Consider the following 54,970-nt stretch of genomic DNA (forward strand, 5'->3'; position numbering starts at 1 on the left):
GCGCCGCCTACCCGGAGCTCGTCCTGAACCGGAAATCGTCCAGTTCCAGATGGAATCGCTTCCGGATTCGCCGTACCCACGAGCGGTTCTATCGCCGGCACATCGAATGCCGCGACGGACTGGTGCGCCTGAGTCCCTACCTGACGCAGGTCGCACCCAACGCCGATCTCGCCCACAGCCCGGCCGATCAACTCGCTCGGTACATTACCGAGGCGCTGGCGCTGAAGCCGGCCACTGAGGACCCCCATACCACGTTGTCCGCCGTACGAATCGCGTTCCCCTCCGGCGACGACTTGGCCGCCGATGCCCGTGAACTCATCGCGATATCCCATTCCTACGCGAAAGGCAATCGTGAACAAGATACTGATTACCGCTGACCACGTCATTACCGGGCCCGCAGGTCAGGTGATCGACGATGGTGCGGTGCTCGTGGACGCCGGCGTGATCACCGCTGTTGGTACCGCGGCCGAGTTGGACACCTTGGTGGATGCGAGCGTGTCTCGGCTGCGGTGCCCTGGGGCGACGGTGATGCCCGGGCTGATCGATTGCCATGTCCACCTCGCTTTCGACGCGGGTCCCGACCCGATCCACGCTGTGACCCACGCCGACCCGGGCGAGCTCGCAGCCGCCATGGCCGGCCGCGCCGAGCTGATGCTGGCCGCCGGGGTGACGACCGTACGGGATCTCGGTGACCGCGACGCGCTCACCGTGACCTTGCGTACATCCATCGAGTCCGGGACGGCGGTCGGGCCGCGTATCCTCGCCGCGACCGCGCCGTTGACCTCGCACGGTGGCCATTGCGGATTCCTCGGCGGTGAAGTCACCGACGACGACGACATTCGCTCACAGATCGCCCGCAACGCAGCGGCCGGAGCCGATCTGATCAAGGTGATGGCCTCCGGTGGCGCCCTCACACCGAGTGGCCCGCGCATGTATGAGTCGCAGTTCACTCCCGGCCAACTGCGCCTGATCGTCGAAGAAGCCGCCCGCCATGGCCTGGGGGTGGCCGCCCACGCACACGGTACCGACGCCATTACCCACAGCGTGGCAGCCGGTGTCCGGACTCTCGAGCACTGTTCCTGGCGCACTGCCACGGGCATCACCTACGACCCGAAGATCACCCGCCGAATCGTCGAGAACGACATAGCTGTCTGCCGCTGCATATCCGGGGACTGGCGGCTGTTCCTCGAGCAGATGGGCCCCGAACGGGCGGACGCGATGGCCGAGACCATTCTGGACATGCGGCAGGCCGGTGTCCGGTTTATCGCCGGCACGGACGCCGGCGTGCCGGGAGCCCGGTTCGGCGACTACGTCGGTATGCTCGAATTTTTCGCCTCCCTTGGTTTCAGCCATACCGAAATCCTTGACATGGCTACTACCAACTCCGCCCATGCCCTTGGGCTGAACGACACCGGCACCCTGGCCTCCGGCATGCGCGCCGACCTCATCGTCATCGACGGCAACCCCCTGACCGAGTTGGACGCCCTCCGCCGAATCCAACACGTCTTCACGGCAGGCCGCCTCCTCAACAAGTGAACGCAAACACGGAATCGCAGCCACGGGCGTTAGCCTCGGGCTTTCACGAGGTGGGTTGTCCGATGCGTGATCGGAAACGCGAAGAGTGCTCCTGACCTGCAACGATGGGACTTGTCTAGGGTCCGTGTCGTCGCGTGGAAAGAAGCACTCCTCAGGTGAAGAAGCGTATCGGGTCCTATCCGCGTGTCCGCATCGAGGGCGGCGGTCATGGGGTGGTTTCACAGGCCGGCGGGGTGCTGCTGGTCGAGACCGTCCGCAAGACCGGCCTGGACACGGCGATATCGGCGGCGTTGGCTCCGTGGCGGCGGCCGAGGGCGGTGCATGATCCGGGCAAGATCCTGCTGGATGTGGCCATGGCGGTCGCTCTTGGCGGGGACTGCCTGGCCGATGTCGGCGTACTGCGGGCCGAGCCGGCCGTGTTTGGTCCGGTGGCCTCCGACCCGACCGTCTCGCGTCTCGTCGATACTCTCGCCGCTTCCGGACCAAGGGCTCTGGACGCGATCCGCTCCGCGCGGGCCGGAGTACGTGAACACGTATGGAAGTTGGCCCGCACCTCAGCACCGGACGCCTCGGGGCAGGTGATCGTGGACCTGGACGGAGTGCTGGTGCTGGCGCACTCTGAGAAGCAGGATGCGGCCGCGACCTGGAAGAAGACCTTCGGCCACCACCCACTGATGGGCTTCGTCGACCACGGCAGCGGCGGCACCGGAGAGCCGGTGGCCGCTCTGCTGAGGCCGGGGAACGCAGGCTCCAACACCGCCGCCGACCACGTCACCGCCACACAACTCGCCCTGGCCCAGCTCCCCAAGAAGTATCGGCGGGGACGCAGCACACTGATCCGTACCGACTCCGCGGGCGGTACCCATGAGTTCCTCGCCTGGCTCTCGAAACGAGGACGGTGGCTGTCGTATTCGGTCGGGATGACCATCACCGAGCAGATCCATCGGGCCGTGCTGAAGGTCCCTGCCTCCGCTTGGACGCCCGCGATCGAGCCCGGCGGGGAGATCCGTGAAGGGGCCTGGACCGCCGAACTCGACGGCGGTCCAGGCCCCTTCACGATGCCGCGCAGAACCGGATCTGGCTGGATATCGTTTCCCTCGCGCTCGACCTGCTGGCCTGGCTGCCGATGCTCGCGCTGACCGGCAAACCCCGGCTCTGGGAGCCCCGCCGCCTGCGGCTACGCCTGTTCTCCGCCGCCGCCCAGCTCGTCACCACCGCCCGCAGACAGCACCTGCGCTTCGCCCGGCACTGGCCCTGGACCGACGTGATCACCGGCGCGACCCACCGGCTCGACGCCCTCCCGAACCCCACTTGACCAGCACCAACCCGCCCCTTCGAGCACCAGCACCACCGACCGGAACCGTGGAAACCGGCGCCCACCCGACGCGACACTCGGGCCACCAGGCTGTCCACACCACGGCCTTGAACGGGAACTGGCCGCCAACCAAAGCTGACGGCCAATCACGAAATTTCGAGGTTAGCCCGCTGAGCTGCGGAGACGCCTGCCGCGTTCCCGAAAACGAGGAGGGGCGTTTCGGGGATCCGTTTTACACATAGCCTGACCTGCGGTTTTGCAGTTATACGCAAGGCCCACGGAGGCACGGAGGCGGGGCTTGTACGAAACCTTGAACGGAACTCGTGAACAGGTCGTGCCCTGGTCTCCCGGTCAAGCCCTGAGCAATCTGGATCATGTCGCTGCGGTGACGAGGCGCAAGTAGACCGCGCGACACGCCGCAGCGCCCGCCAGGAGCGCTCGATCCATAGGGTACCGGATCGGGGCTCAGGCGGGCGCTGGTGTCTGGAGGCTCGGCAGGCACAGCTGGTCAGTGGCCGGCCGAGGCGGCAACAACGGAGTGATCAGCTCCCGCAAGCCGGCGTTCACCATCCGCGGCCGAGTGCTCACACACCACGAACGACCGAATCATGACATCAGTCCCTCCTGGCCGGCCCCAACGTCCAAGAGCCTGATACGAGTTTTCCGTAGGAAAATATCTATTGGCTGTACGAGGGTTCACCGCCGTGTCACGAACCGAACTCGGCGGACAGATCCTCCGGTCCTGATCGGTCCGACCACTTTCTGGGAACGCAACAGGTGACTGCTGCCAGACCCTGATCGGTTCATGTCCCTTTCTGAGAAGGCGTCCGACGCCGTTACGTCCAACGGTGTAGTGCGAATGGGCGCGAGTGACTGTGTATGAGGTAGTACCTGAAACGGGCGGAGAATTCGGCGGCCGCAGGGTTTTCAATGGAACACCGGTGGGCGCCGTCCTGTCAGGGGCGAGGGAAAGGGCGTTTGGGGGAGCGGCCTCCGGAGAGTCTTGTCGTGCGGATTCGCTGTCGTTCTTTATGCGTGACGGGGGGATTGCTATGACGGTGGTCGGTGTCCATGTGCGGACCAATATCAATGTTGTTGCCCGCGCGAACGTCTATTCCGCGAATGAAATCGTACGCATTTTCTACGAGGTGGTGTCCGATGCAGGGCTGAACGTCACCGAACTCGCGGAGATCCAGCCCACCATCGAGAAGGGTCTGAGGGCCTGGCTCGCCATGCGCAAGCTCGAAGCGGCGTATCTGGAGGTCTTCGATCCGGTGACCCATGTGGTCCGGTGCCGTACGGATCTGAACATCGTGTACACCTCCGAGACCAACGAGCGGCACCGTACCGACATCGACCGGGTGAAGACGGCGACCAGTTCACTGGGGAGATACCCGGGGTGCAAGTACCGGGTGGTCGTCTCGCTCGCGGACGGAGCGCCGGACGTCGGGGGTTGGGACACCACCGAGCTTGGCAGCGTGGACCATCTGACGCAGCGCGATGTGGGCGATGTGATCGACACGGCCGCCGTGCAGTCCCGCATGTTCACGTGGTCCTGACACGTACTCAGGCGAAAAACCGGGGGAGGACGACATGCGGGTGAACTACCTGCTGCACGGAGAGCGGCACGAGTTGAGTGTCGAGGAGACCGACGACCTGGCGGAGCTGTGCGGCCGCGTGGAGAAGGACCTGCGCGCCGCACACACGGAACTCGCAAGCACGCCGTACCTCGCGGAGAAAGTGGCCGACGGGCTGTTGAACGGTCTGAGTACGGATGCCGACGACGCGGATCTGGGAGAGGTCGCATGACGGAGGCAGACACCGAACTGCTTGTCGTGTCCTGGCTGCCCGAGGCGCGCGAACGTCTGCAGAGCTCCTGGGACGCGGTGTGCCTGCCGGCCGGCATCAAGGCTCTCCTCCTGTCGTACACGCGCACCCTCAGCCGGCTGTCGAAGGTTCCGAGCCAGGCGTTGGGGCTGCGGCGCAGCGTGCTGCTGTACGGGCCGCCGGGGTGCGGTAAGACCAGCCTGGCGCGTGGCCTGCCCGCGGCGTTCGCGGCGACCTCCCCGACGGCGCCGATGGCTTTTCTGCACGTCAACACCCACGCGTTGTTCAGCGGCGTGCGCGGGGGCGGCCAACAGCGTGTGATCCAGGCGTTCTCCCGCATCAGGGAGACCGCGCAGTCGGACGTTCCGTTGTTCGTGCTTCTGGACGAGGTGGAGACGCTGGGCACCGATCGCTCGGCGATCAGTCTCGAATCCAACCCTGTGGACGCCCTGTTCCAGGTGAACGCGTTCATGGAGTCCCTCGACCGGTGCGTGGAGGAGTGCCCTCGGGTGATGTTCGTGCTGACGACGAACACACCGCGTTCGCTGGACCGGGCGGTGCGGGAGCGCGTCGACTTCGCCGTCAAGATCCCGTTGCCCGACGCCGAGGCCCGCTCCAGCATCCTGCGGGACTCGCTCGGTGCCCTCGCCGTCGCCTACGACGTCGGTGCGGCGCTCGCGTCCGCCCAAGACGGGGACGGAGCGTGGCGCGAACTGGTCGGGCGAACCGAGGGGTTGTCGGGCCGGGCGCTGCGGCACGTCATGGTCCTCGCCGGAGCTCTCGCCGATGAGTCCCCAGTGATCGACATGGCGCAGTTGGGCGCGGCACTGGACCAGATCCAGGACGTCGAGGGCGACCTCCTACGCAGCGGCGGTAGCTATGTAGAGGCATATCAGAATGGCGGGAAGCAGCTGTGAGATTCGAACGTGTCGTAGTACAGGGTCCCTTGCGCTCCACCAGCCAGGTGTGCGAGGAGCTGACGGGGTTCCTGGAGCGATGCCTGACGGGGCTCGGGCATCCGGGCGCCACACAGGTGCGGTCTGTCCTCGGTCCCGCTCAGCCGTTGCTGCGGACCCTCACGACGAGAAGGGGATTCCCCGACCCGGCGGCGGTCTCGCTCCACGTGGCCGAGGTCGAGGTCCTGGTGCGCATCGCCTACGACCCCGAGGTGGCCGACCACCTCGCGATCCCGATTGTCGAACCGCTCTCCGGGGAAGACGGCAGCCAAGGAGCCGTCGTCGTCGTCCACACTGCTTCCGACGTGGAACCGAAAGTGCGCGATGCGGCGGAGTCCGCAGGGCACGACGCCCTCCGATTGGAGGTACGGCTCGCTGTGCCCGAGCCGGCACCGGAGCCCTGCGTCGTACCGAGTGCGACGCAGGATGCCGCACCTGCCGAGGCCGTGCCCGACGAAGCCGTAACCGCCCTGGACCCGGTGCCGGCGGACGATCCGTCCGGCAACGACATCCTGCCTGGCGGTGAGGGTACGCAGCAGGGCACTCCGGAGCCGGTCGTGCCGCCGCAGTCCGGGGGGCCAGTGGCTACGCATCCGCCCGCAGTGTTCGGTGAGGAGACGGAGGCGGAGACGGAGGAGGCGGAGGATGTCCCGGCGCCCGTGGGGCAGGGCAGCGGCCCGGCCGACGGAGTACCGGGCGGTACGAGGCCCGACTCCCCGGGCGGGGGGCCATACAAACGATGACCGCGCCGGGCCCGGGGCGGGCCCGGTGGTAACGGCTGGACCGGGTCGGTGCGGTTCAGCCGCCCTACTCCGGTTCCCGTTCCCGGCCCGTGTGAGTCAGCGGTCGGTCCGTTCCGCGAGCGGCCGCGGCCAAGGCTTCCACGTTCGGGGGGAGCGGTGAGCGCGTCCGACCCGCTGTACGCCGCGACAGGCCGCTGTCGGCTCGTAGAGCAACTCGCCCTTGTCGCCCTCTCCTGCCGCGTCCGTAAGGCGGCACAGCATTCCGGGCGTGCCGGGCGCAGCGCGGATGACTTGCCAGATGCCGCAACTCGTGCGCGAGGCGTTCTGGTTGATGGCGTGTCGGGTCTATTTCGGAGTGGCCGGTCGCTCCGACGGTGCCGTCGTCGCGAACGCGCACCGAGAATCATCGGGGCATGCGGAAAACCAGTCGTAGTGCGGAATCGGTCCGGACAGCCTGTGGTACCCATGGCAGAGCGAAATTCTGTGATGGTCGGAAAGCCGTGGGCGTGAAGCTTTTATTTCACACGGTTGATGTGATGTCTGCCGCTGATCAACCCGTTTTGCTCCCCTGTCGACTTGCTAAGAATTGTTCGTAATCGACCGGATGGCGGATCGGTAATTGCCTGTTCTTGATTCCGGTAAAACAGGCATGGCGCATTCCTGTTATTTGCCGTTACCGTCGGCGTCCGGGGGCGCATTGGCGGGGAATTGGGGGAGGGGGGAACCATGGCCAAGATCATGAGGGGCGGGGCCGCAGGAGGCACGGGGGACGGATTACGCATCGATCGGCTGGCCGCACTGCTGCTCACCGAGCAGCGAGGTGTCGATCCCGCCGCAACGTGGACCGAGCACGGGGGCAGCGACCGCGTGGCCGGCGCGCTGGGCGCATCCGACGGCGACGACCGCGAGCACTTCGACACCTGGCTCGCGGCGGCGGCCGCGCTCGCCGCCGGGGAACCCAAGAGAGCCCTGGCCGTCCTGGACGGGCTGCCGCCCGCTGCCGTCGGCGCCCGCTCCTCGACCTCCCACGGCCACGCACCATCGCAGGCACTTACCCGCGCGATGCGGGTCGCCGCGCTCGCCATGGACTCCAACTGGCACCCCGGCGGGTGCCTCGCACCGTTGCAGGCCGAGGCCGAGGCCGAGGCCGGAACCGTGGGATCCGGGCCCGTCGTCGCCGACGAGCGGCTGCGGCTGTGCGCGCACCTCGCCGGACAGTTCATTCCCGTCCTCCTCTCCGCGCGGATGACACTGGGACACGCGATGACCGCCGAGGCCGCGCGTGAGCGCGCGTCCCGCTACGGAGCGCGGACCGAGGGTGCGGAGTGGGACGTCTCGGAGGGCATCGACGAGCCGCTGAATTGGTACGACGGCCTGTACGAGCCGATTGCCGAGGCCGGCCACGAGGAGGCCGCGGCCTGCCATCTCCTGCTCGCCGCGGATCTGCGCGTCCGGGCAGGCGATCGGCGGGCGGCCGTCCCGCTGCTGCACGCTGGACTCCGGCACGCCTCCCGGCGTCCCGCCTCGACCGGTCTGGCCGAACTCCTCAGGGGCGACTGGGAACTTGGCCCTCCGGGCACGGCGGAACAATGCGCCGTCCCACCGACCCCGCCGGAGCTGACCCGGGCCGCCGAACGGTACGAACTGGCGGAAGCCGCCTACCGCGCGGCGGGCTCGCAGCGCGGACGAGCCGCGGCGCTGCTGCGTATCGCGCACGTCCACCGACTCCACGGCGAGGCGGAGGCATGCCGCGCAACCGTGGCGGCGGCACTCACAGCGGCAGTGGCGGCCGGCGACGGAGCCTGCGCCGCGCTGCTCCGGGTCCATCAGGTTCTGGACCTGATCGCCGCCGATACCGAGTCCGACACCGAGTCCGACACCGAGTCCGACACCGAGTCCGGGGCGGAGACCGAAGTCGCAGCGACCGTGGTGGGCTGGGCCAGAACGGTCGGCAGCACGTCGTGGGCGCGGGGACTGGCCCGGCTCGTCCAGGACCGGGCGGAGTCCTGGAGCGCGCAGGGGCATGTCGTGCGCAGCGGCCGTGCCACGTCGCTGGCCCGGTTACTGACCCCGGACCGGGACGGTGGCCCCGGAGACCCGGAGGCCCTGCCGATGGCCAGCGTCTATGCGGAGGCGCGGCACCGGCTGGCCGTCGTCGTTGTCACCGACCTGGAGCAGCGAGACCACCTCGAACGGATCCGGCGCCGCCCCGACCTGGGTGAGCCGCCCGACCTCACACACTGTCTCGGTGTCATCCAGGGCGCCCAGATCTTCCACAACCAGGCCTCCGCCCTGCGGGATCCCGATCTGATGGCCGCCGCGCGCTCACGCATCGAACGCGCACTCGGCATCGGCGGACTCCTGGTGGCGGGCACCGGTTCCCTCGCGGACGGGCCGTTGACGGAGGTCCTCGACGGCCTCCGTTCCGATCTGGCTGCCTGCCCGGCCCAGGAGGCCCTGTTCCGTTCCCGACGGGCCCGTTCGGCGGGGCTGGAGGAGGAGGCGGACCTCCTTGCCGACGAGGCGATCGTCAGGGCCGGGCAGATCCCGCACGAGGTCTTCCGCAGCGTCGTGCGCTGCGCCGCCCTCGCCGATCTGGGCCAGTGGAAAGCGGCCCGCGCCGAGGCCGGAGCGGTCGAGCCACGGCTCTCCGCCGTTCAGGCGGCCAACCTCTGGGTACGGCTGGGCCGGCCCGAGCGGGCGCGCAGGCATGTGCCGCTCATCGGGGCCGACGGCGCCGTCGGCCCCGACGAGGACCACTCGTGGGAACTCGCCGCCCTCCACGCCGACCTGGCTCTGGCCGAGGGCGCCTACGGCGACGCCGCCGATCAGGCGCTGCGTGGGCTCGCCGCGTACGAGGAACACCGTCTCAGGCTGGCCAGGGACACGCTGCGCGCCTCCTTCGCCGACGACCCGGTGCCGGCCGGGCTCCACCATGCAGCCACCCTCTCCTTGTTGCTGTCCGGCGGCGGGGACGCGGCAGCCGCCGCCTTCACACAGGCCGAGCGCGGCCGGGCGGGGTTCCTCAGCGCCGTCTGCGCCCTCGACGCCGCGGGAACGGACCGGGAGGACCGTACGGCCGTCAGGAGCTGGTTGGCAGCCGAGGTCCGCTGGGCCGCGGAGTTCGAGGAGCATGTAGGCGCCATCCGCCGTGAGGCGGTCGGTCCGCGCGGTGACCCTGTCGTCGGTCCGCGCGGTGACCGGGCGGTCGGTCCGCGCGGTGACCGGGCGGCGGAGACCGGAGAACGGCTGTCCGAGGGTGCGGAGCCGAAGGTGACCGAGCGGCGTATGCGCATCGAGGCGGCGGATCAGGCGCTGGGCGCCGCCGAGACGGTGGTACGGCGGCGGGTTCCGGCCGCGCTCACCGCCGTCGGCGGCGACGTGCTGCCGGACGCGGCAGCCGTTGCCGAGGCGCTGCCCCCGGGCACCGTGCTGCTCGCCTACCACCTCTTCGACGACTCGCTGGTCGGCTGGGCCATGACCCGCGAGAGGCTGCTGGTCGAACACGTGACGAGCCCGCCCGACCACAGGAAGCTCGCCCACCACGTGGTGGCGACCGCCCGCCGCTTCCGCGACTGGTGCGCCGCGGCAATGGGCAGCGGTCTCGCGGAAGCCGACGGGCGCCAACTCGCCGAGTGGCTGCTGCGGCCCTTCGCGGCGCCGCTCCGGGAGTGCCGGCGGGTGATCGTGGTGCCGCCCGCGACGCTCGCCCTGCTGCCGTTCCACGCGCTGCCCTGGAGCGGCGACGTCCTCGGCGCCACCCACGAAGTGTCGTACCTGCCCGCCGCCGCCGGGCTCACGCGGCGCCGCTCGCAGCAACCGGACCGGCCGTGGACCGAACTCGGGGCCCTCTTGGTGGGTGCCCCCGCGAGCGATCCGCGCTGCAGGCTGCCGGAGCTTCCGGGCACCGCCGTCGAGACCGCCGAGATCGCCCGGCTGCTGCCCCGCAGCCGGCTGCTGACCGGTGCCGGGGCGACTCGCGCCGAGGTGTTGGAGGCAGCGCCCGGCCACGACGTGCTGCACCTGGCCGCTCATGGCCTGGTCGACGAACTCGCCCCGAACCGCAGCCGGTTGCCGCTGGCCGGCGACGACTCCCTCGGCCTCGCCGACCTGCTGACCGCCGCCCACGCTCCACAACTGCTCGTGCTCTCCGCCTGCGACACCGGGCGCGGCAGGGCCACCGCGGGCGGCGATGTCCTGGGGCTGACCCGGGCTGCCCTGATCACCGGTGCCCGGCACGCGGTGGTTTCGCTCTGGCCGGTGCACGACAGCGTCGGTTGCCTGGTGATCACCAGGATGTACCGGCACCTCGTCCACGACCCGGCCGCTCACGTCGGCGCCGCGCTGGCCGTGGCACAGCGCGAGGTGCGCGCCTTGTCCGGCGCCGAACGGGACGAGGAGTTCCGCCTCCTCGCCCACCGGACCGGAGTCGACCCGGGTCCGCGTACCCGGGCCCGCTCATGGGCCCCCGGCGAGTACCCCGGCCAGTCCCGGGACATCGAACCGGTGTGGCGCCCGGCCGCGACCGACCGGCACCCGTATTACTGGGCGCCCTTCATCCATGTGGGGGTATGAGATGACCTTGAGAGCTGTACTGATCGGCGCCCAGACCTACGGTCTGACCGGCGTGCACGCCGATGTCGAGCTGATGCGCCGCGTCCTTACGGATCGCGGCTTCACCGACCTGGATGTCCGTACGGAGGAGCGGGCCCGCTACGAGGGCATCAGAGAGGCCCTGGCCCGGCTGCGGGGTGCCGTCCGCCCGGGTGACGGAGTGGTCGTCTACTACTCGGGGCACGGCGGGCTGTCGGACGGACTGCAGTACCTGGTGCCCGTCGACATGGGCGAGAGCACCTCCACCGACTTCCGTGGCTACCTCGCGGAGGAGCTCACCGCCGCCGTGCGCGCGCTCACCGCGGTCACGCCCAACGTCACTTGTGTCCTCGACTCCTGTCACTCGGGCGGAGCGGTACGGGAGGCGGCGTACGAATCGGGCCTGTGGGCGCTGAAGTCCGTACGGCTGCCACGCGTCCCCCCGGACGCGGCCCTCGCCCGCGCCGCACTCCTGGCCGCCCCCGACGACTCGCTGGTGCCGAACGTTGTACGGCTGACGGCGTGCGAGCAGCACGGCTCGGCGTACGAGACTGAACTCCGCCCCGGGGCCGGCCGGCAGGGGGTGTTCACCGCGGCCCTCGCCGACCTGCTCGACGCCACCGCGGGCCGTCGTGTCCCCTGGTCGGTGCTGATGGCCCGGGCTCGTGACCGGATCAAGCAGCAGCAGGTACTTCAGCGGCCCGACGCGGGCGGGCCCTCGGGGCGGCTGCCGTTCTCCCTGGAGGAGCCCGCCGAGCCGGAACGGCTTCCCCTGCTGCGGCGGGAGGGCCGGTTCCGGGTCCCGGGCGGTGCCCTGTTCGGGCTCGGCCCCGAGGACGAAGTCAGGATGGTGTTCCCCGACGACACTGCGCGGAACGAGGGCCGGGAGAGGTCCGTGCCGGCGACCGTGGACGAGATGCATGTGGGCGACGCGGTGCTGCGCGTGACGCTCGCCGCGGTTCCGCCGCCGCAGGCGGACGAGTTGTCGAGCGCGGTGGTGCCGCCCGGCTCGTACGCGCTCGCCATACGGGTGCACGACCGCCGGCAGGTGCTGATCGACGCCGCCGGCTCGTTCGCCGACGCACTGCGCAAGGAACTCGCCCGCTCTCCACGCCTGGCGGAGACAAGCGAGGCGGACAAAGCCTTCGCCGTCGTACGGGTCCGCGACGGCAGGCCCGAGGTGCTGAACCGTCAGGGGCAGCCCGCGCGCAGGCCGACCGATCCGGCGTACGCCGACGCCTCCAGGCTGACGGCGCTCCTGGACGAGCTGGCCAGGGGCGAACGCGTACGGTGGCTGCGCGACCCCAGGGACTCCAGCCGCCTCGACGCCGGACTGGACGTCCTGTTCGAGGCCCGGCGACCCACCGGGAACGGTGACTGGCGCGCGCTCAAGCCCATGGGCGAGAGCCTGTACGACGGTGACCTCTACCGGGCCACGGTGAACAACCGCTCCGGCACACCGCTGTACTTCTGGGTGATCGGCGTCGGACTGAGCGGCCGCACGGCGCTGGTGACCAACGACCAGCCCAGCGGCTACCGGACGGAGCCTCACACCGACCGCGTGACCGCCCCCGTGCGGGTGTACTGGCCTCCGGACGTACCCGAGCAGGGTCCCCGCCCCGAGACGGTCCATCTGATCGTGGGCGACCGCCCGATGGACCTCAGCGGCCTTGCCTCGCGCGAGGCCCGCGACCGGTCCGCGCATACGGCCGACCCCGCCCTGGGCGCACTGCTCCAGGAGGTCTGGGACGGAGTGCGGGACCAGCAGATGGACGGGGGCGAGGAATTCCACTACCGCGTGTGGACCGTGCACGCCGACGCGCTGCCCCGGACCCGGGAGGCCAGCACATGATCCCGTGGCCTGCGACGGTGCCCCCGGTGCGGGCGGACCGCCTCGCCGAGCAGGAGCGCCGGGCCGAGGCGTACGCCGTGGTGCGAGCTACGGGGACCCGGCTGCGAGCGGCGGGCCGGGTCCCCGTGCTGTCCCCCGCACAGCCAGAGTGCAGCAACCGCGGCGACACCCTCCCCGCAGCAGTGCGGAATGCGCACGGAGAGTCCGGCGGCTCCGTCCGCGGCCGGTGGAACAGCCGTCACCATGTCCCAACTTGCGTGAAAGGAAAGGGGTGTTCGCTGCTCGGCGGATACGATGCCGTACGCCGCCAATGCCGGAGAAGGCCTGGTTGTGTGGGGAGGTGCCGTGATGTCGGAGAGGTGCACGCAAGGCCCGGGAGCTGTCGACCGGTGGCCGCACGGCACGTTCCTGGCCGATCTGGCCGGTTCCCCGGAGGCCGCGAAGACTCTGCTCTCCCTCGGGACACCACGCTCGTACGAGGCGGGCGAACACCTCCTGATCGAAGGCCTGCGGGAGACTTTCGTACTGCTCCTCCTCAACGGCGTCACCAAGGTCACCGCGACCGCGGAGGACGGGGACACCGCGCTGCTGGCGATCCGGCTCGGCGGGGATCTGGTCGGGGAGTTCGCGGCCTTCGATAACCGGCCCAGGTCGGCCACCGTCACCGCCGCCGGGGGCGTGACCGCCCGGCGCATCGGCCAGCGGGACTTCCTGGACTGCCTGGACGGGTATCCGGCCGCGGCGCTGGCCGTCAGCCGGATGCTGGTGCGCAAGAACCGGTGGTCGGTGCGGCGCCGGGGCGACTTCAGCGGCTGTCCGGTGGCGACCCGCGTCGCCCGGGTCCTCGTCGACCTGGTGGAGGACTACGGAGAGCCACGGCACGACGGCGTGCTGATCGGGCCACGACTCACCCAGGCGGAACTCGCCGGTCTCGTCGGCGCCAGGGAGCGCCGGGTGCACCACGTGCTCGGGGAACTGGCCGGGCAGGGAGTCATACAGGTCGGCTACGGGCGGACGACTGTCCTGTCTCTCGTCGGGCTGCGCCGGGCCGCCCGGCTGACGCCCGACGGCTGACCGGAGCCGGCGCCGGACGCGCACGGCACGGAAACGAGGGGGAACCGGACGGATGCGGAACAACAACACGGCACACACGGGTGCGGACGACGGCCGCGGTGATGGTGGGGCGGTGCGCGGCGACGTGCTCGGCACGCCGGATCTCGTTGCCCTCGACGGAGCGGTTCCCAAGGGAGGAGAACAGCCCGTCCACGACCGGATCGGCGGTGTCTCCCTCGGCCGACCGCTCGCCTACGCCTTGCAGGACCCGGCCCGCCGGCGCGCGACGGCGGACGCGGACCGCGAATTCCTGGTCTGCTTCCCGTTCGACTTGGAGGAGCTGCCCGACGGACGCCGCTACGAACAGGTCACCCTCACCGTCCACTTGGCCGACGGCATGCACGCACTGAGCCTCGACCCGGCTCCCGGCACCGTCGCCTCCGACGGAACGGAGATCTCCGTGTTCGGGCTCGGCAGGCAACGGCTCCGCTGGACCTTCCGGGCCCCGGGGCGCGGCGGCGCGCTCCGCCCCGACGGACGGTGGGCCCAGGCGGTGGTGCGGATTCCGGCGTCCTCGACCGACGTGTCCGGCCGGGTCAGCCTGAGCACGACGACCGTGCAGCCGGTGCTCGGCGGAGCCCTTCGGCGCAGGGCGGCGGAAACCCCCTACGACACGCCGTTCCGCATCCGGGCGGCGGAGGCATGGCCGGCGGCCACCCCGCTCACGCACCAGGGGGCGTTCCCCGGGGCCTGGGCCCTGGCCACGTACGAGGACGAGATGCTGGAGTCCGACGGACGGGAGCCGGACGACGAGAGGCTGCCCCCAGGGCTTCGGCGGCTGTGCCTCGCGGTCGACATCGAGAAGTACAGCGCCCGCGACAACGCCGACATGGTCCGGTTGCAGCGCGTTCTGCTGCGCACCCTGCGCGCGGCGTGTGAGCGGGTCGGCGTCGCCTGGGAGCGCTGCGGCCGGCAGGCCCAGGGCGACGGCTATCTGCTCGTCCTCGAACCCGACGTCGACGAGACCAGGGTCGTACCTGGACTCCTGGAGGGACTGACGGCAGGCCTGGCGGCGGCCAACGAACGGGCCGCCGGGGTGAAATCCGTTGCTGAGAAAGAGAATTCGGGGGGCGACCTGGGCAGCGTCCGGATGCGGGCCAGTCTGCACCAGGGCATCGTGCACGAGGCGGACAGCGGATATGCGGGCTCCGCCGTGGTCGCCCTCTTCCGCGTACTCGACTCCGACCCCGTACGCCGCGTCCTCGCCGAATCCCCCGGCACCGACCTCGTGGCCGCCTTCTCGGACGCGCTCTACCAGGATCTCGTCGACACCGGCTACGAGGGACTGTCGGCCGTCGGTTTCGAGAAAGTGGAGATCGAGATCGCGGCCAAGAACTTCACCGGTGTCGCGTGGGTCCGAGCGATGCGCTCCGCGGCCAAAGGCTGACCGGCTTCCGGCACGCGCCCTCGTTCACCTTCCCTCGTTCACCTTCCCTCTTCGATTTCGTTCATGTGTGTTCTGGTTTCTATCGGCAAAGGGGCCGACATGAGTGACACGGCGTCGGCGGACGCACTGGCCACGGTCATCGCACGCACCACCCAGGCCATCGAGTCGGTCGGCGCGGACGACCGCGCGCCATGGCTCTTCGCACGTTGCTGGATGCGGGCCAGCCGCTATGAGGAAATCGGCAGGGACCTTGTGGACATCGACGGCGCCCTCGACGACTTCGACGCCCTGCCGGCGGATCTGCCCGGCCGGGCCAAGCTGGCGTCCGTGCTGGCGACCGCCCTGCTCAGGTCGGGCACGCTCGTGGGATCCGTACGGATGCCCCGCGCGATGGTTCTCGTGGACATCGCCGACACGGACCCCTCCCCGCTGCCGGACTGGCCCGTGGCATCCGCCGCGCTGCGGGCGGCGGACCTGCTGGTGGCCTGGCAGCAGGACCGGCCGGGGTTCAGCTCGCGTGCCGCGCTGCAGGAGCTGGAAGGGTACGCGCGGATCGTCGGCGCCACCCAGCCCCACGCCACCCTGGTCGACTCGGCGCGGATGGGGCTGCGGCACCTGGTCGCGCAGGGGGACGGGAATGTGTCGGCATCCCAACGACTGGCCGACAATGTCCGCGACTTCGCCGACGACCTGGGCCCCCGGTCTCCGCTGCTGGACCGCGGCAGGCTGATGGCGCAGCTGCAGGAGGCGAACACCAAGGCCATGCGTGGCGACGCCGAGGGCGCCATGGAGACGCTGGAGGAGATCCGCGAGGCCTCGCTCCGGCTGCCCCCGGGCGATCCGCTGCGGGCGGCGGTGGACGAGGCGTGGAAGCAGCTCGTCCCGTTTCTGGAGATGCTCCGGCCCACCAGTACGGCAGGCGGCGGGAACGCGCGCCGTGCGCAGTACGTGAACCCGGCCAGTGACGCCCACCTGCGCATGTTCGAGGAGATGGCCAACCAGCCCGGACTCCCGGACAACGAGCACGCCTTGCGGCTGTCCCAGCTCGGCACCGCCGAACTCGCCACGGACACCCCGCAGTCGGTGGACAGTGCGGTGAAGCACCTCACTCAGGCGCTGGCCGTCGCCACCGAACACGACCCGCGACGGACGTACTACCTGATGTTCGCCGGTGTCGCGCACCTGCGCCGGGTCGAGATGTCGGGCGGCAGACGCGACCTCAGGACCGGCACGAAACTGCTCGAACAGGCCTGGCAGCAGGCCGAGTCCAGCACCCACGCGCTGTGGACCACGACCGCCATGCCGCTGGCCCACGCCTACCGGCTCGCCGGCCGCAATGAGCTGGGCCGGTCGACGGCACTGCGCGGACTGCGCGGGCACGCGTGGAGCGTGCTGCTCCAGTCGACGCCCGACGAGATGCAGGCCACCGCACGCGACGCGGCAGGCGACGCCCTCGACACCGCACGGCTGTGCCTGATGGACCATGACCCGGAAGGCGCCGCCACCGCCCTGGACGCGGGCCGCGGTCTGATCCTCTACGCCACGACCGAGACCCGTGACCTCGCGGCACGGCTCACCGCCGTGGGAGCCCCGGAACTGGCCCGGGAATGGGCGCAGGCGCAACAGACACACGCGGCGGACGACATTCCGGGCGAGCTGCGGCGCCGGGTCATCAGCGTGCTGGCCGGCATTCCGCTGACGGCCGACGGCTCGCTGGCGGCCAGCCCCGCCGAGGGCACGACACGGTTGCTCGACCCGCCGGAGCTCCACGAGACGAGGGCCGCCCTGAGCTCGCTCGGCGCGGACGCGCTGGTCTACCTGCTGCCGGGCGACGAGCTCAACGGTGCCGCTGTGGTGATCCCCGCCGACGCACCCCCGAGCTGGCTCCCGCTGCCGAAGCTGAACGACACCGGGATCGCGGCGTTCGAGGCCTTCCTCTTCGACGCGGCGCAGGGCATGGAGGGCAGGGACGCACCCGCCCGCGACAGCGCTCTGCTGGACGCGCGGATCAAGGCCCCGCAGGCTCTTGAGGAGATCTGCGAGTGGGCGTGGGAGGCCGCGATCGGGCCGCTCGTCGAGCGCCACCTGAACCTGCCCGCGGACCGCCCGGCGCGGCTGGTGCTGATTCCCGTACGGGAACTGGCCCGAGTGCCGTGGCACGCGGCGCGCACCCGGTCGGCGGACGGGACATGGCGGTACGCGATGGAGCGCGTCGTCTTCTCCTACACGCCGTCCGCCCGGCTGCTGTGCGAGTCGGCCTGGCGCGACCCGGTGCCCCTCAACGGAGAGGGACTGGTGATCGGCGACCCCGACTCTGCAGGAAAGGCGAGGGACCTGCCGGCCGCGCGCCTCGAAGCGCTGGCGATCAGGGACTGCTTCTATCCGGACGCGCGGTACGTCGGCAGGCTGCCCGACGGAGAGCAGAGCCCGGAAGGAGCGGGCACCCGTGACGAGGTGCTGCGCTGGCTCGCGGATCCCGCCGGCGGCACCGTGATGCACCTGGCCTGCCACGGAATCGTCGAGCAGAGCACCTCGGCGGAAGACAGCTCGTATCTGCTGCTCGACCGCGGTGAACACCTCGCGGCCGAGCGGCTGGTCCGGACCCTGGGCGCCGACCCCGACCGCGGCATCGCGCTCGCCGTCCTCGCCGCGTGCAGCACCGGCCGGTCCGGGCGCGGCTACGACGAGGCGTTCAGCCTGAGCACCACGCTGCTGGCCGGCCGGGTCCGGTCGGTGGTGAGCGCGACCTGGAGTGTGCCGGACGAGGCGACCTCGGTGCTGATGTTCATGTTCCACCACTTCCTCAAGGAGGAGGGCCTGGCACCGGCGGACGCCCTGCGCACGGCACAGCTGTGCATGGTCGGCCGCCGGAAACCGCCAGAGGCTATGCCCGGAAGGATGCGCGCCCAACTCCGCGCCCAACTCCGCAGCCACGACCGGTCGGACATCGCATCCTGGGCGGCCTTCGTACACACCGGGCGGTGAGCGTCGTCACCCAGGTCCCGTAGTGACACCGGGGACCGGACCACAGGCATCCTGCCGGTCCCCAACGGCCTCGACGTCGTTACGGCAGCCGCCGAGCCGCGCGGCCGGACGGCCGGACGGCCGAGGGCTCTGCGTCAGCCGACCGGGGTCGCTTCACCGTATGGCACCTCACCGTGTGGACACCCGGTCGGAGGACGTCGTGGTGTCATAGCGGCCGGACCCGAGACACCAGTCGACCAGCGGGACGATGCTGCCGTCCACCTGCTCCTCCTCGGCGATGACCGCCGCCGTGAAGAAAAAGCGCACCTCCCGAAACTCCATCTCCATGGCGCGCGCCAGGTTGCCCAAGCCCAGCACGTCGACGAGCCAGGCCCGGGTGGACCCGCTGTCGTCCGGCCGGTGTTCGCCCAGCAGCCGCTGCTGATGCAGCATGTCGTACTTGCTGACGGCCACCGCGAGCCGGGACTGCGTGAGGTCTCCGTTCATGCGCTTCATCGTCTGGGTGCTCTGGTTGAAGACGAGTTCCGGATCGACGGGTGAGGCGAGAGTGCGGTCCACACCGGCCTGTTGCCCGGGGGGCAGCCCCTGCCAGAACGCGGCCACCGACAGCGGGTCGAGCACGAAGACGAAGGTACGCGCGGTCCGTGCGTACCGCAGGGCGTCGGTGTCCTCCAGGTTGACGAAGCGCTCTCCGGCGGTGTCGAAGATGTGCACGAGCCTGCGGGACCGCCCCTTGCCGAGCAGCAGCGAGTGCGCGGCCGGCAGGGCACGCTGGGTCCCGAGCGGGTTCCCCCTGATGGTCAGCACCTCCCGCAGCACCTCGTACTTGGCCGCGGTGCCCCGGTCGGCGAACTCGGCCGGAGGACCACCCCGGCCGGCCGCGTCGAACAGCGTCATCAGCATCGCGGCCATCAACTGCGTCTTGCCGGCGGCGGTTCCGCCCACCATCGGCAGCACCGTCTCCGGGACGAGACCGGTGCTGTCGCTCATGGCGCCCGCGCAGTACGGGCAGATCCCCTGCAGACGGTGGCTCCCGGTCAGGATCAGCGTCGGCAGCTTGTGGCCGCAGGCACAGCGGCGCTTCAGAACGCCGTAGCGGCCGGGGCGGATGTCCTGGTGCCGGCGCCGGCACCCGTCGCCCGGGCACTCGTACACCGGGTACTCCACCAGCTCGTAGCACTGCGGGCAGACCATGCCGTGATGCAGGTTCTTGGCCCGCAGCACCGTCCGGTCCCCGGCGCGCAGCGTGCCGGCCGTGACCCGGACCACGCCCTGCGCGACGTACACCAGGACGAGGTGCAGGAGGCACAGGAGAGCGAGGAGGGCCGCGGCCAGCACGGCGCCGAGTCCGAGGCCCGCGTACAGGGTGAGACCCACGGGCACCGTGGCCAGCCGGCTGGATTGGGGCTGCCCGAAAAACTGGACGGTTGTTGAGGTGAAGGAGTCCGCCACGGTACGGCGGAAACGGCCCACGGTGAGCAGGCACGCGGTGTGCAGATCGCGGGTGGCGGGGCCGTGGAAGTACTGCCGGTAGGCGGGTTCCGGCTCGTCCTGCGGTCGGTAGGGCGGCAGATTCGGGTTCTGGTATTCGGGCGTACGCCGATGCATCACCCCCACCAGGACCTGGCCGTGGAGCCACAGCAGTTGGCCCGTCAGCCCGAGGGCACGACCGACCACGATGGCCGGGGCGACCATCACGTAGACGAAGAGCACAGTCACGTACAAGGCGCTCAGCAGCACGTACACGATGAGTTCGGTCACCGCTTCACTCCTCGGCGCCGGACGGTGGGTCCTGGGGGCTCTCGGTCTCTGCTGCGCCGGTCTGCGGTGCCCGCTTGCTCAGGCGCCTCCGCTTCAACCAGCCGGCGCGTTTCTCCTCCGATCGCCGGGCCATGCGCTCGGCGAGGACCGCGCTGAGCGGCCGTGCCTCCGCGGTGAGGACGTCCAGATCACCGGGAGGCCAACTGTGTTCGACGGTGTCCAGCGCCCGGTCCAGAAACTGTTTCTGGGAGGTGGTCATGGACCGGTGGGCCGCGACCACTGCCAGGATGTTCTGCAGCGACTGGCGGGTCGGCGTCGCCGCCACGCGGCACACCAGCTCCAGATAGCGGAGCGAGGTCCGGTCGCCCATCGCGAGGAAGACGCGCGCGAGTTCCTGAGGCGTTCCCTGGCATTCCAGGAGGGCCTGGGGAAGCCGCTGGCGGCGCAGGGCGGCCACCGGCTGCCAGAGCGCCGACCACCGCGTCTCCGCCACGTGCAACAGCCCCTTCGCGTGGGGGTGTGCCAGCAACTCCGCGATCCGTACGGCGCTCTCGGCGCAGTCGCGTGTACTTCGCGGCAACCACGCGATGCGCCCGGGCGACGTCATCAGGTCGCACAGCTCCAGGCAGAGCGCCAGCTCGTCGCTGTCGCGGATGTCTCGCGCGAACACCGCCTCCAGCCACTTCGCCGCGCTGCCGTCGACCTGCACGGACGGCGGCAGCAACTGAATGACTTCGACTGCCTCCTCGTGCGTCCAGCGCCCCGACGGCCACAGCGTCCTCAGCAACGTCCCGTCCAGCACGCGGGGTTCACGCAGCCGCAGGACGCGCGCCAGACTGTTGGCGGTGCGTTCCGGATCATGTGCGGCGCGTGCAATCAGATAGTGCTCGCGCAGCGCGGGGTGGTGTTCCAGATCCTCCTCCCGCAGAAGCTCACTCGGCAGTCCCCTCAGCAGTTCTGGGAAGTGGTGCGGCTGTTCGGCCAGTTGTCCGCTCAGGGCGAGCGCCATGCCCTCCCGGAACTCGGGCCAGCTCGTGGCCACCTGGGTCAGCCACGCCCGGAAGCGTTCGTCGACGTGCGAGGTCACGGTCCGGCTCAGGAGCGCCTGGGCGATCTCGGTGCTCTTGCGCACGACGGTGTCGCGGTCCGGTTCGAGCCGGGCGGTGGACGCCCACAGCAGCAGCCGTACGCCCTGCCGGTCGTCGCAGTCCCGAAACAGTTCTTCGAAACGGGCGGTGGCCTGCCTTCTGAGCACCGGGTCCCGGATCGGCACCGGTTCGGCGGACGCGGGGTCGTCAGCCATGTACCGCCGCATCCCGGTCTCCAGCAGCTCGCCCTGGATCCGCTCGACGAGGTCCCTGTCGTCCGTGGTCCGGGCGATCCGGCTCAACACGGTCAGCTGGTCCGCGGACAGCTGCCGCGACCGGTAGAGGTCCCGGGCGACGGCAGCCAGCACGTTCGCCGGGAGGTGATCGGCGCCGTCGAGCCAGCCGACGAGCGCGGCCAGCTCCTCGTCGTCGAGCGCGGTTCCGCCGGACGCCGTCGCCGCCACCGCCGGCGGATACCAGTCCTCCGGGGTGCGCTCCAGTCCGCTGACGTACTCGTCCGTCCACGACCAGAAGGTCTGGGCCGTCAGGACACCGACCCGGCCGAGCAGCCTGGCCAGTGGATGTTCGGGCAGTTCGGGCAGCCGGCCGGCTGCGAGGTCGAAGACGTGGAACGCGTCCTGGATGTCGGGGCCGAGGCCGACGCGGATCTCGGGCACCGTGCCGACCAGCCGCAGCCTGCTGCGCTCCGGACGGCTCAGATACGTGGCGAAGGACAGGCGCCGGGCGACCGGTGGAGGCAGCAGATAGCAGACGGCCGCGAACCAGTGGGCGACCGTCTCGGACGACGCGTCGATCACCAGGACGGTTCGGTCCTCGGCGATCGCCGCGAACACCGCCGACACCAGCTGCGGCAACCGGTCACCGTACGGATGTCCGCGCAGGAAGCGGTCCACTCCCGCCGGGGACAGCTGTCCGGGGCGGGGTGGCCCGGGCAACTCGGGCAGCCGGGTGTCCGTCACCGGGCTCCTCGTCCACTCGGGAGAGCGCCACAGCTCGATGGGGAGGGGCGCGCCGCCCTCGCCGGTGAAGTCCGTACGGCCCAGGGCGTGGGCGAAGTAGTTGCCGAAACGCTGGGAGGGGTCCCGGCCGACGTACTGGACGCAGGCCGCCACGGATATCTCTCCCGGGCCGCCCGGCACGAAGCACAGGTTCACCGGGCAGCGCTCCAGGTCGGCCGGAGCGTCCGAGTAGACGAGGGACTGCGGCGGCTCGTACGCGACCAGCGCCTCCACCTCGCGCAGGGTCTCTGCGGACACGCCCTCGCTCACCGCGTTGAACTGATAGCCCGCGTATCCGGTCAGGCCCCGCTCGCACGATGTGTAGTACATCTGCTGGAAGGCCATCTCACCCCCTGCCCTGTTTCGGTACGGAGCCGAACTCACTGAGCAGCCACAGCAGCGGGTCGGTGACCCGGTAGGGCTGGATGCCGGTCGCAGCCACCTGCTGGTCCGCGGTGGGGGTGCGGCCGAGCGCGGAGACACCGAAGTAGCGGTAGCGCGCGTAGTTGTTCTCCAGCGTCTGGTCCAGGGACACGCCGTCCCACTGCTTGAGCAGATCACGGACTTCCTCGTGCGCGCTGAGACTGTCCGCGACGTCGAACCTGCCCTGCTGCGGCGGATGGACCCGCAGTGGGCTCCCAGGGTCCAACTGGTGCCAAAAAGCGTCCATCTTGGAGAACACCACCGCGATCGGGGTCTTGACCCTGACGGCGCGTCGGCCCGAAGACCGGGCCAGCAGCATGCTCGTGATCCGGCTCAGTACCTGCTGGGGGGTGTTGCTGTCCGACTCCGGCATGACGGTCCCCTCCAGCGCCAGCTCCTGCGCGCCCCGCATCTGCAGGGGGTCGAGGACAACGATGATCCCGTCCGCGTTGGAGAGGTAACGGGTGTTCAGTTCGACGCTCTCGCGCGAGTAGAAGTCCTCGCCCGCGGTGTCGAAGAAGGACAGTACGGTCGGCTGGGAGCGGCTGCCGAGCAGCCCGTCCTGGATCCGTCCGAACCGGAACACCAGCGGATCCACCCGGTTGTCCCTGCCCGCCGCGGACTGCGTACCGAGGACCATCTGCCGGTGCTCGTAGAGCTTGTCCTCGTAGTCGCTGCCGAAGCGGGTCATCGTCGACTCGTCGGAACCCATCAGCGAGACCCGGAAGTTCTCGCCGACGCGGTTCATCAGCTCGTGGAGCAGCACTGTCATGAGGACGGTCTTGCCGGAGTTGCGGGCGCCGACCATGGCTATGAGGCGGTTGTCCACCATGCCGAACTGCACCGGCAGGAGACTGTGGCACACCGGGCAGATCCGGTACGTCGTCTCCCCGCCGCACTGCGGGCAGTCGGTGGCCGGCTTGCGGCCGTCCGCGGTGAACACAGGACCGACCTCCCCGCGGTCGCCCAGCCGGTCGACACGTACCTGGTCGCGCTCTGCCTTGCAACGCCGGCCGCTGCGGCTCAGCCGGGTGTTGCAGCGGAACTGGATCTCCCGGGCGGTGAAGGTCTCGTAGCAGTAGGGGCAGGCGAAATTCCTTGCCATTTACGTCACCTTCAGTCGGTGCAGGGCCGCGGGGCGCAGTTCGATGTCCCCGACGGGTGGTTCCGCCGGGAAACAGACCAGCCAGGCGTTGCCTCGGGCCGTCCGGCCGGAGGGAAACGGGAACTCGACTACGAGGGGGCTGTGCGCCTCGATCTGCTGGGGCGGTATCTCGTGGACCACGGTGCCGTCGGCCGGATGCGCGGGCCGGTACCTGCCGCGGCCCAGCACCACATGGAGGGCCGGCAGCCGGCAGTTGGTCTCACTGGTGAACGACACGGTGGCGACCTTGCCGCGCAGCCGCCACCGGACCGCGGGCTCGTAGCGGACCACCGGAAGCCCGGAGGGCACCTCAAGGGACGACGGGGGCTCCCAGCCGCCCTCTCCCCCCGGGACCATGGCCTCCACCGTGAGGGTCACCCCGCTACGGCCCACCACCAGGTCGAGGCCGCCGTCGTGCTCGTAGACCCGCCGGGAACAACGGACGTCGCCCTCCCTGAGCCTGCCGTCGGCCGGGCCGGGATCCTCCAGCCGCCAGCGCACCTGTGCCATGAGGCTGCCGGGCGGCCACTCCCACAGCAGGAGCAGATGGTCGTCACGTCGGACCGCCTGCAGTCCCGCCACCGGCACGCCCACGAGGTCACCGCCCGGAGACGCGGTGCGACGCTTCTCCTGGGCGGCGGGAGGGCGCTCGGCCTCGCGTGGGGGAGGCACGGACGCCTCGTCGCGCGCCGACGGAGGGTTCGCTTCGGCGGGTGCGCTCCGGTCATCGGGTATGCCGGATTCCGAGGCCTGGGGCGGTACGGCCGTCGGCTCGGTGGCGTGCGGTCGGAGCGCGCCGTCTGCGGTGCGGCCCGGAGGCCGTAGGGCGGGCCCGGGGCCGTTCGGCCCGGTGGCGGCCCCGCCGTCGAACCGGCCGGCGGAGGGTGGCACGGCAGTGCTCCGGGGCTCCGGATCGTCGGCCGTGGCGGGCTCGGGGTCGAGGAGCGGAGCTGCCGGCTCCGCCGCCCGGCGGCCCTCCGCGGCCTGCGGGCCGGCGGGCGCGGCGCTGTGCGAAGCGGGCCGCGTGTACGGCCCGGACTCGATCCGCAGCAGACCGAAGTCCTGGATCATGGCGAGGCCGCGGACCACCGCCAGCTCGGGTGTGGCCGACCGCACAGGGAGGTCGAGGCCCTCCGCGAACGCCTCGGCCGTGCCCGGAGTCGCGGACACGCCGCCGGCCAGCAGCAGACCCGACGGCCACTGGCCGGTACGCTGCCGTGCCGCCCCCAGGACCTGGGCCAGGGCGTCGCGGGCGCGCGCCCGCTCCGGAGCCAGCACGGCGTCGAGGCGCTCCCGGTCGAACGTCACCGCATGGTTGGTCCCCTCCAGCAGGACCGTCTCCGTCACCTCCTCGGTCCGCGCGAGACGCAGCCGGAGCCGCTCGGCGGCCTTCAGCAGGGGCGGAGTCACACGGCCGTACGGCACCTGGCGCAACAGTTCCCGGGCGACGGCCTCGTCCCGGGCGGCTCCGCCCAGCGGGTGCTCGGCGGTCTCCACCAGCTGGACTCGCCGGTCGCTGACGGCAAGCACGGTCAGCCGCAGACCGGTGCGGCCCTGGTCCCAGACCACGACGGTGCTGTCGGCGCCGTCGCGCAGCGCGCCGTGGTGCAGCGCGGCGGCCACCGGGTCGGGAACGACCTTGGGGACCCGCAGACCGACGGCCTCGGCGGCACGCCGCAACGCCATCTCCTGAGCGTCGGACACCCCGGGCGGCATGGACAGCACGGCCTGGTGCTCTTCCCGCGCCCCCGCCTCCTCGGCGCGGCGCAGCAACTCGGTGAGTACTCCGCCCACCAGCGCGGAGGGGGAGGCACGGAGCACGGCGGACGGCGGGGCAGCCGGGTTCGTCCCCGATTCGGCGGCGAACAGCCGCGACCGTACGGAGAACATCGCACCGTCCTCGTCGCCCGCCGTCCCCTGCCCGGCCGCGGCCACTGCCGGGACCGCCTCGTCCGTCGTGACCGGCTGCTTCCGCGCGTCCAGCCAGGCGATCCGCGCCCAACTGGCACCCAGATCGATGCCGTACACGGTCAGTGTGTCCTTTCCGGGGTGTCGTCGGCCGTCGGTGGCAGCACTCGTCCGACGAGGGGCGCACCGTCGCCGCCCAGGACCCCGGCAGAGTCCGGGACAGCGTCGCCCACCGTCGACACCCGCACCTCTCCGGCTCCCTCAACGCCGACCTCGATCCGGGAACCGGGCGGTGGTGACCGGGACAGTAGATGGGTGACGATCGCCGACCGCAGCAGTTCGAGCTCGTTGCGGATCTGGCGGCCCCCGTACGCCCGTTGCTCGGGCACGGCCATCCGCCGCATGATCCACGCATGGACACCGGGCCGGTCGAAGACCACCTCGACCTGGTTGCGTTCCTGCGCGGAGGCTGAGAGCTGGTCGAGCAGCCGGTCGGCGATGCCGACGACGTGATGCGCCCGCAGCATGTCGAACACCACCACACCCGGCTTCAGCCGCCCGAAGATCTCCGGACGGCCGATGGCGCGGAACTTCTCCTCCACCGCCTCGGAGAAGTGCTGCCGCAGCCGGCTGTAGGGCAGCTCGCCGTTCTCCGCGGTGAGCAGTCCGGACATGGCATCCGTACCGGTGTTGGAGGTGAAGATGATCAGCGACTGCGAGAAGTAGGCGGTCTGCCCCCGCCCGTCGGTCAGCCGTCCGTCCTCCAGGATCTGCAGGAACTTGTCGAGTACCGCCGGGTGTGCCTTCTCGATCTCGTCGAACAGCAGCACGCTGAAGGGCCGTTCCTGGACCCGTCTGGTGAGCTCGCCGCCCTGGTCGTAGCCCACGAATCCCGGCGGTGCCCCGGCCAGCCGCTCGGCGGCGTGCTCCTGCTGGTACTCGCTCATGTCGAAGCGGGCGTATGCCGTCGGATCGCCGAAGATCAGCTTCGCCACGGCCTTCGCCAGCTCCGTCTTGCCCACGCCCGTCGGCCCGACGAAGAAGAACGATCCGCGAGGCCGGGCCGCCCCCGACTCCCCGAAGTCCAGCCCGACGTACGCGGCCTGGAGCGCCGCGGCCACCGCGTCGACCGCCACATGCTGCCCGATCACCGACAATTTGAGGGTGTCCGCGGCCTGCGCCATCACCGCACCGTCGAGCTGGGACCACGGATCGACGCTGACGTTCAGCCGGTGCGCCTGCATCAGCCTGTCCGGACGGCCGATCTCCACGCGGCGCAGCTGCGAGGTCCTCGCCAGCGCGTCCAGTTCCCAGCCGGCCATGCCGTCCGTCGCTCCGACGAGCGCCTCCACGTCGTGCCGGGTGGCGGACTCGTGCCCGCGGAAGTCCTTCCGCAGCAGCGACAACCACAGTCTGCGTTCCGCCTGGTCCGGAGGGCCGATCTGGAGACTGGCCACCCGCGGGTCCTCCTGCCAGAACCAGCCGGGCAGCCGGGACAGATCGCCCACCGCGACCAGCACCGCGTTTCTGGCCCGGCGCCCGGGGGCGGCCGCGCCGGGCACCACGGCGTCCGCCATCGCGGCGCGCAGCCGCAAGTACCCCTGGGCCGATGCCGGATCGGCCACGGGCAGAGCGTGGTCGACGTCCTCGAAGACGAAGGCGGTGGCGGCCCCGGAATGGGCGGCCAGGCGGCGCACCTGAGCGGTCGCGTCCTCCAGCGAGACCAGTCGGCGCGGAGCGCGCGGCTGCAACAGCCCCGCCGCCGCGGACCGGCGGGCGGCGGACCGGCGGGTGCCGCCCTGGGGCGAGCCGTCGTCCTCGGTGCCTGCCCCCGCGCCTGAACGGTCCGGCTTGGCGGACACCGACGAGTCGCCGGAGGCCGACCAGGCACCGGAGGGCTCCGGCGCCCCCGCGGCGCCGACGGCGGGGTCGGGCGCGGCCGCGGACGGCGTCACATCGGCGTTCGGCAGGCCGGCGACCAGCGCGTTGAACCGCTCCTGGTGGCCGGGCGCCGGGAAGGTGAGCCCGTCCACCGGATCCCACCAGCCCACCACCTCCGCGCCGCGCCCCATCAGCACATTGACGAAGAGCTCGCGGAACGGAACGGGGCTGCCGTCGAACCACCAGCGGTCGCGGATCTGGCCGCTGACCACGACCTGGCGTCCGCGTTCCATCTCCCAGCCGAGCGACACGGCCCACAACGGCATCAGCGCGTGGGCCGGAGCCGGTCCGTCGGAGGTGACGCCGTCCTCCCCGCCGTCGGCGCCCGTCACCGCCGCCACTCCTTGCGGACGGTCCGGAGACCGGGCCCGCGGCTTCCCGGCGGCTTGCCCTCCCACTGGAGTTCACCCGGCACGAAGCCGTCGCCGGCCATGGCTTCGTGCACCTGCTCAAGCAGTTCCTCCGTGCTGTCACAGACGGCTTCGGCGGCGGCCGGTACGACGGACACGTCGGCCTCGCCGTCGACGCGGTACGCCAGCACGGGAGCCCCGTCCGCTGCGCTGGCGACAGTGGCGGAGTACAGGGCGCCGTTGGACCGTGCGAAGCGCAGCAGCAGGCCCCGGTCCTGCTCGTTGCCGCCGGTGAAGGTGAATCCCGCTCCGGACATCGCGTTCTGCAGCGTCCGGGCGAGGTGCGTGCGCCGTTCGTAGGCCAGCAGCAGTTCGTCCAGCGCGGCCTCGGCGCGCGGAAGCACCTCTTCCAGTCCGGCGAGCGCGGCGAGCGCGGCGGTCGCCCGCCCGGCGCCCAGGGCGTCGGTCACCTCGGCGAGTGCGGTGCGCAACTCGTCCGCGAGGGCGGTTTCGGCGGAGTCGACCGCGTCCCGGATCGCGTCGCGTACGGCGTCGGCGATGGTGTCGAGCCGGTCTGCGGCCTCTTCCAGGGACTCACGCCGGAGCCGCTCCTCCTCGGCGGCGAGCCGGGACACCTCCGCACGCCGTGCCTCCCGTTCCGCTTCCTGGGCAGCTTCCCTCCTGCGGGTCTCCGCTGCCTCCCCGACCGCGGCGGCGTGCTGGGTGAGCCGGTGCTCGGCGGTGCCCAGCAGGGCCTCGAACCTGGCCGTACGCCCCTCTTCGAGCGCCGTGTGCAGCTGATCGATGAGGCTGCCGCAACCCCGATGCCCCTCGGGGTCGTCCGCGACTGCCTGCGGGCCGAGGTCCGCCAGCCGGAGCCCGAGCGTCTTCAGCGCCTGCCGGGGAACGACCCGGCCGCTCCCGGCCGTCGGCCCCGGCTGCGCCGAGGACTGTAAGCGCACCGCACGGCCGCGCAGCCGCTCGATCTCCTCGTCCACGGTGGTGTCCGCGCCGTGCCGCAGGCGTTCGCGCAGCTGGGCCGTCTCCACACCGATCCGTTTCACGGCGTCGCCCGGCGTGCCGCTCGCGCCGAGGGTTTCCATCAGCTCCTCAAGCTCCGTCAGCCGCCGTTCGGCCGCCCGCGCGCGTTCCATCCGTACGCCGACGAGCCGCTTCTCGTCCTGGGCCCTGCGTGTCTCGGCCAGCTCCGCCATCCGGCGCCTGCGGGCCTCCGCCCGCGCGGCCTCGCGGCGCTGTCGCTCCGCCGCCCGTTCCGCTTCGCGGCGTCGGCGCTCAGCCTCCTGCCGGGCCCGGTGCCGGGCTTCCTGCTGCTGTCGGGCCGCACTGATCGTCACGGTGCTGTACTTCGGTGATCCGCTCATCCGTCCCCCGGATTTCCCCCTGCGTGTGCGCGGCTGCCGCTCCCTGGGCGTCCACCACGTATCCCGCTGCTGCCAGTTGCTCCTCCACGAAGGTGCGAAAGCCGGGAATGGCAGGCACCCCGGCCCAGGAGAACTGGCCGTCGTCGCCCACGGACACTTCGATGCCCGCCCCCGCGTCTGTGAGTGACGTCACATGAGGGTAGCGCTCCGTGAGTACGACAACACGCTGATTGGATGAACCGCGCCACAGGAGATCCTCGTGCCGGGCGGCCACGTAGGGGCCGTCGACAAGGAGGTCGAGCCGGTCCAGCAGGGCGCGCTGGCCCGGCGTACCGCGCCGCAGTGCCTCGTGGCGGAAACCCGAGTACGCCATCGCCGAGAAGTCGGGCCGTCGTTCACGGACCGCGTCCAGCAGGTCCGCGAGCGGCTGGGCCTGGCTGAAGGGCTCGCCCCCGGAGAGGGTGACGCCCTCCACGTCGGTCAGGCTCGTCAGCCAGTCGGCCACCTCCGCGACGGTACGGACCTCGCCGCCCGTGAACGGGAGCGTCTCCGGTGCGACGCAGCCCCGGCAGCGCAGGGGGCAGCCCTGCACCCAGATCACCGCCCGCAGGTTCGGTCCCAGCGTCGCGCAGCGGTCGAGGACGCGGTTGAGCGTCAATTCGCCCTGGCGGGACGCGTCCGCCGGGCCGTGTGCGTCGCCTTCGTCTACGTCTACGTCTACGTCTATGTGATCGGGACCGGGATCGGTCATGGTCGGCTCACCTCGCTGTGTCCAGGCCGGGCATCGGTCGCTGCCCAGGTGGTGCCGCCGCGCTCCTGCTGGTCGCACCAGGGGCACCAGGGCCGCTCCACCGTGTGCACATGCGAATCGTCGCGGTCGCAGACCGTCAGCCGACCGGGTCGCGACTCCGCGCGCAGCTCCCGTGCCCAGACGGCGGCGTCCGGCCGGGAGGCCGGGGCGCTGCGCCCGGAGCGGCCGAAGACCTGGGCGAAGTGGGTTGTGAGCCCCCGAGGCAGCAGGTCCACGGGTGGAGCGGCCCTCGGCAGGACCACCGAGTCGCGGTCGGTGATCCGGCACCGGCCGTTGCGCACGTTGTCGTCCAGCGAGAAGTACGGGCTGCCGTCGGCCGGACGGCCGTGGAACGGGTGCAGCCCGCCCATCAGCAACTGGTGTACCAGGACGGCGAGGACGAAGCAGTCCGAGTAGCGGTCCGGCAGGGCGTCGGAGTCGACGCCCTCGGGGGCGGTGTAGCCGGGCGAGCGCATACGGCAGGGGAAGGTCCGCCGGCCGTCGGTGAACTGCAGCGAGTCGATGTCCGCCAGCCCGGTCCGGCCCTCGGCGTCGGCCCAGAGGTTGTCCGGTTTGAGATCCCCGACCACGTAACCCTCGGCGTGCAGGTCCGCGACGAGGTCCGCCAGCGAGGCGGCCGTCCGCAAGGCGGTGGCCCAGGTCGCCTCTGGCAGGGACTCCCGGCGTGCCGTCGGCAGCAGGAGCTGGTCGAAGGGCAGGAACGCCCGGCGCATGTCCCGCATCAGGTACCCGCTGACGCCTCCGGACGTGCTCAGGGCCTCCAGCGGCCAGGCCAGCCGGCTCGGCGTTCCGCTCAGCAGCCGCACGGTCCGCGGCTCCCGCCCCTGCCGGACGAGGCTCTCCACACGCAGTCGGTAGTTGTCGGGCTCGGCCGTCAGGGGCACGAGTTTCGCCACCAGCCCCGGCCGGCCGTCGACGGTGTACACCACGCCTTCCGAGCCGCTGCCCACGACTTCGCCGAGCAGCCACTCGCGACCCGATGCGGATCTGGTGCGAATCGTCACGGTCGCCCTCTCACGGTCCGCGTGCCGCGCCCGGTGAGCGCGCACAGCACCGTCAGGTCGTCACCGCTGCGCCCGGCCTCGGGGCTGCACAGCAGGGCGCGCAGCGGTTCCGCGTCACCACCGTTGTCCCGCAGGGCCGCCGCCAGTCCGACGAAGAACCGGGTGGAGGGCAACGGCCCGGCCGCGGGCGGCAGTCCGTGTACGTCCGGGTGGTCCAGTGTCAGCGGTACGCAGCCGTCGGTGGCCAGCATGACACCGGTGAGGTCCGGATCCCACAGGGCGAACGATCGCACGCGCGTGCGAGCCCCGGGTGAGGAGAGGAAGAGGGGCGAGTGCCGTTCGTCGGGGGGCGGAAGCACCAGGTGGCAGCGTTCCCGGGTGCTGTCGCTGTCCATGGTCAGGACGGTGCCGAAGCAGTTGCCGACGCACAGGAACGCTGCCCAGGGTGGTTTCACGACTGCTGCGGCCAGGGTCGTGGCGAACTCCCCGGGGCCGGGGCGGTGAGCACCGCCGTCGAGGGGGCCGTCGGTGCCGACGGCCCCCTCTCCGTACTCCGCCGCTGCGGGCAGGGCGCGGGTGGCACGCAGCCAGGCGTCCACGACCTCCTTCGCCCGGCCGCCGATCCACTCGGTCCACCCGGCGCCGCTCGTATTGCCACCCGGCAGATCCCGGGCGAGCACCCGGCACGCGGTGTCGACCGCCAGATGTGCTCCCAGGGCGCTGCGGTCCCGGCTGCCGGCGCCGTCGGCGACGGCCAGTACGACGGCCTCGCCGTCCTCGCACCGGGCGGACTTCAGGGCGTCCTGGCAGCCGATTCCCGCGGCGAGATGGTCGGTGCCCTGCACCACGGCCCCCGACACGAACAGCCCGCGGTGGTCATCCACTACCGGTACTCCTCCTCCAGGTCGCTCATGGCCTTCTGCAGTGCGGCCTGCCGGGCGACCTCGCGGTGCACTTCCCCGGCCGTGCCGATCGAACTGACCCGGTCGGAACTGCGGAGCAGGAACCGCAGGATCTCGGTGAAGTCGAGGCCTTCCAGCATGAACGTGGCGCCCGGCGCCAGTACTTCGAGTAGTCGACGATCGGCGCCCCGGACGCCGATCGTGAGGAAGACGCATCCGTCGGGGGACGAGGCCGCCTCCGCCGTGCGCAACCGGTCGGCGAGCGGGGCCAGTTCCGCCGCGTCCAGCGGCCGGCCCCGCTCGTCGCTCGGCGCGCCGTCGGTCACCAGCCAGATCAGCGGCCGGAGCACGGACAGCCGGTGGGCATCCAGCGCTCGGCAGCGTTCCGCGACGATCCGCAGGGCGATGTCCAGCGCGGGCGCCAGGCAGGTGTAGCCCGCCGCGGTGAGCGGGGGCGGGGACAATCGGTCCACCGGTACGAAGACGCGGTCGGGGTCGGCCTGTTCGGCGGTGACCAGGGCGGAGGCGTCCGCGTCGTACACCCAGACCTGCGAACCGAAGGTGATCAGACAGATCTCTACCCGCGCACGCAGCCGGGCCTGGGACCGGACGCTCTCGAACAGGGTGGTGAGCGCCGAGTTGACCTCGGCGATGCGGGGGCTGGACGCGGGGCGGGCCATGGAGCCCGAGGCGTCGAGGAGGATGACGACCGGCTGCCGCTCGTCGAGCCCGGACGCGAACTGGATGTCGTAGCCCATGCTCATGCGGTGTCCGGGTTCCCGGCGCGCTGCGGGTCGTCGTCCGGCTCGGACTCCGTCATGACGAGGCGCCCCTGTTCGGCGTCGAAGGCCAGCCGCACCCGCAGGCCGGGTATCGCGTGCACGCCGGCCGGCCTGGCACGCAGCAGGAGGCCGTCGACCAGAACGTAGGCGTCGGGTGCGGGCCACGTGACCACGCGTCCCACTGAGCCGTGGGCGCCCGACCATAACTCCGTCACGTGCGCAACCTTTCGTGGCACAGGCCGATCTGGTGGCCGCCCAGTGTAGTTGTGCGGAAGCACGTTGTCGCAGGATTCCTCCAGCAGGGCCGAGGCTGCTTCGTGGGCCACCGGGGTTACGTGGCCGACGGCGAGCGTCCGAGCCCCATTCCTGCGGGGGCATCGCGAGCCGGGAGGGCGCGGCGGCGTCGGCCGATCTTGACGGCGTCAGGGTGCGGGCATAGCGTCCAAGGGTCTGAGCAAGCGCTTAGGAAGGGCTGGCCCTCCGTGCCGCACAATGATCCGTCGCGCGCCGCCGAAGCCGCGCTGACCGCCCCCGGGGCGCCGTTCGCCGTCGTACGGGCGGAGGACGGGAGCCCGCTCTACGCGGGCGGGCCACGGACGCTGCGCGAGTTCGTCGAGGCGACCTGGGCTTTCGGGGACCGGGCGTTCCTCGTGGGGGACGCCAGGACCTATACGTACGGGGAGTTCTTTGCCGCCGCCTCCGCGCTCGCCCGGCGGTTCGTCGAGGTGTACGGGCTGAAGCCCGGTGACCGGGCCGTGGTCGCGATGCGTAATCACCCCGAGTGGCAGATCGCCTTCTGGGCGGCCCAGTTGGCGGGGCTCGTCGCCGTACCGCTCAACGCGTGGTGGACCGAGGCGGAGTTCACGTACGCCCTCGACGACTGCGCGCCGGGCGTGCTGCTGGTGGACGGGGAGCGCCTCGCGCGCGTGCAGGGGTGGCTGGGTGCCCATCCGACGGTGCGGTGCGTCATTTTCCACCATGAGGACCATGAGGACGCCGCCGAGCCGGTCGCGGGGGAGCGAGTCGAGCTGTACGCCGATCTGCCCGCCGCCGATCCCCGGGACGCGCCCCCGGACGTCGAGGTGCAGGCCGAGGACGACGCCACCATCATCTATACGTCCGGGACGACCGGGCGGCCCAAGGGCGCCGTCGCCACCCACCTCGCGCAGGCCGGCGCCGCCATGAACCCGCTGTACCACGCCTCGCTGTCCGCACTCGGGCGCGGGCAGATCCCCGGGCAGGGGCCCACGCCCGTGTCGCTCATGACGTTCCCGTTCCTCCATGTGGCCGCCTTCAGCGGGGTGTACGCCGCGATGGCGGCCGGCGGCACGCTCGTCCTCATGCGCAAGTGGGACGCGGGCAACGCGCTCGGGCTGATCCGGGAGCACGGGGTGACGCACTACGCCGGTGTGCCCTCCACAGCGTTGCAGTTGTTGGATGCCGCAGTGGCCGCCGGGGACGGGCTAGCGTCGCTCGGCGCGCTCAACACCGGCGGGGCGGCGGCCCCGCCCGACCTCGTGGCGCGGCTCACCGCCCAGCACGGCGAGCGCATCGAGCCGCGCAACGGCTACGGGCTGACCGAGACCAGCGGCGGTGTCCTGGCGAACTTCGGGGCGCGGTACCGCGCTCACCCCGACAGCATCGGGCGGCCCACCCCGGCCACCGAGGTACGGATCGTGGGACCTGGCGGCGAGGGGCTCGACGAGGGAGAGGTCGGCGAGCTGTGGCTGCGCGGGCAGTCGCTCGTCCGCGGGTACTGGAACGACCCGGCGGCCACCGCGGAGGCCTTCACGCAGGGCGGCTGGTTCAGGACCGGGGACCTCGCGACCGCCCGTGACGGGCACGTCAGCGTCGTCGACCGCATCAAGGACATGGTCATCCGTGGCGGCGAGAACGTGTACTGCGTCGAGGTGGAGGCCGTGCTGCACGACCACCCCGACGTGCTGGACGCGGCCGTGCTCGGCGTACCCCACCCGGTGCTCGGCGAGGAGGTCGCCGCCGTGGTCCAGCTGCGGCCCGGCGCCACGGCCGGCACCGAGGAGCTGCGCGCCCACGTACGGGCGAGCCTCGCCTCCTTCAAGGTGCCCGCCCATGTGCTCGTACGGGAGGGGGCGCTGCCCCGCAACGCGACCGGGAAGATCCTGAAGCGCGAGCTGCGGGGGAGCGTGCGGGAGCAGGTCGCCGGAGGCACGCCCTAGTGTTCAGGGGCGCGTGACGCGCACCCGGTAGTTGCCGCCCGCGTCCTCGCCGGTCACCGAGATCCGCAGCCCGTACTGCCGGTCCTTGAACGTCTCGCCCACCCCGAACGGCGCGTCCGACAGCTCCGCGTGCACATTGGGCCGCCGTGTGCAGCCGCCGCTGTCGCGCTCGCTGTCGGCGACCGTCACCGGCCCGTGGCCGGTGTCCACGTCCGCGTCGACCCGGTAGATCAGCACGCCCGGCTTGCACACGGCCTCGTCGTTGCCCGCCCGGGTGCGTACCTCGATGGCGTAACCCGTCTTCTCCGTGAGCGGCACGAACGCCAGCTTGGTGCCGCTGCCTGGCGCCGCGAGCGGGGCCAGGACGTGCTCGGTGGTGCCGGCCTTGGCCGCGCAGCCGATCTGCGCGTTGTCCAGCCAGCCCAGCTTCCACTTGTGCCAGCCGAGCAGATCGTTGTTGGCTCCCCAGTCCTCGGACATGATGTCCCAGTGCCCGACCGAGCCTCCGCCGTCCACGGTGTAGAGGTCCGGCAGCCCGAAGACATGGCCGTTCTCATGCGGCAGCACCCGGAAGCCGGTCTCGCCGTACGATCCCGAACCGTCGTCCTGGCGGCTGTAGACGAACGACGTGTTGGCGAGCGGTACGCCGTCGGCGCGCGGGGCGTCGTCGTTCCCGGAGAACGTCACGGACAGCACGGTGTCCAGGGCGGAAGGACCCGCGTTGGGCGTGACGAGGATGTTGACCAGGTCGTACGCCGTGAAGTCCACCCGGGAGTCGGCGGCGGCGCCGATGTCCTCGACGAGACGCCGGTAGCCCGGCTCGTACGGTGAGCCGCGGTCGATCCCGTACGCCGCGAACGGCAGCGGCATCCGCAGCCACTCGGTGAAGGGCGTCGCGGACTGATAGCGCAGCCGGCCGTAGGAGCTCGTGCTGAACCACTGGGCGGTCTGCGGGAAGAACTCACCGAACCGGTCGAGCGCACGGCCCTCGCCGGGCGCGTCCGGGAAATCGATCATGAGGGTGAGTGCGCGGACGTCACCCGTGGAGCGCGAGTAGCCGGGCGGGGTCGGCATGCCCTCGGACATCTGCACGCCCATCGCGCCCGCCAGTTGGCACGGGCTGATCGCCGACGCGTCGGCCTTGGCCATGGCCGCCGTGCGCGGCCCGGTGGCCACCGGGCCCGCCGAGGCCCGGGTCGGGTCGGCGAGCGGGGAGCCCGCCGAGGTGACGGCCGCGAGGGAGAGGCAGGTGAAGGCGGCGGCGCCGACGACACGGCGGGAGGTGCGTATCCGTGGGCGGGTCTCCCGCATAGAACGCCTCGCATTCGCCGGTCCGCGGCAGTCGGTGGTGCCTGACTGCTCTCGTCCGCTCACCCTGTGTCGGCGCTTGCGCGGGCGCTCGCTGGGTGGGCCGATCGTGGGAATTCAAGGTGATCCAGGTCATATCGGGTTTGGGAAATAACCGGGGACCCTCTCCCCGTTTGCATCTGTGTCCGCCGAAGTGGGGAAGTCCTCCCCGCTTAGACGGCCCATGCAGGGCCCATGCAGGGCTTGCGTACGAGTACGAGAGGAAATGCCGTGGTGACCACCACCGAGACCGCCCAGCGCCGCATCCCGCGCCCGCGGGCCGACGCGCTGCGCAACCGGGAGCGGATCATCGCGGCGGCGCGCGAGATGTTCGTCGAGTTCGGCCCCGAGGTGCCGCTCGACGAGATCGCCCGCCGCGCTGGTGTCGGCAACGCGACGCTCTACCGGCACTTCCCGGACCGCACCGGGCTGGTTCAGCAGGTCGTGCTGTCCGTCATGTCCCGCACCGTGGACCAGGCGCTGACGGCGGCCGCCGAAGTGGCCGACCCGTTCGACGCCCTGCGCCGCTTCGTGCACGCGGCCGCCGACGAGCGGATCGGGGCGCTCTGCCCGATGCTCACCGACGGCTTCGACAAGGCCCACCCGGACCTGCTCGCCCAGCGCGAGCGCCTCGAAGAGGTCGTCAACAACCTCATGGGACGCGCGCGGGCGGCGGGACGGCTGCGCAGCGATGTGGCCGTCGGTGACCTGATGGTCGCCCTCTCCCAGCTCACCCGACCACTGCCGGGCAGCGCCTGCCTGGACTTCGACCAGTTCGTGCACCGGCATCTGCAACTGCTCCTCGACGGCCTGGAGGCGCCGGCGCGCTCAGTCCTCCCTGGCTCTCCCGCGACCTTGGGGGACCTGCGCCGGGAGTCGTAACTCCCGCCCCTGCACCTGAAGTTACGTACCTTTTTCGCCTCTTCGCACCCTTAGGTGGATATCTCCATGCCAAAAACAGCCGAGTCAAGAGCAGCTGACACCCAGTTGCCGGATCCCAGGCGCTGGAAAGCCCTGGTCTTCATCGCCCTCGCCCAGCTGATGGTGGTGCTCGACGCCACCATCGTGAACATCGCCCTGCCGTCGGCCCAGCAGGACTTGGGGATTTCGGACGCCAACCGGCAGTGGGTCATCACCGCCTACGCCCTGGCCTTCGGCGGTCTGCTGCTCTTCGGTGGCCGCATAGCCGACCTGTGGGGGCGCAAGCGCACCTTTGTCGTCGGACTCATCGGCTTCGCCGCGGCCTCCGCGCTCGGTGGCGCCGCGGCCAACGAAGCCATGATGCTGGGCTCGCGCGCCCTGCAGGGCGCCTTCGGCGCACTGCTCGCGCCGGCCGCGCTCTCGCTGCTCGCGGTGACGTTCACCGACGTACGTGAGCGCGCCAAGGCATTCGGCATCTACGGTGCGATCGCCGGTGGCGGTGGCGCGGTCGGCCTGATCCTCGGCGGCTTCCTCACCGAGTACCTGAACTGGCGCTGGACCTTCTTCGTCAACATCCCCTTCGCCGTCGTGGCCGCGATCGGCGCGTACTTCGTGATCCGTGAGCCGGCCGGTGGCCGCAACCGCTCGCCGCTCGACATCCCGGGTGTGGTGCTCTCCACGCTGGGTCTGGTCGCGCTGGTGTACGGCTTCACTCGCGCCGAGTCGGACGGCTGGGCGTCGGGCATGACGATCGGCCTGTTCGTGGCCTCCGCCGTGCTGCTCGCCTCGTTCGTGCTCGTCGAGTCGAAGGTCAAGTCGCCGCTGCTGCCGCTGCGCGTCCTGCTGGACCGCAACCGCGGTGGGGTGTACCTCTCGCTGGGTCTCGCCGTCATCTCGATGTTCGGCCTGTTCCTCTTCCTGACGTACTACCTCCAGATCGTGAAGGGCTTCTCGCCGGTCAAGACCGGCTTCGCCTTCCTGCCGATGATGGCGGGCATGATCACGGGCTCCACCCAGATCGGCGCCCGCCTGATGACGCGGGTCGCACCGCGCTGGCTGATGGGTCCCGGCTTCCTGGTCGCGGCGGTCGGCATGCTGCTGCTTACGCAGCTGGAGATCGGCTCCTCGTACGCCGGACTGATCCTGCCGGGTCAGCTGCTGCTCGGCCTCGGCATGGGTACGGCGTTCATGCCAGCCATGTCCATGGCGACGCACGGCGTCGAGCCGCGGGATGCGGGCGTGGCCTCGGCCATGGTCAACACCTCGCAGCAGGTGGGCGGCGCGATCGGTACGGCGCTGCTGAACACGATCGCCGCCAGCGCCACCACGGCGTACCTCGTGGACAACGCGGCCGGCGCCACCAATGCGCAGCTGCTCCAGGCGCAGGCCATGGTGCACGGCTACGCGAGCGCCATCTGGTGGGCGGTCGGCATCCTGGTGGTCGCCGCGGCGATCGCGTTCGCGCTGATCACCACGGGCCGTCCGAACATGACCGTGGTCGCTTCGGGTGACGGCGAGAGTGTCGAGGACGAGCTGAAGATCCCCGTCGTCGCGCACTGACACATCGGGCGCTCTGACGCCGAAGGCACTCCCCAGGCATGATCCGCCGGGCCTGCCCTGGTTCCGCTTCTTCAGCGGAGCCAGGGCAGGTCCGCGTTCGCGTCCGAGGGCTGCAGGCCCTCCGCGACCACGCGCATGATCTCGCCGAGCTGACCCACCTGCTCGGGCGTCAGGAGGTCGAACATCGCCTGGCGGACGGTGCTGACATGGCTCGGCGCGGTCCGCTCCAGCACGGCGTAACCCTCGTCGGTGAGTACGGCGTTCTGCCCGCGCCGGTCGGACGGGCAGTCCTCGCGGCGCACCCAGCCGTTGCGCTCAAGACGGGCGACGGCGTGCGAGAGCCGGGACCGGGTGATCTTCGCGATCCGGGCCAGCTCGGTCATCCGCAGGTGCCGTCCGGGTGCCTCGCCGAGCTGCACGAGCAGGCCGTAATAGACGTGCGGCATCCCGGCGTCGCGCTGCAACTGGCGGTCGAGATGGTCCTCCAGAAGCGTGCTGGCCTGGCGGTACGCGCGCCACGTGCGTTGTTCCTCTTCGCTGAGCCATCGGGGTGCCGTCGCCATGAGGACCACTCTACGACCCTCTCCTTGAAACTTAAACTAGCTGGGGTTACGCTTGATCTCGACTTGAGCTTGAACTTTAAAGTACCCAACTACCTGACTACCCAAGTGCCTAGGAAAGGATGAGGCCGTGGAGCGCATGCCCGCCCTCTATCTGAGCCACGGAGCCCCGCCGCTGGCCGACGACCCGGTCTGGCCGGCGGAGCTGGCCGCCTGGTCCGCCACGCTGCCGAGGCCCTGGGCGATCCTGATGGTCTCCGCCCACTGGGAGGAGGCCCCGCTCGCGCTCGGCGCGACCGAGACGGTGCCGCTGGTGTACGACTTCTGGGGCTTCCCCGAGCACTACTACCAGGTGCGGTACGCCGCCCCGGGCGCCCCGCGGCTCGCCGAGTCCGTGCGCAAGCTGCTGCGCGGCGCGGGGACGCCGGTGCAGGACATCCCGGACCGGGGTCTTGACCACGGGGCGTACGTCCCGCTGGTGGAGATGTTCCCGGCGGCCGACATCCCCGTGCTCCAGATCTCCATGCCGACCCTGGACCCGCAGAAGCTGATGGACATCGGCCGCAAACTGGCGCCGCTGCGGGACGAGGGCGTGCTGATCGTCGGCAGCGGCTTCTTCACCCACAACCTGGCGGCACTGCGGCACACGGGGCCGGGCGTGCCGGGCTGGTCGGCGGAGTTCGATGCGTGGGGGCGGGAGGCGCTGGCCGCGGCGGACGTGGACGCGCTCCTCGACTTCGAGAACAAGGCCCCGTCCGGACGGCTCGCCCACCCGCGCACGGAGCACTTCGCGCCGCTGTTCGTGACGCTGGGGGCGGGGGAGGGGGAGCTCGGGGCGCAGCGCGAGGTGATCGACGGCTTTTGGATGGGCCTGTCGAAGCGGTCTGTGCAGGTGGGGTGAGGGGAGCCGGGGCTCGCCGGGCATTCTCAGCCCGTCCGGCGTTTGAGGACACGCCCGAAGGGCGTCCGGGGGTCTGGGGGCTTGCCCCCAGTTACGGGAAGGGGCGGGTAGGGGAACAGTCCGCCGCAGGCGCCTTCGCCCGGCCCGGCCCCGGCCAGACCGGACATCCCGAGCAACCTGAACGCGGTGCGGGCCGTCTTCAGGGGTGGGAGTGCAGCCACGGGCGGCACTGCTCGGGCGTGAAAACGGCCGCATCGAATGTGATGGCTGTCTCACGCACGTAGTGGCTGTAGATGGAGGTGAGGGCGCTGAGGTCGGCCCCCGTGCCCGCCCTGACCTGCACCTCTGAGTGTTCCTGCATCACCCGGCTCCGCTCGGCGGCCGACAGGGTACTGCAAGATCACGAAAATGAAGGCACGGCATGGGAATTCTGTCCGGATTCCAGTCGTTGTTTCCATCGGAGGCAGGGCACACGAAAGGTGTCAGGCAGCCACACCACCGCGACCTACTTACGCAAGGGAGCAAGCATGGCAACCCGTGCCGTCGCCCGTCGTCAGACCGCCACCAGCGGGTCCGCGGGCGTACGCAGCGTTCGCGCCGCCACCGGGGAGATCGCCGACCGCGACCTGGTCGGTATGTACCTCGACGAAATCGCACGGACGCCGCTGCTCGACGCCGCCAAAGAAGTCGACCTGTCCCAGACCATCGAGGCGGGCGTGTACGCGCAGCGGATCCTCGACAAGGACGTGGAGAGCGACGCAGGCGGGGCCTCCCGCGAGGAGCTGGAGGCGCTGGTCGCCGACGGTGAGCGCGCCAAGGACCTCTTCATCCGCGCCAACCTCCGTCTGGTCGTGGCGGTCGCCCGCCGGTACCCCCGCAGTGGCCTCCCCCTGCTCGACCTGGTCCAGGAGGGGAACGCTGGCGTGGTGCGCGCGGTCGAGAAGTTCGACTACGCCAAGGGCTTCAAGTTCTCTACGTACGCGACCTGGTGGATCCGTCAGGCCATCACCCGGTCCATAGCCGACCAGTCCCGCACCATCCGGCTCCCTGTCCACCTGGTGGAAGAGCTGGGCCGAATCCGGCGCGTGCAGCGCGAGTTCAACCGTGAGCACGGGCGCGACCCGGAGCACACGGAGATCGCCGCCGAGCTGGACACCAAGCCGCAGCGCGTCAGTGACGTGCTGGACTGGGCGCGCGACCCCGTCTCGCTGAACATGCCGGTGGACGACGCCGGTGAGACCCAGTTCGGCGACCTGATCGAGGACGGCTCCGCGGTCTCGCCCGAGCAGTCGGTGCTTTCGCTGCTGCGCAGCGAGGAGCTTGAGGACCTGATAGCCAAGCTCGACGAGCGCACGGCCTCGATCATCCGCATGCGGTACGGCATCGAGGACGGCCGGGAGCGGACGCTGACCGAGGTGGGCAAGCAGCACGGACTCACGCGCGAGCGGATCCGGCAGATCGAGAAGCACGCTCTGCTGGAGCTCAAGCGCATGGCTCACGACACGGGGTTCGAATCGGCGGCGTAACTGCCCGTCGTATCAAGGGCCGTGTCTTCCCAGGGCAGGGCCCCGGCGCACTCCCCCCGGCGCCGGGGCTCCCCGTTTCCTTTTAGATCCTTTTGGATCCTTTTAGTCGGCCGCCGGGTCCACCGGGTCCGCCGGCACGGTCACCGCGCGGCTGATCCTGCCGCCGAGATCGGCCAGGCAGTCCACCAGGTCCTGCGGCTCGTGCACCTTGAACTCGCAGTCCACCAGCGCCAGTCGCACCGCCAGCCACTCCCGCGAGTCGGTGGCCACGGCCTCAAGCCGGCACCTGTCCGCGTCGATCGCCTCCGGCGTGCCCAGCGAGGCGGGCAGCCGCGCCGCCACGAATTCGGCGGGCGCCTCGAAGGTCGCCACCACCCGGTACCCGCTCTGGTACCCGCCCAGCGACTTCCGGATGAATTCCGCGGCGCCCCCGCTCGGCAGCGCGCGCGGTGTGAAGCGCGCCGCCGTGGGGAACGGCTCACTGACCCGGTCCACGCGGAACGTACGCCACGCCTCCCGGTCCAGGTCGTACGCGACCAGGTACCAGCGCCGCCCGGTGCTCACCAGCCGGTACGGCTCCACCAGGCGCTTGCTCGCCGAGCCGTCCCCCGCCCGGTACGCAAACCGCAGCCTCTCCCGCCCGGTGGCCGCGCCCGCGATCGCGGTGAGCGTACGGGGGTCGATGGTCGCGCCGTCGCCGTTGGTCAGCGGGATCGTCGCGGCCTGGAGGCTGGAGACCTGATGCCGCAGCCTGGACGGCAGCACCTGTTCGAGCTTGGCCAGGGCGCGCACCGAGGCCTCCTCGATGCCCTCGACCGCGTGGCCCGCCCCGGCCCGCAGCCCCACCGCGATGGCGACCGCCTCCTCGTCGTCGAGGAGCAGCGGCGGCATGGCCTTGCCCGCGACGAGCCGGTAGCCGCCGTCCGCGCCCATCGTGGCCTGCACGGGATAGCCGAGGTCGCGCAGCCGGTCGATGTCGCGCCGTACGGTGCGTCGGCTCACGCGCAGGCGCTCGGCGATCTCGCTGCCGGGCCAGTCGCGGGGCGTCTGGAGGAGCGAGAGCAGTCGCAGCAGGCGTACCGGAGTGTCCATCGTCGTCATGGCTCCAGGGTGCCGTGGAAGTAGGCCTTCTTTTGTCCTACATGCCATCTAGCCTCTTCGTATGACTTCCACACCACTACAGCCCGAGCAGACCGACCGTCGCAGGTGGTTCGCTCTCGCCATCGTGATGACCGCGGCCTTCATGGACCTCGTCGACGTCACCATTGTCAACATCGCGATCCCGAGCATCCAGGAGGGCCTGGGTGCGACGTTCAGCTCGATCCAGTGGATCACCGCGGGGTACGCCCTGGCGTTCGCCGCAGGCCTCATCACCGGCGGCAGGCTCGGTGACATCTACGGCCGCAAGCGGCTCTTCCTGATCGGCATCGGCGGCTTCACGCTCGCCTCGGCGCTCTGCGGCTTCGCCGCGAACTCGGAGATGCTCGTCGCCTCCCGCATTCTCCAGGGCGCGACGGCGGCACTGATGGTGCCGCAGGTCCTCTCGATCGTCCACGCCACTTTCCCCGCCCATGAGCGCGGCAAGGTCTTCGGCCTGTTCGGCGCGGTCGTCGGCCTCGGCGCGGTGTCGGGCCCACTGCTCGGCGCGCTGCTCACCGAGTGGAACCTGTTCGGTCTGGAATGGCGGCCGATCTTCCTCATCAACCTGCCGGTCGGCATCGCCGGCCTGATCCTCGGTATCCGCTACATCAGCGAGTCCAAGGCCCCCAAGGCGCTGCGCCTCGACCTGGTCGGCGTGGCGCTCGCCACGCTCGGCCTGCTGATGCTGATCTACCCGCTGACGCGCGGCGAGGAGCTCGACTGGCCGCTGTGGGGCCACCTCCTGATGGTCGGCAGCCTCGCCGTCTTCGCGATCTTCGTGAGGTACGAGCAGTACAAGGTCCGCAAGGACGGCTCGCCGCTCGTCGAGCTTTCGCTGTTCAAGGTGAAGAGCTTCGCCGCCGGCACCGCGGTGCAGCTGACCTTCGGTGTCGCCCTGGGCATCTTCTTCCTGGTCTGGACGCTGTACATGCAGGTCGGTCTCGGCTGGAGCGCACTGCGGGCGGGCACCACCGGCATCCCGTTCTCCATCGCCGTGTCCGTGGCGGCAGGCATCTCCGTACAGAAGCTGGTTCCGCGCTTCGGCCGCAAGGTGCTCCAGGCGGGCGCACTGACGATGGTGGCCGGGCTGCTCATCTACATCTGGGAGGCCGACCGGTACGGCATGGCCATCCACTCCTGGCAGATGGCGCTCCCGCTGGTCGTGATGGGGGTCGGCATGGGCCTGATCGTGGCGCCGCTGACGGAGGCCGTGCTGTCCGAGGTGCCGCGCGGGCACTCCGGTTCCGCGTCCGGGCTGATAAACACCATGCAGCAGACGGGTAACGCGCTGGGCCTCGGTCTGGTGTCGGTCGTCTTCTTCTTCGGAGTGATCGACGACGGGCTCGCGCCGAGCCAGATGGGCATGGCCTTCGTGGACGCGTTCCAGAACGCGCTGTGGTGGGCGGTGGGTGTCCTGGTGATCATCTTCGGCCTGATGTTCGCGCTGCCCGCACACTCGCGGGCGGCGGTCGAGGACGGGGACGGGGACGACGCCGAGGCGCAGGGGTCGGTGGCTCTGGCGAAGGAGTCGGCGCTCACTCCCTGACCCGCCCTGCCCCGCTTTCGACGGCGCCCGTGCCCACCCGGCACGGGCGCCGTCGTCGTTGCAGGGCCGCAGCACACCCAGGGCCTGAGGTCCGAATATGCCCACTTGAAGTCCGAATCTGTTTACATGCCGGGAACTCGGGCGTAACCTGGCGCTGAAACCACAGGTTCGGGCATCGAACGGATACAGACCCACATGTACGCACCGGAGCGCCAGCAGGAAACTCTCCGCCTCGCCCGCGAGGGCGGGCGGGTGGACGTCCTCTCCCTGGCCGAGACCTTCCAGGTCACCGCCGAGACCGTTCGCCGCGACCTCAAGGCCCTGGACCGGGCCGGACTCGTCCGCCGTGTGCACGGTGGCGCCATCCCGGCGGGGCGCCTCGACTTCGAGCCCGACCTCGCCGAGCGCGAGTCCACCGCGGCCGACGAGAAGGACCGCATCGCGCGGGCCGCGCTGGCCGAGCTGCCGGACGGCGGCAGCGTGGTTCTGGACGCCGGATCGACCATCGCCAGGCTCGCCGCCGGCCTTCCGCTGGAGTGCGGCCTGACCGTCGTCACCCACGCGCTGCCGGTCGCCGCACGCCTCGCCGACCACCCCGGCATCGACCTGCACCTGGTCGGCGGCCGAGTCAGGCACCGTACGCGCGCCGCCGTCGACGCCTGGGCGCTGCGCGCGTACGGCGAGATCCGCGCCGACGTCGCCTTCGTCGCCACCAACGGCTTCTCGCCGGGCGGCGGCCTGACCACCCCCGACCTCGCCGAGGCCGCAGTCAAGCGCGCGGTCGTCGCGGCAGCCCGCCGGGTCGTGCTCCTCGCCGACTCCGCCAAGTACGGCCAGGAGCACTTCGCCCGCTTCGGCGGCCTCGCCGATGTCGACCTGCTCATCACCGACACCGGGCTCAGCCCCGAAGACGCCGCCGCCATCGAGGCCGCGGGAACCGAGGTCGTACGCGCATGATCGTCACCGTCACGCCCAACCCCAGCCTGGACCGCACGTACGAGGTGCCCGCCCTCGACCGCGGCGAGGTCATCCGCGCCACCACCGACCGGATGGACCCGGGCGGCAAGGGCGTCAACGTCTCGCGCGCCGTCGCCTCGGCCGGGCACCGCACCCTCGCCGTCATGCCGCTGGGCGGGGCGCCGGGCGCGCTCGTCGCCGAACTCCTCGGCGCGCAAGGCATAGAGGTCGCACCGGTGCCGGTCGCCGGCCACACCCGGTCCAACATCTCCGTCGTCGAGCCCGACGGCACCCTGACGAAGATCAACGCACCGGGCCCCGAACTGACCGCCGCCGAGGCCGAGTCGCTCCTTGAGACCGTACGGGCCCGATCGGCCGGCGCCGACTGGATCGCCTGCTGCGGCAGCCTGCCGCGCGGCCTCGCCCCCGAGTGGTACGCCGAACTGGTGGCCCGCGCGCACGAGGCGGGCGCCCGCATCGCACTCGACACCTCGGGCCCGTCACTGCTCGCGGCGCTGCGCGAGCGGCCCGACGTGGTCAAGCCCAACGCCGAGGAGCTGGCCCAGGCGGTCGGCCGCCCGCTGACCACCGTCGGCGACGCGGTGAAGGCCGCGCAGGAGCTGCGGGACGCGGGCGCGCGGGCGGTACTGGCCAGCCTCGGGGCCGACGGGCAGCTGCTCGTCGGCGAATCGGGCACCTACTTCGGCAGCGCGCACGTCACCGCCGTACGCAGCAACGTCGGCGCGGGCGACGCCTCGCTCGCCGGTTTCCTGGCGGCGGGCGGCGAAGGCCCGGACGCGCTGGCCGCCGCTGTCGCGCACGGCGCGGCGGCGGTGCAACTGCCCGGCAGCGTCATGCCGACACCCGACGACCTGGACCCCGCGGCGGTCACCGTGACCGCCGACATCCCGCTGGACCGCGCGCTGACGGAATCGGCGTCATGAACCCCCGCCCCCATCCCCCGTATGTGCGAAGGAGCAGCCCGCGATGAGCCAGATGATCACCGCGGACCTGGTCGATCTCGACCTGGTCGCCCCCACGAAGGAAGAGGCGGCGCGTTCGCTCGCCGAGCGCATGGTGGCCCTCGGCCGCGTGACCGACATCGACGGGTTCCTCGCCGATGTCGCGGCGCGCGAGGCGCAGATGCCGACCGGCCTGGACGGCGGCATCGGCATCCCGCACTGCCGCAGCGAGTACGTCACCGAGCCGACCCTGGGCTTCGGCCGCAGCGCGGCGGGCGTCGACTTCGGCGCCCCGGACGGCCCGGCCGACCTGATCTTCCTCATCGCGGCCCCGGCGGGCGCGGACGACGCGCACCTGTCGATCCTCTCCAGCCTGGCCCGGCACCTGATGGACGAGGAGTTCACGGGGGCGCTGCGCGCGGCCACGGACCCGGCGGAGGCGGCGGCCCTGATCCGGGGGGACGAGGTGGCGGTGGTGGAGCCCGCTGCGGTGCCGGCGGTGGTCGCTTCGGTGAGCGCCGGGCCGGGTGCCGGTGAGCCGGAGGCCCGTGAGCCCGTGGAGGCGCCGGGGGAGCGGCAGCCGTTCCGTATCGTCGCCGTCACCTCTTGCCCCACCGGTATCGCACACACCTATATGGCGGCCGAGGCCCTCGAACAGGCCGGGAACGGCGACGGCTACGAGCTGGCCGTCGAGACGCAGGGCTCCGCCGGATTCACCCGGCTCGACCCGGCGGTCATCGCCGCCGCCGACGGTGTGATCTTCGCGCACGACGTGCCCGTACGGGAGAAGGAACGGTTCGCCGGGAAGCCCACCGTCGACGTAGGCGTCAAGGCGGGCATCAACCGCCCCGCCGAACTGATCGCCGAGGTCCGCGGCAAGGCCGAGCGCGGCGAGATCACCTCGTCCGCAGGCAGGGGCAGCCCGGTCGACGAGGCTGGGGACCCGGGCGAGGGGTACGGCACCAAGCTGCGCAAGTGGCTGATGTCCGGCGTCAGGTACTTACGTCAAGACACTTGGAGAAGGTGCAGGTCAGAGCCATTATGGACGAGATTCTAGAACTGTGGGCGGCTGCACGTGCGGCTGAGGCCCCGGCTATCGCCGTTGAAGATCTTCGCGAGCTGGCAGACAGCCTTGGCATTGAACTACCTGAATGATCGAACTGCACTGCGGCCCCTACCTCGGAAGGCAGGGGCCGCAGTACAGCTGATCGAAGTCCGTTAGAGGACCTCGGCCGGGATGGCGGCGCCCCGGCTTGGACGGGTACCGGGCTTCCGGCCTGGCTCATATGTCGTCACCACCAGGGAACGCGACAAGCCTAGAGATACCGTCGATGGACGGGGCCACCGTTTCGAGGCTCGCCGTTGTGGGCTGCTCGCAGAACGGGTCGTCCCTGGTGCTGCTGTGGCAACTGCATGGGGTTCCACAAGCGGCTTAGGGGTCCAATGGGCGTCGCTCCGCCGCACGACTCACACGTTGTGGCAACCACACCCGCGTAGATAGTCCCGAAGGTGTTCCGGCTCTTGCATTCGAAACAGGGGATACGGCTGTAGGTCTTTTCAACGAATGCGAACGCGCGTTCTACCTCGGCACCGTTCTCGAATACCTTGTTGATCTCAGCCTGACTCATAGCCACCTTCCGTGCAGACGGTGTGCCTTCAACGATGGCACGTCATCCGGGCCGGTACCCCCCGTTCAGGCAAACGCCCCGCCCAACTCCACTCACTTCGGAGTTGGGCGGGGCATCGGGCCCTACGGGCCGTTGCAGGTGGGGCAGTGCAGGTCACCAATCCACCCGGTCCCGCCGCACGACTGACAGTTTGGATCGACGCGGCAGGGGCCGGGCAGCGTGTGAGTAACTGCCCTGAGCCGAACTCGCAGTCTTCGTGTCATTTTCCCTCCTCTCGGTGAGTTGCTCCGTGGTGCGACCCATCCGGCCGTCAACCGTCCAAGGGGACGGCCGGATGGGCTCCGGCCCGCCCCTGCCGGGATTCCGAATGGGTGTGTGGGGGAGCCCAATTCGGTTGCGGCCGGCAGGGACGGAGTCCTTAGCGGGAGGCCAAGTCGTGCAGGTCCCTTTCCCGCAATTGGTTCTGAACCATGAACGTCAGCTCGGCCATGCATGTCTCGCAGGCGTACATATCGGCCCCACCGCCTGGAGTGTGCGCAGGACCAACCCAGAGGACGCGCACACTCTCGCGGCGGCAGTAGAGCCAGCAGTCGCCCGTGATCCATCGGTTGCCGTCGTTCGTGGTTGGGGGCAGGGGGCGGATATCCAACGCCCGCGTGGGAACCGGGGTTGTGTTCATGTGCGCTGTGCCTTCGCTGGTTCGAGTGCGAGCGGCCTCGGTGCCTCAATGGTGCGTGCGTGCTCCGTCACTTCGCCACGGATGATGTGCCCTCCTTCCAACGGCTCGTACTGTGCGTAGTCAGCGAAGGTCCGCCGGAAGCGCCGATGCCCCGTCATACGAATGTGGGAATCCATCCACTTCTCTACGTCTGTCGGGTCGCTCCGGCTGCCCGAGTCAACGCCGCACTCTCTTTCGGCCCCGGATACGCACCGCGCTTTGTACTCGGGCCATGCGCTCACGTCCTGCGCGATCTTCCACGGCGCGAACCGCATGTAGTTACGCATCACTGGCCCCTCCGCTTCGGCGGTTGATATCTGCCACGCGGGCACTCGCATTTTCGACTTGGTCAACGGCTTGGATGTTCTTGGGGTCGGCGTCCCATTCCTTGCCGCCGCCGATTGGGCGCAGTTGCCAACGTGGCCCCTCGTGACCCATCACAACGCCGATCTTGTCGCCGCTGGCGTCCCGGACCGTCTCGCCTGTCTTAGGGGTGTAGACGGGCACCGAGGGGCGTTCTTGTGCGCTCACGAGACCAACCACTTGGGCTCGGTTTCAACGCTTCTAAAAATAGGCTGAGTTGGCGGGACGTAGCTATCGCGCGGTACCCGCTCCGGGGCGAGTCGCCAGAAGCTCCCCGCCTCCATCGGATCGGCTGGTTCGCCGTCGATGTCAACCGGTGCCGGTTCCGGGGTGGTGGGGTCTGTCATGGTCGCCGTGCCCTTCGCGTCTTCCGTGGGGTCGCAAGCTGTCTATTCCACGATGACCCCCCGGGCGTACGCTCAACAGGTCCAAGCCCATGACAACGGACATGGCATACTGGGGAGTTGAACAGATGATCGAAGAGTCCGGCCGAGAGAGCGAGGCCAAGAACGGTGCCGCGTACTTCGGGGAAGAGACGAAGGCGCTGAGGGAAGCACTGGGGCTCTCACAAGAAGGCTTTGCCGCGCCGATGCACTACAACCAAGGCCAGATCAGCAGGGTTGAGAGTGGAACTGTGCTGGCATCAGAAGCGTTCGCCGTTGCCATGGATCGTGTCGCAGGCACGCCAGGTGTCTACAAGCGCTTACGTAACAGGCTGAGTAAGCGTGGCATCCCGGATTGGTTCGCGCCATACGTCGCCCTGGAGCAGAAGGCGATCGTGGTGCGCTGAGGTTCCCCCGGTGTGCGGGAGGTGCTGATCAGCTGGTCAGGATGGGTTGACGTGGTTTCAGGTTCGCTTGTTCGGTCGTCGCCTGGTTGGCGTAGTGCTTCTCCTCGAACTCGATGGGACTGAGGTAGCCGAGGCGTTTCTGGATGCGTCGGCTGTTGTAGAAGCCGTCGATGTACTCGAACAGCGCGAGGTTGGCCTCGGCCCGGGTGACGAAGACGCGTCCGCGCACGCACTCGGTCTTGATCAGCATCCACAGATTCTCCGCGAGGGCGTTGTCGTAGCTGTCGCCCACGGACCCCATCGACCCCTCAATACCCGCACGTACCAGCCGTGTTGTGAGCTTGATGGACGTGTATTGACAGCCGTGGTCGGCGTGATGGATCAAGGTGCCGGGCACGGGCTCGCGGCTGGCCAGGGCGTACTCGAGGCAGGACAGGACCAGGTCGGCGTCCGCGCGGGCGGAGGTCTCCCAGGCCACCACCCGGCGGGAGAAGGCGTCGCGGATCGCGGAGAGCCACAGCGGTCCCTCACCCGTGGGGATCATGGTGAGGTCGGTGACCCACAGCCGGTTCGGCACGGGAGCGGTGAAGTCCCGCTGCACCAGGTCCGGGGCGAGCGTGGCCGTCGGGTCGCGGCGGGTGAAGCCCTTGCCCGTGCGGCGTGGGCTGAGGCCCGCCAGATCGGCCTCGCGCATCAATCGCTCGACCCGCTTGCGGCCGATGGCCACGCCCTCGCGCTTGAGCACGGCATGCACGCGGGGCGAGCCGTAGATCCCGCCGGAGTCGGCATGGATCTCCTCGATCTTGGTCGTCAACTCCGCGTCACGGCGGCGGCGTTCACACGGCTCCTTCTCCTGCCGGCGCCAGCGGTAGTAGGTGGACGAGGGGACGTGCAGTTCCCGGAGTACGGGCTCGACACCGAGGTCACTGCGTTCGCTGAGGAACGTCAGTACCTGCGCCGGGTCGTGTCGAGTTCCTGGGCGAAAAAAGCCGAGGCCGTGCGCAGGATCTCGTTCGCCCGGCGCAGTTCCTTCACCTCCCGCCGCAGCTGGCCCAGCTCGTCCTTCTCCTCGGTGGTCAGCCGGTCGTCGCGCTCGCCGCGGTCGGCCTCGGCCTGGCGGATCCAGCCGCGCAGTGCCTCCGGGTGGACCCCCAGCTCAATGGCCAGGCGCTTGATCTGGGGCTTCGGCTCGGCGGTGCGATACATCCGCACCGCACGCTCACGCAACTCCAGCGGATATTTCCTCGGAGCGGCCATGGTCAGAGTTCCTCTCATGAGAACCATCTGACCCGCTGTCATCGCCCTCCGCATCTCGGGGGAACCTCACGCATGTTCAACCCTCAGCTAGTGCCCGGACTGGTTCAGACAGAAGGCTATGCGCGCGCCGTACTCCGCACGGGTCGCCCGACCAACCTTGACGACCTGGTATTCGCCCGCATGGAACGGCAACTCATCCTTGAGCGCAGGGAGCCAACGCGGGTGTGGCTTGTCCTCAGAAGCCGTAGTTCAATCGATCATGTGGCCTGGCGGTCGATCTGATGTTCCTCGCGTCGATCCCGGATAGGTGATCTTCATGGGGCGGGGCATGAAAGCAGGGCCTCTTGGAAGCGAGTGGTTGTCGAGATCACCGTTTCCAGGAGGCCCTGTTGTTCCAGTTCACCGCATCGATGGGGCCGGTGGCCAGTGGTTCGGCGCGGTCGTGTGACTGTCTCGCGCACGTGTACGGAAACGCGGCCGATCAGCCCGGCCGTGAGCGTCGGTACCCGACGGACATGACGGACGCGGAGTGGGCGCGGGTGCGCCCGTTGCTGCCGGTCCCGGCGTGGCTGGGCAAGCAGGCGGGCCGGCCGGAGTCTTATTGCCACCGGCAGATGGTCGACGCGGTGCGCTACGTCGTCGACAACGGTGTCAAGTGGCGGGCGATGCCCGCAGACTTCCCCTGCTGGGAGCGGGTGTACGCGTTCTTCCGCCGGTGGCGGGAGCAGGGGTTGATCGCGGAGTTCCACGACCGGCTGCGCGAGCAGGTGAGGGCGCGGGCGGGCAGGAACGTGGAGCCGAGCGCGGGAATCGTGGACTCACAGTCGGTGAAGGCCGCCGCCAACGTTCCGGCCGCCTCACGGGGTTACGACGGAAACAAGAAGATCAACGGGAGGCGTCGGCACATTGTGACCGACGTCCTGGGTCTGCTGCTGAGCGTCCACGTCGCCCCTGCTGACATCGGTGACCGTGACGCGTTCCAGGCCCTCCTGCCCTTCCTGAGCAAGAGATTTCACCGGCTCCGTCTCATCTGGGCCGACGGCGGCTATACCGGCCCTGTCCTCGCCGGTGCGGCGAAGGCGCTGAACATCGTGCTGGAGGTCGTCAAGCGCAGTGACGACACCAAGGGCTTCAAGATCCTTCCCCGCCGCTGGGTGGTGGAACGGTCTTTCGGCTGGCTGATGCGCTCGCGCCGTCTGGCCCGCGACTTCGAGACCACGACCGTCAGCGCCGAAGCGATGATCCTGTGGTCGATGACCATGGTCATGAGCCGTCGCCTCGCTGGCCGTCCGCGAGCGTGAACCGTCCCGCCCGCACCTCGGTCAGCCATCCACGGGCCACCATCTTCTTCGCCTTCGACCGCACCCCCTCCACCTTCGCCGGCACCAACTCCAGGCCCAGCCCACCGGCGATCTCCCTGCAGATCATCGACCGGTCACCATCCGCCCCGCCGGCCTCCCGGCCGACCAGAACACCGATGATGCGCTGATAGTCCGGCGGGAGCGCGGAGGCCGACAGGTCCGCCCGCCATTGCGGCACCATCGAACCCGACACCGTCACCGACGGGTCGGGCCGCGACTCCCCTCCCACCTCGACCGCCACGGACCCGTGGTCCACGCTCAAGGCGTCATCGAGCTCTTCCAACGCGACGACCTTCCGTTCCCAGAACGTCTCGGCCTCCCGCAGCGCGGCCAGGACCCGCTCGGCCTCCTCGCGCAGCAGTTCCACCCGCTGCCTCGCCGCACGTTCCCGCTCCTCGAACAGCCCTTTCACCGACGGCATCCCCGCACCTCCACGCTCGGACAATCATGACGCCCGAACCCTTCCGCGCTCAGCCCACTTCATACCTGACCAGCGGAAACGCAACCCTCAAGACCCTTTTAGCAACAGCTTCTCAATGAAGCAGTTTTGCGAAACGCTGTGGGAAGCCGGGACGTTATGCGGCAGCAGCTAGCCCGTCTCCGGGATCTAGCCGAAACTCCCCCTCACTGTGTTCAGATCATCAGGGACACGGGCCACCACCACGGCTACCAAAGCCCCTTCGGCCTGTTGTCGTTCAATGAGGGGGCCGACGTGGTGCACGTAGACGGCTTCCCCAAGGGGTACGTACTAGCTGAGCCAGACGACGTCACGGCGGCACAAGACGCATATGATCTGCTCAAGGCCATGGCCTCCCCGCCGGACGAGTCGGCAGAGCTGATCGACTCCATCTTGAAGGACTGTTACTCATGACCCACGCATCCGTTCTGGAGAAGGATTGGCGCAGCTCCACCTACAGTGGTAACAACGGTGGGGAGTGCGTCGAGTGGGCACCGCAGCACGCGGCGATGACGGGTGAGTTCAAGGTCCGAGACAGCAAGAACCCGAACGGCCCGCACCTCACACTGACCGCCGAGGGTTTCGCCGGTCTCGTCCAGTTCGCCAAGTCCCACGGCTGAGAGTTTCACCCCCGCAAGCCTGAGCCCCGCCACTCAAGCCCCTTCGGAGCGGTGGGGCTCTTCGCTGCTCTGCGTGAGAATTTGGGGCGCGGCCGGCACCGCTTCGAGGGTGGCGAAACGGACATAGAGGCCCTTGGGGTCGCAGACAGTAATCGTGCGGCGAGTTCTGACGGGCACCCCCACCAGTCAGCCACGATGCGCCCGCGCTGTGACGGTGGTCTGCTGTGGCTGTGCTCAGCCGGATCGGACCTGTGCCACCGTGCCCGCTGTTGGCCTGAGCGGCGTGCGATGAGCGCCCTCGGCGGACTGCTGACCTTCGCCGCCCTCCGCTCTTCTGCCGCCTTTGCGTGTCTCCTCGTGCCCCCGTCGTTGGTGCTGGTGCGTGCACAACGCCTGCCCGGCGCGTTTCCCTTCGGAGGCCGGGGTGGACAACGGACGGCCCCGAATACCGCTATGCGCCTGCCCGGCCACTTGGTGTTCGGGGCTTTCGGCTGCCTGGGGCCACCGCGGATTCTGCTTGGTGCCGGACAGCTGAACTGTGCGCCTGGTCAAGGAGTTGGTGTAGGTCGCTGACGTGGGCGTGGGCCTGGTGGTGCCTGCTGCGGGATGGTCGGCGTTGCTTCCTGGGCTCTGCCGGATCGCTTCCTGGTTTTGCGCGCTGAGTGGACGGGGCCGCCGGAGCGGTGGCGGAGACATGGAGCGGTGGCGGCCATGGGCCGCCAGCGCGCGCGGTCCGCGTAGCGGGCCGCCTTGATCCAGTAAAGAAACTCTGAACAGCTCGGCTGCCGCTCCGCCCTGCCCCGGTGCTGCGGAGCATTCCGGCTGCTGCCTGCTCGGCCGTGCCGCTCAAATCTGCTTATGAAGTGATCTAGGCGAGATTACGTCGGTTCGTCTCTTGGATCATCAGAAACTGTCCACAGGCCCAGCATTGCAAGCTCGCTCTCGTGAACAAGACGAAAGCCCCCGACCGCTTTCGTGGGCGCTCGAACCGACTTCTGCCCTGGTGGCACAACGGATTTGGGCTGTCGCGCACCCACTCGGTGCCCGCCTATCTGGCTTTGCTGCGCCGCAAATTTATCCACAGGGGCGAAGTGTGCGCGGGTTCGGTGACGGTCCGTCAGAGTAAAAGGATGGCAAAACCTGACCTCCGTTGTCCGAATGGGCCTTTTGAAACGGCTTGGTGCAAGTGAGGGGCCAAAAAGCGAAGCGGAGGGGCTATGACGGGCATCACTGTGCGCTCGGGTCACACATGCGGCCTCGAAGACACCTCTACGGGGACCACGGAAGGGCGCCGAACGGCGAGTGAGGAGACAGGTGTGACGGACGTCGAAAGAGA

Annotated in this window: 43 protein-coding genes and 3 pseudogenes; 26 read left to right on the forward strand and 20 right to left on the reverse strand. The window is 70.3% G+C overall.

Annotated features, from left to right (window positions below; all coding sequences use genetic code 11):
* The 12 genes and pseudogenes from ABCR94_RS37965 to ABCR94_RS38020 form a co-directional block, all read left to right on the forward strand.
* Positions 1–377 (forward strand): DUF6545 domain-containing protein (locus ABCR94_RS37965; protein WP_347125972.1); only part of this gene is annotated, 377 nt, incomplete at its 5' end.
* Positions 304–1,536 carry an amidohydrolase family protein gene (locus ABCR94_RS37970; RefSeq protein ID WP_347125974.1) on the forward strand — a complete coding sequence of 411 codons (1,233 nt, stop codon included), beginning with the start codon at positions 304–306 and terminating at the stop codon, positions 1,534–1,536. The genes ABCR94_RS37965 and ABCR94_RS37970, both read left to right, overlap by 74 nt.
* Positions 1,537–1,691: 155 nt before the next feature.
* Positions 1,692–2,851, forward strand: a pseudogene (locus ABCR94_RS37975) (IS1380 family transposase).
* Positions 2,852–3,903: 1,052 nt separating this feature from the next.
* Positions 3,904–4,410: a hypothetical protein gene (locus ABCR94_RS37980; RefSeq protein WP_347125975.1), complete on the forward strand. Its 507-nt coding sequence runs from the start codon at positions 3,904–3,906 to the stop codon at positions 4,408–4,410.
* A 34-nt stretch (positions 4,411–4,444) separates the two neighbouring features.
* Complete coding sequence (locus ABCR94_RS37985) at positions 4,445–4,660, forward strand: hypothetical protein (protein WP_347125977.1); 216 nt, start codon at positions 4,445–4,447, stop codon at positions 4,658–4,660.
* Positions 4,657–5,595 carry an AAA family ATPase gene (locus ABCR94_RS37990; protein WP_347125979.1) on the forward strand — a complete coding sequence of 313 codons (939 nt, stop codon included), beginning with the start codon at positions 4,657–4,659 and terminating at the stop codon, positions 5,593–5,595. The genes ABCR94_RS37985 and ABCR94_RS37990 overlap by 4 nt, the downstream gene beginning before the upstream one ends.
* Before the next feature lie 29 nt (positions 5,596–5,624).
* Positions 5,625–6,377, forward strand: a complete 753-nt coding sequence (locus tag ABCR94_RS37995; RefSeq protein ID WP_347125980.1) for a hypothetical protein — start codon at positions 5,625–5,627, stop codon at positions 6,375–6,377.
* 726 nt (positions 6,378–7,103) lie between these two features.
* Positions 7,104–10,952, forward strand: coding sequence for a CHAT domain-containing protein (locus tag ABCR94_RS38000; RefSeq protein WP_347125982.1), 3,849 nt, complete (start codon positions 7,104–7,106; stop codon positions 10,950–10,952).
* Between the two features lie 7 nt (positions 10,953–10,959).
* Positions 10,960–12,822, forward strand: a complete 1,863-nt coding sequence (locus ABCR94_RS38005; RefSeq protein ID WP_347125984.1) for a caspase family protein — start codon at positions 10,960–10,962, stop codon at positions 12,820–12,822.
* A 348-nt stretch (positions 12,823–13,170) separates the two neighbouring features.
* Positions 13,171–13,896, forward strand: coding sequence for a Crp/Fnr family transcriptional regulator (locus ABCR94_RS38010; RefSeq protein ID WP_347126026.1), 726 nt, complete (start codon positions 13,171–13,173; stop codon positions 13,894–13,896).
* Positions 13,897–13,948: 52 nt separating this feature from the next.
* Positions 13,949–15,322, forward strand: a complete 1,374-nt coding sequence (locus tag ABCR94_RS38015) for a hypothetical protein (RefSeq protein WP_347125985.1) — start codon at positions 13,949–13,951, stop codon at positions 15,320–15,322.
* Between the two features lie 99 nt (positions 15,323–15,421).
* Entirely contained in the window at positions 15,422–18,307 is a 2,886-nt protein-coding gene (locus tag ABCR94_RS38020; protein WP_347125986.1) for a CHAT domain-containing protein, read from the forward strand.
* Positions 18,308–18,475: 168 nt separating this feature from the next.
* Here the strand turns inward: ABCR94_RS38020 and ABCR94_RS38025 are convergent, their stop codons facing one another.
* From ABCR94_RS38025 to ABCR94_RS38075, 11 genes are read right to left on the reverse strand one after another with little or no spacing between them, the layout of a single operon-like run.
* On the reverse strand, positions 18,476–20,068 hold the full coding sequence (locus ABCR94_RS38025; RefSeq protein WP_347125987.1) for a TRAFAC clade GTPase domain-containing protein: 1,593 nt from the start codon (positions 20,066–20,068) through the stop codon (positions 18,476–18,478).
* Positions 20,069–20,072: 4 nt separating this feature from the next.
* On the reverse strand, positions 20,073–22,520 hold the full coding sequence (locus ABCR94_RS38030) for a GTPase-associated protein 1-related protein (RefSeq protein ID WP_347125988.1): 2,448 nt from the start codon (positions 22,518–22,520) through the stop codon (positions 20,073–20,075).
* Between the two features lies 1 nt (position 22,521).
* A complete protein-coding gene (locus tag ABCR94_RS38035) occupies positions 22,522–23,703 on the reverse strand; it encodes a TRAFAC clade GTPase domain-containing protein (protein WP_347125990.1) in 1,182 nt (393 codons plus the stop codon).
* On the reverse strand, positions 23,704–25,770 hold the full coding sequence (locus tag ABCR94_RS38040; protein ID WP_347125992.1) for an Hsp70 family protein: 2,067 nt from the start codon (positions 25,768–25,770) through the stop codon (positions 23,704–23,706).
* 2 nt (positions 25,771–25,772) lie between these two features.
* Complete coding sequence (locus ABCR94_RS38045) at positions 25,773–27,923, reverse strand: AAA family ATPase (protein WP_347125993.1); 2,151 nt, start codon at positions 27,921–27,923, stop codon at positions 25,773–25,775.
* The gene (locus tag ABCR94_RS38050; RefSeq protein ID WP_347125995.1) at positions 27,920–29,296 is read right to left on the reverse strand and encodes a hypothetical protein; all 1,377 of its coding nucleotides are present in this window, start codon (positions 29,294–29,296) and stop codon (positions 27,920–27,922) included. The genes ABCR94_RS38045 and ABCR94_RS38050 overlap by 4 nt, the downstream gene beginning before the upstream one ends.
* Positions 29,235–30,074: a 4Fe-4S single cluster domain-containing protein gene (locus ABCR94_RS38055; RefSeq protein WP_347125997.1), complete on the reverse strand. Its 840-nt coding sequence runs from the start codon at positions 30,072–30,074 to the stop codon at positions 29,235–29,237. Before ABCR94_RS38055 ends, ABCR94_RS38050 begins: the two co-directional genes overlap by 62 nt.
* Positions 30,071–31,138: a hypothetical protein gene (locus tag ABCR94_RS38060; RefSeq protein ID WP_347125998.1), complete on the reverse strand. Its 1,068-nt coding sequence runs from the start codon at positions 31,136–31,138 to the stop codon at positions 30,071–30,073. Before ABCR94_RS38060 ends, ABCR94_RS38055 begins: the two co-directional genes overlap by 4 nt.
* Positions 31,135–32,022 (reverse strand): protein phosphatase 2C domain-containing protein, encoded by an 888-nt coding sequence (locus tag ABCR94_RS38065; protein WP_347126000.1) that lies wholly within the window; start codon positions 32,020–32,022, stop codon positions 31,135–31,137. The genes ABCR94_RS38060 and ABCR94_RS38065 overlap by 4 nt, the downstream gene beginning before the upstream one ends.
* Entirely contained in the window at positions 32,022–32,804 is a 783-nt protein-coding gene (locus ABCR94_RS38070; protein ID WP_347126001.1) for a vWA domain-containing protein, read from the reverse strand. The genes ABCR94_RS38065 and ABCR94_RS38070 overlap by 1 nt, the downstream gene beginning before the upstream one ends.
* The gene (locus ABCR94_RS38075) at positions 32,801–33,037 is read right to left on the reverse strand and encodes a hypothetical protein (RefSeq protein ID WP_347126003.1); all 237 of its coding nucleotides are present in this window, start codon (positions 33,035–33,037) and stop codon (positions 32,801–32,803) included. Before ABCR94_RS38075 ends, ABCR94_RS38070 begins: the two co-directional genes overlap by 4 nt.
* Before the next feature lie 267 nt (positions 33,038–33,304).
* On the opposite strand from ABCR94_RS38075, the gene ABCR94_RS38080 reads away from it, so the two are divergent.
* On the forward strand, positions 33,305–35,020 hold the full coding sequence (locus ABCR94_RS38080) for a class I adenylate-forming enzyme family protein (RefSeq protein WP_347126005.1): 1,716 nt from the start codon (positions 33,305–33,307) through the stop codon (positions 35,018–35,020).
* Positions 35,021–35,023: 3 nt separating this feature from the next.
* On the opposite strand, the gene ABCR94_RS38085 is transcribed toward ABCR94_RS38080, so the two are convergent.
* Positions 35,024–36,331 carry a M6 family metalloprotease domain-containing protein gene (locus tag ABCR94_RS38085; RefSeq protein ID WP_347126006.1) on the reverse strand — a complete coding sequence of 436 codons (1,308 nt, stop codon included), beginning with the start codon at positions 36,329–36,331 and terminating at the stop codon, positions 35,024–35,026.
* A gap of 231 nt (positions 36,332–36,562) precedes the next feature.
* On the opposite strand from ABCR94_RS38085, the gene ABCR94_RS38090 reads away from it, so the two are divergent.
* Positions 36,563–37,249: a TetR/AcrR family transcriptional regulator gene (locus tag ABCR94_RS38090; RefSeq protein ID WP_521978741.1), complete on the forward strand. Its 687-nt coding sequence runs from the start codon at positions 36,563–36,565 to the stop codon at positions 37,247–37,249.
* Positions 37,250–37,315: 66 nt separating this feature from the next.
* A complete protein-coding gene (locus ABCR94_RS38095) occupies positions 37,316–38,848 on the forward strand; it encodes an MFS transporter (RefSeq protein WP_347126009.1) in 1,533 nt (510 codons plus the stop codon).
* Positions 38,849–38,919: 71 nt separating this feature from the next.
* Here the strand turns inward: ABCR94_RS38095 and ABCR94_RS38100 are convergent, their stop codons facing one another.
* The gene (locus ABCR94_RS38100) at positions 38,920–39,411 is read right to left on the reverse strand and encodes a MarR family winged helix-turn-helix transcriptional regulator (RefSeq protein ID WP_347126010.1); all 492 of its coding nucleotides are present in this window, start codon (positions 39,409–39,411) and stop codon (positions 38,920–38,922) included.
* Positions 39,412–39,547: 136 nt separating this feature from the next.
* On the opposite strand from ABCR94_RS38100, the gene ABCR94_RS38105 reads away from it, so the two are divergent.
* The gene (locus tag ABCR94_RS38105; RefSeq protein ID WP_347126027.1) at positions 39,548–40,309 is read left to right on the forward strand and encodes a dioxygenase family protein; all 762 of its coding nucleotides are present in this window, start codon (positions 39,548–39,550) and stop codon (positions 40,307–40,309) included.
* Between the two features lie 199 nt (positions 40,310–40,508).
* Here the strand turns inward: ABCR94_RS38105 and ABCR94_RS38110 are convergent, their stop codons facing one another.
* On the reverse strand, positions 40,509–40,670 hold the full coding sequence (locus tag ABCR94_RS38110; RefSeq protein ID WP_521978744.1) for a GNAT family N-acetyltransferase: 162 nt from the start codon (positions 40,668–40,670) through the stop codon (positions 40,509–40,511).
* A gap of 166 nt (positions 40,671–40,836) precedes the next feature.
* Here ABCR94_RS38110 and ABCR94_RS38115 point away from each other — a divergent pair, with 166 nt between their 5' ends.
* Entirely contained in the window at positions 40,837–41,835 is a 999-nt protein-coding gene (locus tag ABCR94_RS38115) for a sigma-70 family RNA polymerase sigma factor (RefSeq protein ID WP_347126011.1), read from the forward strand.
* A 102-nt stretch (positions 41,836–41,937) separates the two neighbouring features.
* Here ABCR94_RS38115 and ABCR94_RS38120 read toward each other — a convergent pair whose 3' ends face one another.
* Entirely contained in the window at positions 41,938–42,936 is a 999-nt protein-coding gene (locus tag ABCR94_RS38120; protein WP_347126013.1) for a helix-turn-helix transcriptional regulator, read from the reverse strand.
* Positions 42,937–42,997: 61 nt separating this feature from the next.
* Between ABCR94_RS38120 and ABCR94_RS38125 the strand changes: the two genes are divergently transcribed.
* The 4 genes and pseudogenes from ABCR94_RS38125 to ABCR94_RS38140 form a co-directional block, all read left to right on the forward strand.
* Positions 42,998–44,521, forward strand: a complete 1,524-nt coding sequence (locus ABCR94_RS38125) for an MFS transporter (RefSeq protein WP_347126015.1) — start codon at positions 42,998–43,000, stop codon at positions 44,519–44,521.
* 195 nt (positions 44,522–44,716) lie between these two features.
* Positions 44,717–45,478 carry a DeoR/GlpR family DNA-binding transcription regulator gene (locus ABCR94_RS38130; RefSeq protein ID WP_347126017.1) on the forward strand — a complete coding sequence of 254 codons (762 nt, stop codon included), beginning with the start codon at positions 44,717–44,719 and terminating at the stop codon, positions 45,476–45,478.
* Positions 45,475–46,422: a 1-phosphofructokinase gene (gene pfkB, locus ABCR94_RS38135; RefSeq protein ID WP_347126018.1), complete on the forward strand. Its 948-nt coding sequence runs from the start codon at positions 45,475–45,477 to the stop codon at positions 46,420–46,422. The genes ABCR94_RS38130 and pfkB overlap by 4 nt, the downstream gene beginning before the upstream one ends.
* A gap of 43 nt (positions 46,423–46,465) precedes the next feature.
* Positions 46,466–47,443 (forward strand): annotated as a pseudogene (locus tag ABCR94_RS38140) (fructose PTS transporter subunit IIA); the annotation flags it as partial.
* Positions 47,444–48,743: 1,300 nt separating this feature from the next.
* Here the strand turns inward: ABCR94_RS38140 and ABCR94_RS39350 are convergent.
* Both ABCR94_RS39350 and ABCR94_RS38145 read right to left on the reverse strand, forming a co-directional pair.
* On the reverse strand, positions 48,744–49,124 hold the full coding sequence (locus ABCR94_RS39350) for a DUF7848 domain-containing protein (protein ID WP_521978748.1): 381 nt from the start codon (positions 49,122–49,124) through the stop codon (positions 48,744–48,746).
* Positions 49,066–49,317, reverse strand: a complete 252-nt coding sequence (locus ABCR94_RS38145) for a hypothetical protein (RefSeq protein ID WP_347126019.1) — start codon at positions 49,315–49,317, stop codon at positions 49,066–49,068. The genes ABCR94_RS39350 and ABCR94_RS38145 overlap by 59 nt, the downstream gene beginning before the upstream one ends.
* Positions 49,318–49,585: 268 nt before the next feature.
* Between ABCR94_RS38145 and ABCR94_RS38150 the strand changes: the two genes are divergently transcribed.
* The gene (locus ABCR94_RS38150; protein WP_347126021.1) at positions 49,586–49,939 is read left to right on the forward strand and encodes a helix-turn-helix domain-containing protein; all 354 of its coding nucleotides are present in this window, start codon (positions 49,586–49,588) and stop codon (positions 49,937–49,939) included.
* Positions 49,940–49,967: 28 nt separating this feature from the next.
* On the opposite strand, the gene ABCR94_RS38155 is transcribed toward ABCR94_RS38150, so the two are convergent.
* Positions 49,968–50,888, reverse strand: a complete 921-nt coding sequence (locus tag ABCR94_RS38155) for an IS3 family transposase (RefSeq protein WP_347119122.1) — start codon at positions 50,886–50,888, stop codon at positions 49,968–49,970.
* On the reverse strand, positions 50,885–51,214 hold the full coding sequence (locus ABCR94_RS38160) for a transposase (RefSeq protein WP_347116874.1): 330 nt from the start codon (positions 51,212–51,214) through the stop codon (positions 50,885–50,887). The genes ABCR94_RS38155 and ABCR94_RS38160 overlap by 4 nt, the downstream gene beginning before the upstream one ends.
* A gap of 54 nt (positions 51,215–51,268) precedes the next feature.
* On the opposite strand from ABCR94_RS38160, the gene ABCR94_RS38165 reads away from it, so the two are divergent.
* Entirely contained in the window at positions 51,269–51,478 is a 210-nt protein-coding gene (locus tag ABCR94_RS38165; RefSeq protein ID WP_347126023.1) for a Scr1 family TA system antitoxin-like transcriptional regulator, read from the forward strand.
* Positions 51,479–51,711: 233 nt separating this feature from the next.
* Positions 51,712–52,497 (forward strand): IS5 family transposase, encoded by a 786-nt coding sequence (locus tag ABCR94_RS38170; protein WP_347117076.1) that lies wholly within the window; start codon positions 51,712–51,714, stop codon positions 52,495–52,497.
* Here the strand turns inward: ABCR94_RS38170 and ABCR94_RS38175 are convergent.
* Entirely contained in the window at positions 52,460–52,978 is a 519-nt protein-coding gene (locus ABCR94_RS38175; RefSeq protein WP_347117077.1) for a zinc ribbon domain-containing protein, read from the reverse strand. The genes ABCR94_RS38170 and ABCR94_RS38175 overlap by 38 nt on opposite strands.
* Positions 52,979–53,098: 120 nt before the next feature.
* Here ABCR94_RS38175 and ABCR94_RS38180 point away from each other — a divergent pair.
* Positions 53,099–53,428 (forward strand): annotated as a pseudogene (locus ABCR94_RS38180) (Scr1 family TA system antitoxin-like transcriptional regulator); the annotation flags it as partial.
* A complete protein-coding gene (locus ABCR94_RS38185; RefSeq protein WP_347126025.1) occupies positions 53,425–53,634 on the forward strand; it encodes a DUF397 domain-containing protein in 210 nt (69 codons plus the stop codon). The pseudogene ABCR94_RS38180 and the gene ABCR94_RS38185, both read left to right, overlap by 4 nt.
* Positions 53,635–54,970 lie beyond the last annotated feature (1,336 nt).

Origin of the sequence: Streptomyces changchenzhani, from assembly GCF_039766235.1 — a bacterium.
Classification (GTDB): domain Bacteria; phylum Actinomycetota; class Actinomycetes; order Streptomycetales; family Streptomycetaceae; genus Streptomyces.

Bases quoted from the DNA above. Each gene is read 5' to 3' on its own strand.
- ABCR94_RS38165 (WP_347126023.1), top strand. From the start codon at position 51,269: ATGTTCAACCCTCAGCTAGTGCCCGGACTGGTTCAGACAGAAGGCTAT.
- ABCR94_RS37990 (WP_347125979.1), top strand. From the start codon at position 4,657: ATGACGGAGGCAGACACCGAACTGCTTGTCGTGTCCTGGCTGCCCGAG.
- ABCR94_RS38115 (WP_347126011.1), top strand. From the start codon at position 40,837: ATGGCAACCCGTGCCGTCGCCCGTCGTCAGACCGCCACCAGCGGGTCC.
- ABCR94_RS38170 (WP_347117076.1), top strand. From the start codon at position 51,712: ATGACGGACGCGGAGTGGGCGCGGGTGCGCCCGTTGCTGCCGGTCCCG.
- ABCR94_RS38035 (WP_347125990.1), bottom strand. From the start codon at position 23,703: ATGGCAAGGAATTTCGCCTGCCCCTACTGCTACGAGACCTTCACCGCC.
- ABCR94_RS38090 (WP_521978741.1), top strand. From the start codon at position 36,563: ATGCAGGGCTTGCGTACGAGTACGAGAGGAAATGCCGTGGTGACCACC.
- ABCR94_RS38175 (WP_347117077.1), bottom strand. From the start codon at position 52,978: ATGCCGTCGGTGAAAGGGCTGTTCGAGGAGCGGGAACGTGCGGCGAGG.
- ABCR94_RS38055 (WP_347125997.1), bottom strand. From the start codon at position 30,074: ATGACCGATCCCGGTCCCGATCACATAGACGTAGACGTAGACGTAGAC.
- ABCR94_RS38095 (WP_347126009.1), top strand. From the start codon at position 37,316: ATGCCAAAAACAGCCGAGTCAAGAGCAGCTGACACCCAGTTGCCGGAT.
- ABCR94_RS38100 (WP_347126010.1), bottom strand. From the start codon at position 39,411: ATGGCGACGGCACCCCGATGGCTCAGCGAAGAGGAACAACGCACGTGG.
- ABCR94_RS38010 (WP_347126026.1), top strand. From the start codon at position 13,171: ATGTCGGAGAGGTGCACGCAAGGCCCGGGAGCTGTCGACCGGTGGCCG.
- ABCR94_RS38105 (WP_347126027.1), top strand. From the start codon at position 39,548: ATGCCCGCCCTCTATCTGAGCCACGGAGCCCCGCCGCTGGCCGACGAC.
- ABCR94_RS38150 (WP_347126021.1), top strand. From the start codon at position 49,586: ATGACAACGGACATGGCATACTGGGGAGTTGAACAGATGATCGAAGAG.
- ABCR94_RS38160 (WP_347116874.1), bottom strand. From the start codon at position 51,214: ATGAGAGGAACTCTGACCATGGCCGCTCCGAGGAAATATCCGCTGGAG.
- ABCR94_RS38020 (WP_347125986.1), top strand. From the start codon at position 15,422: ATGAGTGACACGGCGTCGGCGGACGCACTGGCCACGGTCATCGCACGC.
- ABCR94_RS38030 (WP_347125988.1), bottom strand. From the start codon at position 22,520: ATGGCCTTCCAGCAGATGTACTACACATCGTGCGAGCGGGGCCTGACC.
- pfkB (WP_347126018.1), top strand. From the start codon at position 45,475: ATGATCGTCACCGTCACGCCCAACCCCAGCCTGGACCGCACGTACGAG.
- ABCR94_RS38070 (WP_347126001.1), bottom strand. From the start codon at position 32,804: ATGAGCATGGGCTACGACATCCAGTTCGCGTCCGGGCTCGACGAGCGG.
- ABCR94_RS37980 (WP_347125975.1), top strand. From the start codon at position 3,904: ATGACGGTGGTCGGTGTCCATGTGCGGACCAATATCAATGTTGTTGCC.
- ABCR94_RS37970 (WP_347125974.1), top strand. From the start codon at position 304: ATGCCCGTGAACTCATCGCGATATCCCATTCCTACGCGAAAGGCAATC.
- ABCR94_RS38185 (WP_347126025.1), top strand. From the start codon at position 53,425: ATGACCCACGCATCCGTTCTGGAGAAGGATTGGCGCAGCTCCACCTAC.
- ABCR94_RS38125 (WP_347126015.1), top strand. From the start codon at position 42,998: ATGACTTCCACACCACTACAGCCCGAGCAGACCGACCGTCGCAGGTGG.
- ABCR94_RS39350 (WP_521978748.1), bottom strand. From the start codon at position 49,124: ATGCGAGTGCCCGCGTGGCAGATATCAACCGCCGAAGCGGAGGGGCCA.
- ABCR94_RS38110 (WP_521978744.1), bottom strand. From the start codon at position 40,670: ATGCAGGAACACTCAGAGGTGCAGGTCAGGGCGGGCACGGGGGCCGAC.
- ABCR94_RS37985 (WP_347125977.1), top strand. From the start codon at position 4,445: ATGCGGGTGAACTACCTGCTGCACGGAGAGCGGCACGAGTTGAGTGTC.
- ABCR94_RS38130 (WP_347126017.1), top strand. From the start codon at position 44,717: ATGTACGCACCGGAGCGCCAGCAGGAAACTCTCCGCCTCGCCCGCGAG.
- ABCR94_RS38120 (WP_347126013.1), bottom strand. From the start codon at position 42,936: ATGACGACGATGGACACTCCGGTACGCCTGCTGCGACTGCTCTCGCTC.
- ABCR94_RS38000 (WP_347125982.1), top strand. From the start codon at position 7,104: ATGGCCAAGATCATGAGGGGCGGGGCCGCAGGAGGCACGGGGGACGGA.
- ABCR94_RS38015 (WP_347125985.1), top strand. From the start codon at position 13,949: ATGCGGAACAACAACACGGCACACACGGGTGCGGACGACGGCCGCGGT.
- ABCR94_RS38085 (WP_347126006.1), bottom strand. From the start codon at position 36,331: ATGCGGGAGACCCGCCCACGGATACGCACCTCCCGCCGTGTCGTCGGC.